58 protein-coding genes and 1 pseudogene (1 of these 59 cut by a window edge) are annotated in these 55,661 nt (G+C 70.5%); 28 read left to right on the top strand and 31 right to left on the bottom strand.

Going from position 1 to position 55,661, the window contains the following annotated elements:
• Positions 1-152, top strand: partial view of a cytochrome P450 gene (locus NE236_RS08080; protein ID WP_252841222.1) — the final stretch only. It extends 1,078 nt beyond the left edge of the window; only the last 152 of its 1,230 coding nucleotides appear in the window; its start codon lies off the left edge, out of view; the stop codon is at positions 150-152.
• A gap of 2 nt (positions 153-154) precedes the next feature.
• On the top strand, positions 155-970 hold the full coding sequence (locus tag NE236_RS08085; RefSeq protein WP_252841223.1) for an SDR family NAD(P)-dependent oxidoreductase: 816 nt from the start codon (positions 155-157) through the stop codon (positions 968-970).
• Positions 971-995: 25 nt separating this feature from the next.
• On the opposite strand, the gene NE236_RS08090 is transcribed toward NE236_RS08085, so the two are convergent.
• Positions 996-4,247, bottom strand: coding sequence for an ATP-binding protein (locus NE236_RS08090; protein ID WP_252841224.1), 3,252 nt, complete (start codon positions 4,245-4,247; stop codon positions 996-998).
• A gap of 194 nt (positions 4,248-4,441) precedes the next feature.
• Between NE236_RS08090 and NE236_RS08095 the strand changes: the two genes are divergently transcribed.
• On the top strand, positions 4,442-5,944 hold the full coding sequence (locus tag NE236_RS08095) for an FAD-dependent monooxygenase (protein ID WP_252841557.1): 1,503 nt from the start codon (positions 4,442-4,444) through the stop codon (positions 5,942-5,944).
• 60 nt (positions 5,945-6,004) lie between these two features.
• Positions 6,005-6,667: an SGNH/GDSL hydrolase family protein gene (locus NE236_RS08100; protein WP_252841225.1), complete on the top strand. Its 663-nt coding sequence runs from the start codon at positions 6,005-6,007 to the stop codon at positions 6,665-6,667.
• Between the two features lie 98 nt (positions 6,668-6,765).
• On the opposite strand, the gene NE236_RS08105 is transcribed toward NE236_RS08100, so the two are convergent.
• The 4 genes from NE236_RS08105 to NE236_RS08120 all read right to left on the bottom strand — a co-directional run bounded on the left by NE236_RS08105 (position 6,766) and on the right by NE236_RS08120 (position 11,038).
• On the bottom strand, positions 6,766-7,731 hold the full coding sequence (locus NE236_RS08105; protein WP_252841226.1) for a Gfo/Idh/MocA family protein: 966 nt from the start codon (positions 7,729-7,731) through the stop codon (positions 6,766-6,768).
• A gap of 114 nt (positions 7,732-7,845) precedes the next feature.
• Entirely contained in the window at positions 7,846-9,279 is a 1,434-nt protein-coding gene (locus tag NE236_RS08110) for an aldehyde dehydrogenase (RefSeq protein ID WP_252841227.1), read from the bottom strand.
• 89 nt (positions 9,280-9,368) lie between these two features.
• Complete coding sequence (locus tag NE236_RS08115) at positions 9,369-10,139, bottom strand: ABC transporter permease (protein WP_252841228.1); 771 nt, start codon at positions 10,137-10,139, stop codon at positions 9,369-9,371.
• A complete protein-coding gene (locus NE236_RS08120; protein ID WP_252841229.1) occupies positions 10,136-11,038 on the bottom strand; it encodes an ATP-binding cassette domain-containing protein in 903 nt (300 codons plus the stop codon). The genes NE236_RS08115 and NE236_RS08120 overlap by 4 nt, the downstream gene beginning before the upstream one ends.
• Before the next feature lie 168 nt (positions 11,039-11,206).
• On the opposite strand from NE236_RS08120, the gene NE236_RS08125 reads away from it, so the two are divergent.
• From NE236_RS08125 to NE236_RS08145, 5 genes are all read left to right on the top strand, one after another.
• Positions 11,207-12,385, top strand: a complete 1,179-nt coding sequence (locus tag NE236_RS08125) for a sensor histidine kinase (RefSeq protein ID WP_252841230.1) — start codon at positions 11,207-11,209, stop codon at positions 12,383-12,385.
• Positions 12,382-13,056 carry a response regulator gene (locus NE236_RS08130; protein ID WP_252841231.1) on the top strand — a complete coding sequence of 225 codons (675 nt, stop codon included), beginning with the start codon at positions 12,382-12,384 and terminating at the stop codon, positions 13,054-13,056. The genes NE236_RS08125 and NE236_RS08130 overlap by 4 nt, the downstream gene beginning before the upstream one ends.
• 114 nt (positions 13,057-13,170) lie before the next feature.
• Positions 13,171-13,326, top strand: a complete 156-nt coding sequence (locus NE236_RS08135) for a hypothetical protein (RefSeq protein WP_252841232.1) — start codon at positions 13,171-13,173, stop codon at positions 13,324-13,326.
• Positions 13,327-13,469: 143 nt separating this feature from the next.
• Positions 13,470-14,603 carry an exonuclease SbcCD subunit D gene (locus NE236_RS08140; protein WP_252841233.1) on the top strand — a complete coding sequence of 378 codons (1,134 nt, stop codon included), beginning with the start codon at positions 13,470-13,472 and terminating at the stop codon, positions 14,601-14,603.
• A gap of 46 nt (positions 14,604-14,649) precedes the next feature.
• Positions 14,650-17,628, top strand: a complete 2,979-nt coding sequence (locus NE236_RS08145; protein ID WP_252841234.1) for an AAA family ATPase — start codon at positions 14,650-14,652, stop codon at positions 17,626-17,628.
• Positions 17,629-17,726: 98 nt separating this feature from the next.
• Here the strand turns inward: NE236_RS08145 and NE236_RS08150 are convergent, their stop codons facing one another.
• The 5 genes from NE236_RS08150 to NE236_RS08170 form a co-directional block, all read right to left on the bottom strand.
• Positions 17,727-18,275: a GNAT family N-acetyltransferase gene (locus tag NE236_RS08150; protein WP_252841235.1), complete on the bottom strand. Its 549-nt coding sequence runs from the start codon at positions 18,273-18,275 to the stop codon at positions 17,727-17,729.
• Between the two features lie 82 nt (positions 18,276-18,357).
• On the bottom strand, positions 18,358-18,636 hold the full coding sequence (locus NE236_RS08155) for a hypothetical protein (RefSeq protein WP_252841236.1): 279 nt from the start codon (positions 18,634-18,636) through the stop codon (positions 18,358-18,360).
• Between the two features lie 12 nt (positions 18,637-18,648).
• Positions 18,649-18,897: a hypothetical protein gene (locus NE236_RS08160; protein WP_252841237.1), complete on the bottom strand. Its 249-nt coding sequence runs from the start codon at positions 18,895-18,897 to the stop codon at positions 18,649-18,651.
• Positions 18,898-18,924: 27 nt separating this feature from the next.
• Complete coding sequence (locus NE236_RS08165) at positions 18,925-19,125, bottom strand: hypothetical protein (protein ID WP_252841238.1); 201 nt, start codon at positions 19,123-19,125, stop codon at positions 18,925-18,927.
• On the bottom strand, positions 19,125-19,397 hold the full coding sequence (locus tag NE236_RS08170; protein WP_252841239.1) for a hypothetical protein: 273 nt from the start codon (positions 19,395-19,397) through the stop codon (positions 19,125-19,127). Before NE236_RS08170 ends, NE236_RS08165 begins: the two co-directional genes overlap by 1 nt.
• Positions 19,398-19,557: 160 nt before the next feature.
• On the opposite strand from NE236_RS08170, the gene NE236_RS08175 reads away from it, so the two are divergent.
• From NE236_RS08175 to NE236_RS08190, 4 genes are read left to right on the top strand one after another with little or no spacing between them, the layout of a single operon-like run.
• Positions 19,558-20,346, top strand: coding sequence for a DUF5753 domain-containing protein (locus NE236_RS08175; RefSeq protein WP_252841240.1), 789 nt, complete (start codon positions 19,558-19,560; stop codon positions 20,344-20,346).
• Positions 20,343-20,435, top strand: a complete 93-nt coding sequence (locus NE236_RS08180; RefSeq protein ID WP_252841241.1) for a DUF397 domain-containing protein — start codon at positions 20,343-20,345, stop codon at positions 20,433-20,435. Before NE236_RS08175 ends, NE236_RS08180 begins: the two co-directional genes overlap by 4 nt.
• A gap of 39 nt (positions 20,436-20,474) precedes the next feature.
• Complete coding sequence (locus NE236_RS08185; protein ID WP_252841242.1) at positions 20,475-20,567, top strand: DUF397 domain-containing protein; 93 nt, start codon at positions 20,475-20,477, stop codon at positions 20,565-20,567.
• Positions 20,568-20,599: 32 nt separating this feature from the next.
• Positions 20,600-20,692, top strand: a complete 93-nt coding sequence (locus NE236_RS08190; RefSeq protein ID WP_252841243.1) for a DUF397 domain-containing protein — start codon at positions 20,600-20,602, stop codon at positions 20,690-20,692.
• A gap of 97 nt (positions 20,693-20,789) precedes the next feature.
• Here NE236_RS08190 and NE236_RS08195 read toward each other — a convergent pair whose 3' ends face one another.
• The 3 genes from NE236_RS08195 to NE236_RS08205 all read right to left on the bottom strand — a co-directional run bounded on the left by NE236_RS08195 (position 20,790) and on the right by NE236_RS08205 (position 23,962).
• Entirely contained in the window at positions 20,790-21,332 is a 543-nt protein-coding gene (locus tag NE236_RS08195; RefSeq protein WP_252841244.1) for a hypothetical protein, read from the bottom strand.
• Positions 21,333-21,449: 117 nt separating this feature from the next.
• Positions 21,450-21,968 carry a GNAT family N-acetyltransferase gene (locus NE236_RS08200; RefSeq protein ID WP_252841245.1) on the bottom strand — a complete coding sequence of 173 codons (519 nt, stop codon included), beginning with the start codon at positions 21,966-21,968 and terminating at the stop codon, positions 21,450-21,452.
• A 236-nt stretch (positions 21,969-22,204) separates the two neighbouring features.
• Positions 22,205-23,962 (bottom strand): S8 family serine peptidase, encoded by a 1,758-nt coding sequence (locus NE236_RS08205; RefSeq protein ID WP_252841246.1) that lies wholly within the window; start codon positions 23,960-23,962, stop codon positions 22,205-22,207.
• Between the two features lie 227 nt (positions 23,963-24,189).
• Between NE236_RS08205 and NE236_RS08210 the strand changes: the two genes are divergently transcribed.
• Positions 24,190-24,807, top strand: a complete 618-nt coding sequence (locus NE236_RS08210; protein WP_252841247.1) for a hypothetical protein — start codon at positions 24,190-24,192, stop codon at positions 24,805-24,807.
• Between the two features lie 68 nt (positions 24,808-24,875).
• On the opposite strand, the gene NE236_RS08215 is transcribed toward NE236_RS08210, so the two are convergent.
• Together NE236_RS08215 and NE236_RS08220 are read right to left on the bottom strand one after the other, a co-directional pair.
• Entirely contained in the window at positions 24,876-26,297 is a 1,422-nt protein-coding gene (locus tag NE236_RS08215) for a glycoside hydrolase family 47 protein (RefSeq protein ID WP_252841248.1), read from the bottom strand.
• Positions 26,298-26,501: 204 nt separating this feature from the next.
• Entirely contained in the window at positions 26,502-27,482 is a 981-nt protein-coding gene (locus NE236_RS08220) for an aldo/keto reductase (RefSeq protein WP_252841249.1), read from the bottom strand.
• A 218-nt stretch (positions 27,483-27,700) separates the two neighbouring features.
• Here NE236_RS08220 and NE236_RS08225 point away from each other — a divergent pair, with 218 nt between their 5' ends.
• On the top strand, positions 27,701-28,588 hold the full coding sequence (locus NE236_RS08225; RefSeq protein WP_252841250.1) for a helix-turn-helix transcriptional regulator: 888 nt from the start codon (positions 27,701-27,703) through the stop codon (positions 28,586-28,588).
• A 30-nt stretch (positions 28,589-28,618) separates the two neighbouring features.
• Here NE236_RS08225 and NE236_RS08230 read toward each other — a convergent pair whose 3' ends face one another.
• Complete coding sequence (locus NE236_RS08230) at positions 28,619-29,833, bottom strand: MFS transporter (RefSeq protein WP_252841251.1); 1,215 nt, start codon at positions 29,831-29,833, stop codon at positions 28,619-28,621.
• 77 nt (positions 29,834-29,910) lie between these two features.
• On the opposite strand from NE236_RS08230, the gene NE236_RS08235 reads away from it, so the two are divergent.
• Positions 29,911-30,876, top strand: a complete 966-nt coding sequence (locus NE236_RS08235) for a LacI family DNA-binding transcriptional regulator (protein WP_252841252.1) — start codon at positions 29,911-29,913, stop codon at positions 30,874-30,876.
• Positions 30,877-30,978: 102 nt separating this feature from the next.
• On the top strand, positions 30,979-31,338 hold the full coding sequence (locus tag NE236_RS08240; protein ID WP_252841253.1) for a hypothetical protein: 360 nt from the start codon (positions 30,979-30,981) through the stop codon (positions 31,336-31,338).
• 66 nt (positions 31,339-31,404) lie between these two features.
• On the opposite strand, the gene NE236_RS44360 is transcribed toward NE236_RS08240, so the two are convergent.
• Complete coding sequence (locus NE236_RS44360) at positions 31,405-31,554, bottom strand: hypothetical protein (RefSeq protein WP_252841567.1); 150 nt, start codon at positions 31,552-31,554, stop codon at positions 31,405-31,407.
• Positions 31,555-31,627: 73 nt separating this feature from the next.
• Positions 31,628-32,116, bottom strand: a pseudogene (locus tag NE236_RS44365) (hypothetical protein); the annotation flags it as partial.
• Here NE236_RS44365 and mgrA point away from each other — a divergent pair.
• Positions 32,115-33,140 carry an L-glyceraldehyde 3-phosphate reductase gene (mgrA, locus tag NE236_RS08255; protein ID WP_252841254.1) on the top strand — a complete coding sequence of 342 codons (1,026 nt, stop codon included), beginning with the start codon at positions 32,115-32,117 and terminating at the stop codon, positions 33,138-33,140. The pseudogene NE236_RS44365 and the gene mgrA sit on opposite strands and share 2 nt — an antisense overlap.
• Positions 33,141-33,143: 3 nt before the next feature.
• Here mgrA and NE236_RS08260 read toward each other — a convergent pair whose 3' ends face one another.
• Both NE236_RS08260 and NE236_RS08265 read right to left on the bottom strand, forming a co-directional pair.
• Positions 33,144-33,788: a hypothetical protein gene (locus tag NE236_RS08260; RefSeq protein ID WP_252841255.1), complete on the bottom strand. Its 645-nt coding sequence runs from the start codon at positions 33,786-33,788 to the stop codon at positions 33,144-33,146.
• A complete protein-coding gene (locus NE236_RS08265) occupies positions 33,785-35,182 on the bottom strand; it encodes a selenium-binding family protein (RefSeq protein WP_252841256.1) in 1,398 nt (465 codons plus the stop codon). The genes NE236_RS08260 and NE236_RS08265 overlap by 4 nt, the downstream gene beginning before the upstream one ends.
• Positions 35,183-35,350: 168 nt before the next feature.
• Here NE236_RS08265 and NE236_RS08270 point away from each other — a divergent pair, with 168 nt between their 5' ends.
• From NE236_RS08270 to NE236_RS08280, 3 genes are all read left to right on the top strand, one after another.
• The gene (locus tag NE236_RS08270) at positions 35,351-36,373 is read left to right on the top strand and encodes a CHAP domain-containing protein (protein WP_252841257.1); all 1,023 of its coding nucleotides are present in this window, start codon (positions 35,351-35,353) and stop codon (positions 36,371-36,373) included.
• A 55-nt stretch (positions 36,374-36,428) separates the two neighbouring features.
• Positions 36,429-37,508: a pyruvate dehydrogenase (acetyl-transferring) E1 component subunit alpha gene (pdhA, locus tag NE236_RS08275; protein WP_372494272.1), complete on the top strand. Its 1,080-nt coding sequence runs from the start codon at positions 36,429-36,431 to the stop codon at positions 37,506-37,508.
• A gap of 176 nt (positions 37,509-37,684) precedes the next feature.
• On the top strand, positions 37,685-37,918 hold the full coding sequence (locus tag NE236_RS08280) for a hypothetical protein (protein ID WP_252841259.1): 234 nt from the start codon (positions 37,685-37,687) through the stop codon (positions 37,916-37,918).
• 131 nt (positions 37,919-38,049) lie between these two features.
• Here NE236_RS08280 and NE236_RS08285 read toward each other — a convergent pair whose 3' ends face one another.
• Entirely contained in the window at positions 38,050-38,868 is an 819-nt protein-coding gene (locus tag NE236_RS08285) for an NAD(P)H-binding protein (RefSeq protein ID WP_252841260.1), read from the bottom strand.
• Between the two features lie 104 nt (positions 38,869-38,972).
• On the opposite strand from NE236_RS08285, the gene NE236_RS08290 reads away from it, so the two are divergent.
• The gene (locus NE236_RS08290) at positions 38,973-39,569 is read left to right on the top strand and encodes a TetR/AcrR family transcriptional regulator (protein WP_252841261.1); all 597 of its coding nucleotides are present in this window, start codon (positions 38,973-38,975) and stop codon (positions 39,567-39,569) included.
• A 99-nt stretch (positions 39,570-39,668) separates the two neighbouring features.
• Positions 39,669-39,989, top strand: a complete 321-nt coding sequence (locus NE236_RS08295) for a GroES family chaperonin (RefSeq protein ID WP_252841262.1) — start codon at positions 39,669-39,671, stop codon at positions 39,987-39,989.
• Between the two features lie 31 nt (positions 39,990-40,020).
• Here the strand turns inward: NE236_RS08295 and NE236_RS08300 are convergent, their stop codons facing one another.
• The 4 genes from NE236_RS08300 to NE236_RS08315 form a co-directional block, all read right to left on the bottom strand.
• Complete coding sequence (locus NE236_RS08300) at positions 40,021-40,794, bottom strand: S1 family peptidase (RefSeq protein WP_252841263.1); 774 nt, start codon at positions 40,792-40,794, stop codon at positions 40,021-40,023.
• A gap of 171 nt (positions 40,795-40,965) precedes the next feature.
• Positions 40,966-41,700, bottom strand: a complete 735-nt coding sequence (locus NE236_RS08305) for an SDR family NAD(P)-dependent oxidoreductase (protein WP_252841264.1) — start codon at positions 41,698-41,700, stop codon at positions 40,966-40,968.
• A gap of 177 nt (positions 41,701-41,877) precedes the next feature.
• Entirely contained in the window at positions 41,878-43,380 is a 1,503-nt protein-coding gene (locus tag NE236_RS08310; RefSeq protein WP_252841265.1) for a sensor histidine kinase, read from the bottom strand.
• Positions 43,377-44,072, bottom strand: coding sequence for a response regulator transcription factor (locus tag NE236_RS08315; RefSeq protein WP_252841266.1), 696 nt, complete (start codon positions 44,070-44,072; stop codon positions 43,377-43,379). The genes NE236_RS08310 and NE236_RS08315 overlap by 4 nt, the downstream gene beginning before the upstream one ends.
• 105 nt (positions 44,073-44,177) lie before the next feature.
• Between NE236_RS08315 and NE236_RS08320 the strand changes: the two genes are divergently transcribed.
• Positions 44,178-44,366, top strand: coding sequence for a hypothetical protein (locus NE236_RS08320; protein ID WP_252841267.1), 189 nt, complete (start codon positions 44,178-44,180; stop codon positions 44,364-44,366).
• A 223-nt stretch (positions 44,367-44,589) separates the two neighbouring features.
• The gene (locus NE236_RS08325; RefSeq protein ID WP_252841268.1) at positions 44,590-47,232 is read left to right on the top strand and encodes a fibronectin type III domain-containing protein; all 2,643 of its coding nucleotides are present in this window, start codon (positions 44,590-44,592) and stop codon (positions 47,230-47,232) included.
• A gap of 242 nt (positions 47,233-47,474) precedes the next feature.
• Here NE236_RS08325 and NE236_RS08330 read toward each other — a convergent pair whose 3' ends face one another.
• The 6 genes from NE236_RS08330 to NE236_RS08350 all read right to left on the bottom strand — a co-directional run bounded on the left by NE236_RS08330 (position 47,475) and on the right by NE236_RS08350 (position 52,804).
• On the bottom strand, positions 47,475-47,870 hold the full coding sequence (locus NE236_RS08330; RefSeq protein WP_252841269.1) for a hypothetical protein: 396 nt from the start codon (positions 47,868-47,870) through the stop codon (positions 47,475-47,477).
• A 128-nt stretch (positions 47,871-47,998) separates the two neighbouring features.
• Positions 47,999-48,124, bottom strand: a complete 126-nt coding sequence (locus NE236_RS43365) for a hypothetical protein (protein WP_289850103.1) — start codon at positions 48,122-48,124, stop codon at positions 47,999-48,001.
• 56 nt (positions 48,125-48,180) lie between these two features.
• Positions 48,181-48,579 (bottom strand): hypothetical protein, encoded by a 399-nt coding sequence (locus NE236_RS08335; protein WP_252841270.1) that lies wholly within the window; start codon positions 48,577-48,579, stop codon positions 48,181-48,183.
• 127 nt (positions 48,580-48,706) lie between these two features.
• Positions 48,707-49,402 (bottom strand): maleylpyruvate isomerase family mycothiol-dependent enzyme, encoded by a 696-nt coding sequence (locus tag NE236_RS08340; RefSeq protein ID WP_252841271.1) that lies wholly within the window; start codon positions 49,400-49,402, stop codon positions 48,707-48,709.
• Positions 49,403-49,487: 85 nt separating this feature from the next.
• A complete protein-coding gene (locus NE236_RS08345) occupies positions 49,488-52,202 on the bottom strand; it encodes an FG-GAP repeat domain-containing protein (RefSeq protein WP_252841272.1) in 2,715 nt (904 codons plus the stop codon).
• A gap of 188 nt (positions 52,203-52,390) precedes the next feature.
• Positions 52,391-52,804 carry a hypothetical protein gene (locus NE236_RS08350; protein WP_252841273.1) on the bottom strand — a complete coding sequence of 138 codons (414 nt, stop codon included), beginning with the start codon at positions 52,802-52,804 and terminating at the stop codon, positions 52,391-52,393.
• Between the two features lie 260 nt (positions 52,805-53,064).
• Between NE236_RS08350 and NE236_RS08355 the strand changes: the two genes are divergently transcribed.
• The 3 genes from NE236_RS08355 to NE236_RS08365 all read left to right on the top strand — a co-directional run bounded on the left by NE236_RS08355 (position 53,065) and on the right by NE236_RS08365 (position 55,631).
• Positions 53,065-54,246: a homogentisate 1,2-dioxygenase gene (locus NE236_RS08355; protein WP_252841558.1), complete on the top strand. Its 1,182-nt coding sequence runs from the start codon at positions 53,065-53,067 to the stop codon at positions 54,244-54,246.
• Between the two features lie 282 nt (positions 54,247-54,528).
• Entirely contained in the window at positions 54,529-54,894 is a 366-nt protein-coding gene (locus NE236_RS08360) for a hypothetical protein (RefSeq protein WP_252841274.1), read from the top strand.
• A gap of 368 nt (positions 54,895-55,262) precedes the next feature.
• Positions 55,263-55,631, top strand: coding sequence for a hypothetical protein (locus NE236_RS08365; RefSeq protein WP_252841275.1), 369 nt, complete (start codon positions 55,263-55,265; stop codon positions 55,629-55,631).
• The last annotated feature ends 30 nt before the right edge of the window (positions 55,632-55,661 follow it).

The following is a 55,661-nucleotide window of genomic DNA, read 5'->3' on the forward strand; positions in this document are numbered from 1 at the left end:
TCGGCGCGGCGCTCTCCCGCCTCGAACTCCGCATCGCCCTGGAGCGGATCGCCGCCCGGATGCCCGGCCTGCGCCTCACGCCGGACCAGGAGATCGGCTACCGCAAGAGCCTGGTCGGCCGCGGGCTGCCCCGGCTCCTCGTCGAGTGGTGACCGTGCCGGGGGAGAGGTTCACCGGCCGGGTGGCGCTGATCACGGGCGGCGGCTCGGGCATCGGCCGCGCCGTCGCGGTGCGCCTGGCGGCCGAGGGCGCGCGGGTGGCGGTCGCCGACATCCGGTACGACACCGCCCGAGAGACGGCGGAGATCCTGGAAAAGGCGGGCGCGACGGCCCTCGCCCTGGCCGCCGACGTGAGCGACGAGGAGGCCGTACGCCGGATGGTGGCCGACACCGTACGGGAGTTCGGGCGCCTCGACGTGCTGCACAACAACGCCGCCGCCCTCGGCCGCGAGGTCTACGGCCGTGACCTCGACCTCACCACCATGGACGTCGAGGTCTGGGACCGCACCCTCGCGGTGAGCCTGCGCGGCGCGATGCTGGGCTGCAAGTACGCCGTGCCCGTGATGCGCGACGGCGGCGCGATCGTCAACACGTCGTCGGTGTCGGGCCTGCTCGGCGACACCGACCACGCGGCGTACGGCTCCGCCAAGGCCGCCCTGACCTCGCTCACCCGCTACGTCGCGACCATGTACGGCGCGCGCGGCGTCCGCTGCAACGCCGTCGCCCCCGGCCTCGTCCTGACCGACGTCGCCCGCGCCGTGATGACGCCCGAACGCCTCGCGGAGAAGGCCGCCGAGCGTGTCCTGCCCCACGCCGCCGAACCCGCGGACGTCGCGGCCCTGGTCGCCTTCCTCGCCTCCGACGAGGCCCGCTGCATCACCGGCCAGACCGTCGTCATCGACAGCGGCACCACCGTTCACCGCCCCGAACACGCCATCCGCCAGGCGTTCGGAACCGGTACCGACATGTAGTCGAGTGTGGGGCGAGCCCGTGGAATCAGCCGGGATCTGGGTGAGCCGTCCTGAGTTCCCGGCGCAGCCGGGCCGGGTCGACTTCGGTCACGGCCGTCTTCCGGTCCAGCTCCCAGCCTTCGGCGTACGCCGCGGCGAAGGCTTCCTCGCCCAGCGCGGCCCGCCCTCGGCGGGTGAGCTCGCGAACCTGCCGATCGGTGCGGTCGTGAGCGCCGCGCAGCCGTGAGGCGGCGCCGAGCAGGACGGCCACGTCACGGTACCGCCCGTACAGCGCGGCGAGGCCGGCCACGGTCACCGCCACCGTCGCCAGGATCGGCATGTCCCTGCTGTCGACCGCCGCCGCGTACGCCCCGCTCAGCGCCTCCTCGGCGCCCGGCCCGTCGCCGAGCTCGAGACAGAGCGCTCCCCGCGCCCTGCCGATCAGCACCTGCCCGTGGTCGCCGCCGAACGGGAGCTGCTCGGACAGCCCGGCCTCGGCCGACTCGACCAGCTCGCGCGCCCGGTCCAGGTCACCGGCCCGCACCCACAGGCCGGCCTCCAGCGCGTCGAGCAGAATCGCCATCTCGGGCGACGCCGAGCGCAGCACGCGCTCCCGGGTCGCGGCGATCATCTCGGTCGCCCGCGCGGTCTCGTCGAGCCGCACGTCCAGGTCGATCCAGCGCAGGTCGATGAAGATCTCGTCGCTGAGGCTGAGCGACCCGAACTCGCGGGCCAGCCGTTTGGCCTCGTTCAGGTCGGCCAGCGCGCCGTCGAGATCGCCGTCGTACTGCCGCAGCAGCGCGCGCAGCGGCAGCGTCGTGGCCAGGCCCCAGCGGTCGCCCGCCCGGGCGAAGCATTCCAGGGCGGCGGTCACGTCGCTGCGGACCTGGTCGAGGCGGCCCTCGTTCTCGGCGAACTGGGCCCGGAACATGCGGGCCAGCCCGGCCAGCCACACGTCCGGCCCGTCGACCAGCCGCTGGATGATCGTCGGCGACGCCTCGGTCAGGGAGGCCAGCCTGACCGCGGTCAGCGCGCCGCCGACGCCCGGCAACTCCGGATGGCTCAGCAGCCGGTCGGTGAGCGCCCGCAGCTCCTTGATCGAGTCGTCGTCCGGCGCGCTCTGGGCGGCGATGGTGTTGAGCAGCAGCACCCCCTCGGCGATGTCGCGCTCCACACTCGGCCGCTCGACCGGCAACGCGACCGCCTCGCCGAGCCAGTAGGCCGCGTCGGGGTGCCGGCCGAGCATCTGCCAGTACCAGGTCAGGTTTACCGCGAGCCCGATCGCGCCGACGGCGTCGCCGGTGTCACAGAGGTGGCGCAGGGCGGCGAGCACGTTGTCGTACTCGGCGCGCAGCACGTGGAGTGCGTCGAGCTGCTCGGGGCCGCGCAGCAGCAGGTCGTAGCGGGCGACCAGCTTGGTGAGGTAACGGGCGGCCAGGTCCCGCACGCCGGTCAGGGTGCCCTGCCCGGCCAGGCTCTCCAGGCCGTACTCGCGGATCGTCTCCAGCATCCGGTACCGGCCGGTGTCCGGCGCGAGCTGCAGCAACGACCGGTCGACCAGGCCCGCGAGCAGCTCCGGGATCTCGGCGGCCGGCACCGCGGTGCCGGCACAGACCGCGGTGGCCGAGGCCGGCGTGACGCCGCCGGGCAGGACCGAGATCCGCTCCGCGACCGTACGCGCGTCCGCGCCGAGCAGGTCCCAGCTCCACGCGATGACCGCCCGCAGCGTGCGGTGCCGCGGGAAGGCGGTCCGGCTGCCGGTGGTGAGCAGGCGGAACCGGTCGGACAGGCCGGCGGCCAGGTCGGCCAGCGAGAGCGTACGCAGGCGGGCCGCGGCCAGCTCGAGCGCGAGCGGCATGCCGTCCAGGCCGCGGACGATGCGCAGCACCTCGCCGAGGTTGTGCTCGTCGACGTCGAACCCGGGCCGCACGGCCGCCGCCCGCTCGGTGAACAGGCGCACCGACGCCGTACGGCGGGCCTGCTCGACGCCGTCGTCCGGCTCGGGCAGGGTGAGCGGGCCGAGCGGGACCAGGGCCTCGCCGTCGACCGCGAGGGGTTCGCGGCTGGTGGCCAGCACCCGCAGCCCGGAGCAGCGGGACAGCAGCGCCGAGATCAGGTGCGCCACGGCGTCGATAAGGTGCTCGCAGTTGTCCACCACGAGCAGGCTCTCCCGGCCGCCGAACTGGTCGGCCAGCACGTCCAGCTCGCAGACCAGCTCGCCGCGCAGCTTGGCCGAAGCCTCGAACAGCGCCGAGCCGCGCAGCCCGATCCCGGCGAGCACGGCCGCGCCGACCTTGGCCGGCTCGGTGACCGAGGCCAGGTCGATCATCCAGGCGCCGTCGCGGTACTCGTGGCGGTGGCGGCGGGCGGCCTCGACGGCGAGGCGCGTCTTGCCGGCGCCGCCGGGACCGAGCACGGCGACCAGGCGCCCGGCGGCGAGCAGCGTGTCGATCCGGGCGAGGTCGTCGTCGCGCCCGATGAAGCTGGTCAGCGGCGCGGGCAGGTTACTCGGCCTGGTCCGCGCGGCGTCGGCGGCCGGGGCGGGCCGCTCGGCGCGCAGCAGGCGCAGGTGGCGCTCTTGCAGGGCGGTGCCCGGGCCGGTGCCGAGGACGTCGGCCAGGGTTTCGCGGACCCGCTCGTACAGGGCCAGGGCTTCGGCCTGGCGCCCCTGGGCGGCGAGCGCGTCCATGAGCAGCGCGGCCGCCCGCTCGTGGACCGGCTGCTCGGCGAGCAGGGCGGCCAGGCGGGCGGCGGCCGCGTCGGCACGGCCCAGGGACAGCTCGGCGTCGGCGAGGTCGGCGACGGCCTCGACCGAGGCGTGGGCCAGCCGGGTCGCGGCGGCGGGCGCGACCGCGGCGACGACCGTGGGCTCGGCGCCGGGACGGTCGCCCCACAGCGCCACGGCCTCGCCGAGCAGCGCCGCCGCGGCGTTCGGGTCGCCGGCGCGCAGCCGGTCACGGCCGGCGGCGGCCAGTTGCTCGAACCGCAGCGCGTCCACGTCGGCCGCGTCCACGGCCAGCCGGTAGCCGCCCGCGACCTGGGAGACGTCGCCGGCCGAGCCGAGGGTCCGGCGCAGCCGCGAGACGAGGGCCTGCAGAGCGTGGGCAGGGCCGGCCGGCGGGTCCTCGGCCCAGATCGCGTCGACCAGGGCGCTCTGCTCGACCGCGCGCCCGCCGGCGAGCGCCAGCCGTACGACCAGACCCCGCAACCGCGCACCCGGAACGGCCAGGTCGGCGTCACCGCGAGACACCTGAAAGGCACCGAGCAGCGTGACGCGAAGCCGCCCATCCCCGTCCATCCCCCGATCTTCGCGCGCACCCCCTCGGGCCCCCAAATCAGGGCGTCGCAGGACGAGAGCGTCAGACCCGTGTCAGCGCCGTGTGCGCCCCGTGTCAGCGCCGTGTGCGCCCCGTGTGAGCGGCCCGCGTCAGTCTTTGCGTGCCTCAGAGAAGAGGCTTCGGAAAGGGAGTTCTCGTGCATGACGTAGTGATCGTGGGCGCCGGCCCGGTCGGTCTGTTCCTCGCCTGCGAGCTTGGCCTCGCGGGCTGCTCTGTCCTGGTGCTCGAGCGGGAGCCGGAGCCCCGCTCCCCGTGGAAGGCGAACCCGCTCGGCATGCGGGGCCTGTCCGCCGCGTCGGTCGAGGCGTTCTACCGCCGCGGGATGCTGCACCCGCTGCTGACGGCGTCGGGCGTGGGCGACGATCCCGGCGCGAACCCCGACGCGGACGAGCCGCCACCCCCTCGCAGCGCGGGCCACTTCGCCGGCATGGTGCTCGATCCGGCCAAGGTCGACGTCGCCGCCCTGCCGTTCCGGCTTGCCGGCCCGGCCCTGGAGGGCGTGTTGACAAGCCTCGAAGCGGTCGAGACGGTGCTGTCCGAGCGGGCATCCAAACTCGGCGTGGAGGTCAGGCGCGGCGTCACGGTCTCAGCAATCGCGCAGAACGATGCGAGCGTGGTCGCGCACGCCGGCGAGCACGAGTACGCGGCGCGCTGGCTCGTCGGCTGCGATGGCGGACGCAGCGCGGTGCGCGGGCTCGCGGGCTTCGAGTTCGTCGGCACCGAGCCGCAGTTCACCGGCTACACCATGCACGCCACCATCGCCGATCCCGAGAAGCTGCGCCCTGGGTTCAATCCGACGCCGACCGGCATGTACCTCCAGACGCCCCTGAAAGGGCACGTCGGCATGATGGACTTCGACGGCGGCGCGTACGATCGCTCGCAGCCGCCGACTCGCGAACATCTCCAGGCGGTTCTGCGCCGTGTATCCGGCACCGACGTGACACTGAGCGACGTCCATCTCGCCTCCAGCTTCACCGATCGGGCGATGCAGACGACGACCTACCGGCAGGGACGCGTCCTGCTCGCGGGCGACGCCGCTCACATCCACTCTCCCCTCGGAGGGCAGGGACTCAACCTCGGCATCGGCGACGCCATGAACCTGGGATGGAAGCTCGCGGCGACCGTGCACGGGTACGCGCCGGACGGGCTTCTCGACACCTACACCCGCGAGCGCCATCCGTTCGGCGCATGGGTGCTCGACTGGTCGCGCGCCCAGGTGGCGGCCATGAGGCCGGACCCGCATGCCCAGGCGATCCAAGGAGTGATTCGCGACCTGATCGGGACCCGCGACGGAACGACCTACGTGTTCGACAAGGTGTCGGGATCGTCGATCCGCTACGACCTTGGCAGCGAGCAGCCGCTGGTCGGCCGCAACGCCCCGGACCTTCGTCTTGAGGACGGCACTCGCCTCGGCGACCTGATGCAGGATGGACGAGGCGTCGCGCTCGATCTCAGCATCGACCGATGCCTGCACGGTTCGGCGATGGGCTGGGAGAGCCGGATCCGGTATGTCGCCGGGCCGGCCAGAAACGACCTCGGATTCGGTGCCGTGCTCGTCCGACCTGACGGCATAGTCGCCTGGGCAGGCGATCGCGACCCTGACCGTGAAGCGTTCGAGCGGGCCGCCGCCCACTGGTTCGGTAGTCCGGCGCTCTGAAGCAGACACCACGTAATCGATGTGGAATTTCCTTTCCTCAACCGAGTTCCAGGAGCGCACATGACGATCACCCTCCGACCGGGAAGCACCGTGATGTTCACCGGCGATTCGATCACCGACTGCCAACGGCTGGAGAGCGAACAGGGCCTCGGGTTCGGCTACCCGCTGCGCATCGCGGGCGAGTGGGGACTCCGGCACCCGGACCGGGCCGTGACCTGGCTGAACTCCGGGATCGCGGGCAACAAGGTGATGGACCTCGAAGCCCGATGGCAGGCGGACGTGCTCGACGCGCGCCCGGACGTGGTGTCGGTCCTCGTCGGCGTCAATGACGTCGGCTGGCACACGTACGACCCGGACGGCTACGTGATCCCCGCGGAGGACTACGCGGCAGGTTACGACCGCCTGCTCGCGCCCCTCGCCGAGACCGGCGCCGACCTGATCCTCATCGAGCCGTTCCTCCTGCCGATTCGCGGCGGTCTCGAGGTCGGCGACGCGCACCTCGACCTTGAGGACCAGAAGAAGTGGCGCGCCGACCTGGACCCGAAGATCCAGGTCGTGCGCGAGCTCGCCCGCGAGTACGGCGCGCACCTGCTCGCCGCTGACGGCATGTTCGCCGAGCTCGCCGCGACGACCGGGCCGGAGTACTGGGCTGCGGACGGCGTACACCCGACGCCGGCCGGCCACACCGCACTCGCGGCGGCCTGGCTGCGCCTGGTCGCGTGACCGGTCCTCACGATCGCCCGCGACACGGGCGATCGTGAGGAGCTTCACCGGCCTTCAGCGAGGAGTGCTGAACGGTCTCATTTCAGCACGTCAATGCGTCAGGTCGCGGGCGTGAGGCGGGCGGCGATCTGGTCGAGGGTGCGGGCGATGGCGACGGTCTCGTCGAGGGGCATGGCGGGTGACTCGGTCAGACCGGCTTCGAGGCAGCGGGCGACCGCCTCGGCCTGGTAGGTGAAGCCGTGGCCGGGCAGGTCGGCGGTGAACGCCTCCGGCTCCGCGCCGGTCCGGTGCAGGGTCATGGCGGACGGCCGCCACGCCGGCGCCGCGACCTCGATGCGCCCGGTCGTGCCGACGACCGTCGCGGTCTGGGGTGAGTCGGCCAGCAGGCCGCAGTGCAGCAGCGCCACCGCGCCGGATGCGTAGCCGAGCAGGATGCCGGTGTTGGCGTCGACGCCGGTCGGCGCGCTCGTCGTGACCGCCTGCACGCCGTCCGGCTCGCCGAGCAGCATCCAGGCGAAGGACACCGGGTAGACGCCCAGGTCGAGCAGGGCCCCGCCGGCCAGCTCGGGCGCCCAGAGCCGGTGCTCCGGGTCGTACTCCGCGGCGAAGGAGAAGTCGGCGTACACCGCCTTCACCTCGCCGATCGCACCCTCGGCCACCAGTTCGCGCAGTCGGGTGACGATCGGGTTGAACCGCGTCCACATCGCCTCCATGGCGAACAGGCCGCGGTCGCGCGCGAGGGCGACGAGCTTCTCCGCGTCCGCCGCGCTGGTGGTGAACGGCTTCTCCACCAGCACGCCGCGCCCGGCCTCCAGGCAGACGCGGGCCGCGTCGTAGTGGCCGCTGTGCGGCGTCGCGACGTACACGACGTCGACCCGGTCGTCGGCCGCGAGCTCGGCGTACGACCCGTACGCACCGTCGATGCCGTAGCGGTCGGCGAACGCCTGAGCGGTGTGCGGCGCGCGGGAGCCGACCGCCGCCACCTTGTGGCCGAGCAGGAGCAGATCCTCGGTGAACGTCCGCGCGATGCCGCCGGTCCCGAGAATTCCCCACCGAATCGTCATGAGCGGGATCGTACGGGTTCGCGGGCCTGCGGGTGAATCCGCGCCGGGGGCCGTCGCGATGAAACGCCGTGCGGCCCTCGTCCAGCGCCGGACGAGGGCAACGGCTTCCGCGCGTCAGACCATGCGGGCGATCGACTTGTACTCCAGGTAGGCGGCCAGGCCCTCCGGGCCGAGCTCGCGGCCGACGCCGCTGGACTTGTAGCCGCCGAACGGCGACGAGGACTCGATCATGTACATGTTGACCCCGTACGTGCCGGTGCGGACCTGGCGGGCGATCTCCAGGCCGCGGTCGTTGTCGGCCGTCCAGACCGTCCCCGCCAGGCCGTACTCGCTGTCGTTGGCGATCCGCACCGCGTCCGCCTCGTCCTCGTACGGGATCACCGCCAGGACGGGGCCGAAGATCTCCTCGCGCGCGATCCGCATGTCGTTCGTGACGTCGGCGAAGACGGTGGGCGTGACGTACCAGCCGCGGTCGTACGGCCGGCCGGAACCGCCGAGCGCGACCTTGGCGCCCTCCTCCTGGCCGATCCGAACGTAGCCCTCGACGCGTTCCTGCTGGCGCTTGGCGACGAGTGGGCCGATCTCGGTGGCCGGGTCGGCCGGGTCGCCGACCTTCATGCCGCGTACGGTCTCGGCGAGCGCGTCCACGACCTCGTCGTAGCGGTCGCGGGAGGCGAGGATCCGGGTCTGGGCGACGCACGCCTGGCCGTTGTTCATCAGTGACGCCATCTTGAGCCAGCCCATCGTCGCGGCGAGGTCGGCGTCGTCGAGGATGATGGCCGCAGACTTGCCGCCGAGTTCGAGCGTGCAGCGCTTCAGCTGCTCGCCGCAGATCGCGCCGATCCGCCGCCCGGCCGCGGTCGACCCGGTGAAGGCGACCTTGTCGATGTCCGGGTGGCGCACGAGGTGCTCTCCGGCCTCCCGCCCGGCGGCGACGATGCTGACCACGCCCCTGGGCACGCCGGCCTCGTTCAGCAGCTCGGCGAGGACGTACCCGTCGAGCGGCGTCTCGGGCGCCGGCTTGATCACGACGGTGCAGCCGGCGATCAGCGCCGGGGCGAGCTTGAGCGCGATGATGAACTGCGGGACGTTCCACGGCACGATCGCGGCGACGACGCCGACCGGCTCGCGGCGCACCGTGACCGGGCCGAACATGCCCGCGCGCTCCTCCTCCCACGCGAAGTCCTTGCCGAACTCGGCGAAATGGGCGTACACCGCGTGGGCCTGCCCCGTCTGGCCGAGCTGGGAGAACGTGATGGGGGAGCCCATCTCGGCGGTGATCAGCTCCGACAGGTCGCCGAGGCGTTCGGCGTACAGCTCGGTCAGCCGGGCGACGACGGCGGCGCGCTCGGCGGGCGCCATGCGCGGCCACGGCCCGTGGTCGAAGGCCTCCCGCGCCGCCGCGACGGCCCGGTCCATGTCCTCGGGCGTCGCCTCGGGGACCCGGCCGATCACCTCTTCGGTATGGGGGGAGACGACGTCGATGGTGCCGGTGCCGGCGGGCGCGACCCACTCGCCGCCGATGTAGAGCCGATCGTGTTCACGCATGCCGTACCTCCGGAGGCGGGAGGAGCTTTGACCGAGTGCTTGCTTGGTATCTTCTCCATCCAGTCGCCCCTTGTCCACCGTGGCCTCCGTCACGGCACGTCCCGCCGGGCCAGCGCGATCCCGGCCGCACCGAGGGGGACGGCGATGTACGCGGCCATCACCATGACCGCGGCCGCCGGAGGCAGGCCCGTCCCGTAGATCGTATGCTGTCCGCCGGTCCCGGCGATCTCGTCGACGAGGGCCCCCGGCATCAGCGAACCGATCCGGTCGTGCCACGGCTCCGGGAGGAGCTGAAGGAGCACCGGCACGATGTGCCACAGCCCGGCCACGACCACGATGGCCCCGGCGGTGGAGCGCAGCAGCGTGCCGACACCCAGCCCGATGAGTGCGAACACCATCACGAGCACCCCCATCGTCACGATCCTGCCGACGTGCGTCTCCTGCCCCTGGATGGGCCGGTCGCCGATGATCAGCCGGCCGGCCGCGAGCGTCGCGAACCCGGCGGCCTCCCCGGTGACGAGCGCGACGGCGCCGACGACGCCCGCCTTCGCGGCGAGGACCGTACGCCGCCGGGGCACCACCATGAGGGTCGCCCGGAGCATCCCCGTGGAGTACTCGGAGGTGATCGCCAGCACGCCGAGCACCCCCATGACGAGGTTGGCCACCCAGCACGCCAGGTCGGGCAGCGGGGTCAGCGCGAAGGCCGCCCGCCGCGCGGGCGGCAGGCCGTCCCAGGCCCCCGCCGAGTACCACGCCAGGAGGGCCATGAGACCGACGATCAGGGCCACCCCTCCGAGGCAGTACCAGGTCGACCGGGCGGTACGGAGTTTGAGCCACTCGGCCGCGAGCGTGTCGGTCATCGTGCTGCTCCGTACTCGACGCTGTCGGCGGTCAGCGCCATGTACGCCTCTTCGAGTGAGGCGCTGCGCGGGGTGACCTCGTGGACGGGGATGGCGTGCCGGGCGGCCAGCTCGCCGATCCGGACGGGGTCCAGCCCCTTCACGGCCAAGGCGCCGTCGGCCTCGACGACGACGGACGCCCCGGCGGCCTCGAGCGCGCGGGCCAGTTCGGGTGTGCGGCCGGTGCGCACGAGAACGCCGCGCTGGAAACGCTCGGCGAGCTCCCGCACCGTCGTGTCCGCGATCAGTCGCCCGCGCCCGATGACGACGAGGCGATCGGCGGTGAGCTGCATCTCGCTCATCAGATGGCTGGAGATCAGCACCGTGCGTCCCTCGGCGGCCAGCGAGCGCATCAGCTCGCGGATCCAGCGGACGCCCTCCGGGTCGAGCCCATTGACCGGCTCGTCGAACATCAGCACGCCGGGATCGCCGAGGAGCGCCGCCGCGATGCCCAGCCGTTGCCGCATGCCGAGGGAGAAGCCGCCGATCCGCTTACGGCCGACGCCCGCGAGACCGACCTGTTCCAGCACGGCCGCGACCCGCGCGGTCCCGATCCGGTTCGTGCGCGCCAGGCAGCGCAGATGGTCGAACGCGGTCCGCCCGCCGTGCGCGGCGCCCGCGTCGAGCAGCGCCCCGACCTCCCGCATCGGAAACCGCAGGTCGCCATAGCGGCGGCCGTTCACGAGGGCGGTGCCGGCCGTGGGGGCGGACAGTCCCAGCAGGACGCGCATCGTGGTGGACTTGCCCGCGCCGTTCGGGCCGAGGAAGCCGGTCACGCACCTCGGTTCGACCTGGAAGGACAGCCGGTCGACGGCGAGGGCGTCGCCGTACCGCTTGGTCAGTTCGTTCACTTCGATCACGGTCTCGACGCTGCCGTACGGCGGGCCGCCGGCGCTTCGGAGCGGCGGCCGAATCGTGGCCTCCGCCCGCGCGCGTACGACAGGTCCCGGAGGGCGGCCCGATCCGACCAGGGGATGAGGGACTCCGGTCGGAGGCGGGTACGGGCGCGGGCCGGTACGGTTCGGGCCGTGCGCGACCCCGATCCACCGCCGGTCTTCCCGCGGCGACTGAGCCGCGGCCGTCTGATCGCCCTCGACGCCGTGGCCGCCGCCGGAGCGACGCTGGTCCTGCTCGGCATCGCCATGGCCCGGCCGGTGGAGCTGCCGGTGTGGGCGACCTGCCTGCTCGTCGGGACCGTCGGGCTGCCGGTCGCCGTACGACGCCTGTGGCCGCTGCCCGTCTTCGGGCTCGTGCTCGCGGCGTCCGTGACGGCGATGTTCCTCGGGATCGGATGGAACGCCCTGTTCCTTCCGGCGTTCGCGTTGTACATGGTCGCGCTGACCGAGCGTCGCCACCCCAGGGAGCCCACCCTCGTCATCGCGGGGATCAGCGCGTTCGGCGTGCTCATGGGGACGATGGCCGGGCCCCGAGACGGCGCCGGGACCGTTGACCTGTTCCTCATCGGCCCGCCGGTGCTGGGCGGGGCGTGGACGATCGGCCGGGCCGTGCGCGAACGCCGCGCGTACGCCGCGCGGGCGGCCGAGCAGCTCGCCGACCGCGCCGTGACCGAGGAGCGCCTGCGGATCGCGCGGGAACTCCACGACGTCGTGTCGCACACCCTCAGCCTGATCGGGGTCAAGGCCGGTGTCGCCGGGTACGTCCTGCGGTCCCGTACCACCGGGGACGCGGGTCCCGACGGAGAGGTGTCCGACGCCCTGCGCGTCATCGAGACGACGAGCCGCGACGCGCTGGTCGAGATGCGCCACATGCTCGGCATGCTCCGCTCCGACGACACGTCCCCCGACCTGCGGCCGGCGCCCGACCTCGCCGGGCTTCCCGAACTCCGCGAACGCGCCGCGACGGCCGGTGTCCGCGTCGACCTGACCGTTCACGGCGTGGACGGGTTGCCCGAGGGGATGGGCCGCTCGGTGTACCGGATCGTGCAGGAGGCGGTGACCAACGTCGTCCGCCACGCGGCTCCCGCGCACTGCCGGGTCATGGTGGAGGGCGACGCGAAAGAGGTGCGGATCCGCGTGACCGACGACGGTCCGGGCGACCGCGTGCTCCCGGGGTCGCCCGGTCACGGCATCATCGGGATGCGGGAACGCGCCCACATGTACGGCGGCACGCTGACGGCCGGGCCGCGTCCCGAGGGCGGGTTCGAAGTGTCGGCCCGCCTGCCCCGCCACGCCTCGGAGGATCCGTGACCGACCCCGTCCGCGTCCTGGTCGCCGACGACCAGGCCCTGCTGCGCGGCAGCTTCCGCGTCCTCGTCGACACCGCCGCCGATCTGGTCACGGTCGGTGAGGCGGGCACCGGGGCGGAGGCCGTCGAGTTCGCGTGTCGTGAGCGGCCGGACGTGGTGCTGATGGACGTCCGCATGCCGGAGATGGACGGCATCGAGGCGACCCGGCGCATCTGCGGTCCGGACGGCCCGCCCGGCGTCCGGGTGCTCATCCTCACGACGTTCGACCTGGACGAGTACGTCCACTCGGCGCTGCGCGCGGGGGCCAGCGGGTTCCTGCTGAAGAACACCCCTCCCGCGGACCTGCTCGCGGGGATCCGCGTCATCGCCTCCGGCGAGGCGCTGCTCGCTCCGGCGGTGACGCGACGGCTCATCGCGGAGTTCGCCCGGCGGCCGGTGCCCGCCCGGCAGCCCGCCCGCGAGCTGGAAGGCCTGACCGAGCGGGAGCGCGAGGTGCTCGTCCTGATCGCCCGCGGCCTGTCCAACGGGGAGATCGCGGCCCATCTGCACCTCAGCCCGGCGACGGTGAAGACGCACGTGGGGAACCTGCTCGCCAAGCTCGGCGCCCGCGACCGCGCCCAGCTCGTGATGGTCGCCTACGAGACCGGGCTGGTCACCCCCAGCGCGCGCTGACCACCTCGTCGACGGCCGCGCGACACGCGCCCCCGGTGGCGATTAAAACGGGTGTGACGTGCGATGATAGAGGCATCCCTTCAACCAAGCAGAGATCTGTCAGTGGATACCGTCATGCCTGAAATCCGTCGAGTCGTCCACCGAATCGTCAACCGCCGCGTCGTCGGGTCCCACCGACTCGTGGCCGACCTGGAGCGGTGGGAGCGGCTCGCCACCCCGGAGGAGCGGGCGCGGCTGCTCGCCAAGTCCGACCTGAGCAAGGCGGCCTGAGCGGGCACTGTCCCGCGGCTGACCTGCCCCCGGCGAGCACACTCGCCGGGGGTCCTTCGTCTCTAGAGGATTAATCTCACTAATGGGACGTAGTGCGGTGTGTGAGCCGCATGTTGTCGGCGGGGCCTGTTAGCTTGCCGGGCATGCCCCGGCTCCTGCACACCTCCGACTGGCACCTCGGGCGGTTCTTCCACCGCGAGGACATGCTCGTCGCGCAGGCGGCGTTCGTCGACCACCTCGTCGAGACCGTCCGGTCCGAGCGGGTCGACTGCGTGCTGGTGTCCGGCGACCTGTACGACCGGGCGCTGCCGCCGGTGGACGCGGTCCATCTGTGCGGCGAGGCGCTGCGGCGGCTGACGGCGGAGAAGGTCCGGGTCGTCGTGATCAGCGGCAACCACGACTCCGCGCGGCGGCTCGGGTTCGGCGCGGACCTGATGGACGCCGCCGGCGCGCACCTGCGCACCGACCCGGAGACGGTGGGCCGGCCGGTGCTCCTCGACGACGGCACCGCGATCTACGGCATCCCCTATCTGGAGCCCGAGGTCGTACGCGGCCGGTGGGAGCTGACCGAGCGCGGGCACACGGCGGCGCTGACCGAGGCGATGCGCCGGATCCGCGCCGACCTCGCGGGGCGGGGCGGCCGGTCGGTGGTCCTGGCGCACGCGTTCGTCACCGGGGGAGAGGCGAGCGACAGCGAGCGCGACATCGCGATCGGCGGGGTGGCGAACGTCCCGATGGGCGTGTTCGAAGGGGTCGACTACGCCGCCCTCGGCCACCTGCACCGTTCGCAGCGCCTGTCCGACACCGTGCGCTACTCCGGCTCCCCGCTGGCCTACTCCTTCTCCGAGGACGAGCACGTCAAGGGCAGCTGGCTGGTCGACCTCGGCGCCACCGTCCACGCCGAGTTCGTCGAGGCGCCGGTGCCCCGCCGGATCAAGCGCATCCCCGGACGCATCGACGACCTGCTCACCGGCGAGCAGTGGGCCGCGTACGAGGACTACTGGCTGCAGATCACGCTCACCGACACCGAGCGTCCCGCAGGCGCGATGGACCGGCTGCGGCGGCGTTTCCCGCACGTGCTCGCCCTGGCCTTCGAGCCGGAGGACACGGTCGACACCGGCGGCCGGTCCTGGGCGGAGCGGATTCAGGGCCGCTCCGACACCGAGATCGCCTGCGACTTCGTCGCGGAGGTGCGCGGCACGCCTCCGGACGAGGCCGAGCGCGCGCTGCTGGACGAGGCGTTCGAGCACCAGCGGCGCGAGGAGGCGGCCCGGTGAGACGCCACGACGACGGTCCGGTGCGAGCCCGCGAGGAGGCGGTCCGGTGAGGCTCCACCACCTGACGATCACCGCGTTCGGTCCGTTCCCCGGCACCGAGCGCATCGACGTCGACACGCTGTCGGACGCCGGCCTGTTCCTCATCAACGGTCCCACCGGCGCCGGGAAGACCAGCGTGCTCGACGCGGTCTGCTTCGCGCTGTACGGCCGGGTGCCGAGCGTCCGCAACGACGCCAGGAACCTCCGCAGCCACCACGCGCCGCCCGACCGCTCTCCCGAGGTCGTCCTGGAGGTGACGATCCGCGGGCGGCGGTTCCGGATCACCCGTTCACCCCGGTGGGACCGCCCGAAGCTGCGCGGCACGGGCACGACGGAGGAGAAGGCCAAGGTCCTGCTCCAGGAGTGGCGCGCCGGGGAGTGGGAGACCTGGTCGACCCGGTTCGACGACGCCGGCCTGAAGATCGGCGATCTGCTCGGCATGTCCGCGGAGCAGTTCTGCCAGGTGGTGCTGCTGCCGCAGGGCGACTTCGCGGCGTTCCTGCGCGCCGACGCCGAGAAACGGCGTGGAGTGCTCGAACGGCTCTTCGCCACCGAGGCCTTCACGCAGGTCGAGAAGTGGCTCGGCGAGCGGCGCCGGGAGACCGGGCGCGAGGCCGACGCCCTCCGCGCGGCGGCCGGGTCCATCGCCGACCGCGCCGCAGAGGCGGCCGGCGCCGAGCGCCCCGACCTCGACCCCGACGCGCTCGCGGCGTGGGCGGTCGAGCTGTCGGTCCACATGGAGGACGTCCGCGCGGCCACCGAGGACCGGGTGGCCGCCGCCGCGAGCGTCCTGTCGGCGGCACGGGCCGCCGCCGAGCACGGCCGCGCCGTCGCCGACCGGCGCGCACGCCGCGCCGACGCCCAGGCCCGGGCCGCGGCGCTGGCCGAGCGGGCCGGCGAACGGGCCACGCTGGCCGACGCCCTGCGCACCGCCGAGCGGGCCCGCCGCGTCCTCCCGCTGCTGCACGCCGCCGAGGCCCGCGCCGCCCGCCGCGACCAGGCCGACGCCGTGGTCGCACGGCAGCGGGACGCCGTCATCCGCCTGGTCCCCGACACCGCCGACGCCGAGGTCATGCGCAAGGAGGAGCGGTCCCGCCGCGAAGAGGTCGCGGTCCTCGAACAGCGGCGCGGCGACGAGCACCGCCTCGCCGTGATCGGCCGCGAGCTGAAGGAGGCGGAGTCGAAGGGCCGCGACCTCGACGCGCGCGAGGCCGAGCTGACCCTCTTCCTCACCGACTCTCCGCGTTATCGCGAGACCCTGACGACCGCGTTGGAGGGCGCACGCGCCCGTCTCGCCACCCGGCCGGTGGCCGAGGCCGCCGTCGACGCCGCCGCGCGTCGTCTGGAGGCCGCCCTGCGGCGCGACGCACTGGAGGCCGCGCTCACGGAGGCCGAGGAGGAGCACCGAGCCGCCACCGACGCCGCCCAGGCGGCGCGTGACGCCTTCCAGGAGATCCGGCAGGCGCGGCTGGAGGGCATGGCCGCCCGGCTCGCGCGGGAGCTGCGGCCCGGCGAGCCCTGCGGGGTCTGCGGATCCACCGAGCACCCGGCCCCCGCGACCTCCGGCGGGCACATCCCGGACGACGACGCCGAGTCGGCCGCCGAGGGCGCGTACGAGCGGGCCCGCGAGCACCGTGAGCGGATCGCCACCCGCCTCGCCGAGCTGCGGGCCGAGCAGGCGGCGGCGGCCAGGGACGCAGGTGACGAGGCCGTCGACGAGCTGCGCACCGCCCTCGCCGCCGCACAGGAAGAGCTGGCCGGCCTAACGGCCGCCGAGGCCGACGTCGAGCGGCTCGAAGAGGACCTCCGGCAGGTCGACGCCGACTACGAGGAGGCCCGCGACCGGCAGGACGAGGTCGTGACCGCGCTCGCGGAGAACCGCGCGCGCCGCGTCGCCCTGACCGCCGAGTCCCTCCGCCTGCGAACCGGCCTCGACGAGGCCCGCGGCGACGACCCGACGCTGGAGGCCCGGATCCGGCGCCTCGACGACGAGGCCGACCTGCTCCGCGACACCGCCACGGCGATCGAGCAGCTCCGCGCGGCCACCGACGACGCCGACGCCGCACGGCGGGAGGCCGCCGACACGGCCGAGGCCGAGGGGTTCCCCTCGGTCGACGCCGTACGCTCCGCCACCCTCGACGACGCCACGCGCGAGGAGCTGACGCGGCGGGCGAAGGCGTACGACGACGAGGAGGCCGGAGTCGCGGCCCTGCTGAACGACGCCGACCTGACCGCGGCCGCCGCCGAGCCGCCGCCCGACCTCGACGCCCTCGAGGCCGAGCTCGCCGACGCCGACCAGACCCACCAGGCCGTCTCCTCGGCCCGCGACCGCGCCCGGCACCACCGCGACCGCCTCACCGCGCTCGCGGCCGAGCTGCGCGAGCACGCCGCCGCCTGGCGTCCCGTCGCCGAGCACCACGAGCTCGTGTCCCGGCTCGCCGCCCTCGCCTCCGGCGACCCGGCGGTGAACACCAAGCGGATGCGGCTGTCGGCGTACGTCCTGGCCGCCCGGCTGGAGCAGGTCGTCGCCGCCGCCAACGAGCGGCTGGCCCGCATGTCCGCGGCCCGCTACATCCTCGAGCACACCGTCGAGCGGGCGGCGGGGGAGAAGGGCCGCCACGGCACCGGCGGTCTCGGCCTGCGCGTCATCGACACCTGGACCGGCCAGCGGCGCGATCCGGCCACCCTGTCCGGCGGGGAGACCTTCATCGCCTCGCTCGCCCTCGCACTCGGCCTGGCCGACGTGGTCACCGCCGAGGCGGGCGGCGCGGAGATCGGCACACTCTTCGTCGACGAGGGGTTCGGCACGCTCGACGAGGAGACCCTCGACGAGGTGATGGACGTCCTGGACGGCCTGCGCGACGGCGGCCGCGCGGTCGGCATCGTCAGCCACGTCGCCGAGCTCCGCACCCGCATCCCCGCCCAGCTCCGCGTCCACAAGACCCGCACCGGCTCGACTTTGGCGGTCACCGGCGTCGGACCCTGAGCGGAGGCACCTGTGCGGGTGGACGAGTCGCCGACTCCACTCCACCGACTGATCGGTGCCATCAGGGCACACCACCGGCGGCCACCCACCGCCTCCCTCTACGAGTCAGGGTTCCGCAGGCCGACGGCGTCGTGCCGCCAGAACGGCTCCGAGTAGACCAGCGTCCCCGTCATCCAGGGCTCATACGCCGGCAGTCGGACGGCCTGGAAGGCCGCGTCGGGAATCCGCAGGGACGGCTTGCGGAACCCCTGCGCGCCACCGCCGGTGAACCCGAAGCGGGCGTAGTAACCGGGCGGACCCTCCAGGAACACGACGGGGACGGACCGTTCGGCCATGATCTTTAGGCCGTGCCGGACCAGCGCGGAGCCGATGCCCCGCCCCTGACGGTCGGGCCGCACGGCCAGTGGGCTCAGCACCTGAACATCGACCAGCCGCCGCGGAGCGTCGAGCAGGCTGCGAGTGAACATCACGTGCCCGACTACCTGGCCTGAGTGCTCCGCGACGAGCGAGAGCCGCTCGTCCGGTCCACCGGCCGCCCGCAGCGCGTCCACCAGCGCGGTAACCGCCTTCCCGTGATCGCCGAACGCGCGCCGATGAAGGTCCCGAAGGGCTTCTTGGTCACCTGGTCGCTCTATTCGGAGGGTCACGCCCGGCAGGGTAGAGGCGCGCTCCGCTGCACGCACGACATTTTCCCCTGAGCCGGCTCGACCGGCCTCCGCCGCTCATCGATCAGGCGTGCACCGTTCTCCCGGCCTGCTGCCGGGCCTGCCAGTGCAGGTAGCCGATTCCCTCGTCGATCCACCCCGGTAGCCGTGGCGCAGCAGCGAGCCAGCCGCCACCTCGAGGATCCTTCGTGGCTCCGGCCCAACTTGCATTGTCCTGGTCACCGGCGCCACCGGGTAGCAGGGTGGTGCCACCGCCCGACACCTGCTCGCCGACGGCCGGCACGTCCGTGCCCGACCGGTGCACCGCCTGATCATCGAGGTTCTTAGGCGTTGGGAGTGCCAACACTCTGGATGATCAGGCCTCGCCCTGGCTCTCGGCCATCAGGCTCGCCCGCTCCGAGTCCTCGGCTCGGCGGAGCGGGCGGCAAGGGGTCCGTCGGGCACCTTCGTCCTCGATGCGTATGGCCTGCTGTTCGGAGGAGAAGCCGCCGCTGTCGGGTACCACCTCACCGGCGGCGGCGTCCTTCTCGGTGTCGGCGCGGGCAGAGCACGGCGTCGGGCCTATTCGCTTGCCCGCGCAGTCAGCGGTTCTGAGAGCGCGCACGCCTCTGGTCGGATTGAATCGCCGGACTCATTCATCCGCTTTTTCGCGGCCCCTGGCATCGACCATTCGGCGCGCCTCGTCGGGATACTTTTCGATCATTACCTTGAGCCGTGCCAACTCGGCGATGTGTGACACGCCGCCGTACGGTGACGCATGCAGGGCGGCGTAGAACTCGTCGACAGAGCGCCTGAGCCGTGCGATGGCGTCCGGGGTCGAGTGGTCGGCCATCAGGCCGGCCGGACGACGTGGACGATCATCGCGACCGCCTTGTCGATCTCCTCGGCGGGGCAGATGGGATCGCCCCAGGACCACCACCAGTTCAAACGCTCCGACGCGTCCGGCATGCACCGGATGATCTCGGCGAGCATGCCCGCCCCCGGGAAGCCGACCCGGATCCGCGTAGGGGCGATCTCTTCCGCCGTGAGACCCGCCTCGCCGCAGGCCAATGAGAGACGCCGACACAACTCGTGGACCTCTTCCTCGCCCTTTGCCGCCTCCATGATCGCCCTTTCGAGTTGACGAGATTGACCCATCCATGGTGACGCTTTCCGTTTATGCTGAGGAAGCGTTCCAGTCGCCATTCACAGGGTTGGAGTCGGCGCGACGATCTCTGATCTCGAGCTGAAGTGGCCCTGAATTCGGGCAAAGGAGATAACTCGAATGAACCAGTACTACCTCCCACAAGCCATATGGGGCCGCGAACTACGCCACTACCGGAAGGAGGCCGCCTTGACCCAGGCTCAGCTCGCAGCGAAGATCTTCTGCTCAGAGTCTCTGATCAGCTCCATCGAGACCGGCCAGGCCCCCGCGACCGTCGAGTTCGCCAAGGACGCCGACGAAGCACTCAACACCGGCGGCACCCTGTCCCGCACCCTCGACTGGCGCAAGGGCGCCCCCGCGTATCCGGCCTGGTTCGTCGACTTCCTGCCGTCCGAGGAGACGGCCATCCAACTCCGCGCTTTCGAGGTCGAACTGATCTACGGCCTACTCCAGACGCCCGACTACGCTCGCGCGCTTCTGGGTGGAGATGAGGCGGCGGTGGAGGCGCGCATCAGGCGGCAGGACATTCTCACGCGAGAAAGCCCGCCTCCACCTGCCCTCTACTGTGTCCTCGACGAAAGCGCGCTTCGCCGCAACGTCGGAGGCACGAAAGTGATGTACGAGCAGCTACAGAACCTCATACAGCTGAGCGAGCGTGAGAACATCAGCGTTCAAATCGTGCCCAGTCAAGCCCACCGCGGTGTGCGTGGCCCGTTCGTCATCGCCACGCTCGAGGATGGGAGCGAGGCCGCGCACGCGGGAAACGCATTCGGCGGAGCGGTCTCCACGCGACTGGAGGATCTCGCTACGGTGGTGTCATCGTGGGAATCGATCCGGACCGAAGCCCTGCCCGCGGACATGTCGAGAGACCTGATCCGCCGAACAGTCGAGGAGCTCTGGAGAACGTGAGCAACCTGGAGTGGCGCAAGTCTCGCCGCAGCGACGACACGGGAGGCAACTGCGTCGAGGTCGCCGTGACGGAGAAGCGCCAAGCCTGACACTTGTCGATCCCGAACAGTCGAGGAGCTCTGGAGAACGTGAGCAACCTGGAGTGGCGCAAGTCCCGTCTCAGCAACGACACGGGAAGTAACTGCGTCGAGGTGGCCGTAGCCGAGAAGCGGCAAGCCTGAACGTCCACTCAACCCGAGGAGCCATGGGGACCATGAGTTACCTGGAGTGGCGCAAGGCCTACCGAAGCAACGACACCGGAGGAATGTGCGTCGAGGTCGCCGTGGCGGAGAAGCGGCAAGTCTGACTTCGGCTCGACGCGTGAGGCCCCGCCCTACGGCGCGGGGCCTCGTCGCGTTTGCGTCCAGGAACATTTCGAAAGGTGGCCGGGTCGGCGAAGTCGGCTAACGCGGGTCTTCCGGGTCGGGGAAGGCTCGACTCCACGCGTTCTCGAAGGCAGCGGTCTCGATCTCCATGGCGGCGTACTGGGGGTCGTAGAGGTCGAGGGGCGAGTTGATCGGCCAGTCTTCGGAGTCGGTCCTGACGCCGGGGCCGTCGCCGGTGAGGGTGACCTGACGGAGCCATCGTCCGTCGGACCCGATCTCCAAGAGGTATCTGGTGTCCTCGTCATCTTCGTCCGGCATGTCGATGTAGACGCGATCCCGGCCGGCCAAGGCGCCGTAGCCGGGCCGATCCCGGTAGCCGTCTCGTTTGGTTCGCAGCGAGGCGAGGGCCGGGTCGAGAGACACGTCGTCGATGTCGATCTCGTCGAGGGACCACGTCTCGGCCCGCGCCACGGCCTCCGGGTCGCTGACCACCTCGACCTCGGCGAAGGTGTCCACGATCTGCTCTGGTGACGACGCCCGGATCCACCACCAGAGTCCGCCCATTCCGTAGTCGTGGACGACCAGGTACCGGGATTTCGCGGGCTCAGGGGAGTCGGTCACACCGACGACGATACCGATTTTGAGGTTCCCGACTCCGGACCAGCCCGCGGGCACGGCCCCGCCCGACGGCCTGCCCCCTGCAGCATGGATCAGAGGCGGTCCTGTAGCCGCGATGGGTCAGTCGGGGTCTGGACGGCCGTTGAGAGCGATCCAGAAGCGATCTTCCCGGCGGACCGGTCGATCGGGTACTCCGCCGTTGGCGAGGATCACCCGGCGTGATGCCTCGTTGTCATGGGCGCAGGTGAGGAGGACTCGGTTGAGACCGAGTCTCCTGCACTCCACCAGTCCGGCCGCGAGCATCCTCGTCGCGTGACCCTGCCGACGCCACGGCACGACGATGTGATAGCCGACATGGCCGCCCGCCTCGACGAGTTCCGGCGTCAGATCATGTCGAATGATGAGCGTGCCGAGATAGTGCCTGCCCGAGATGTACCAGAACGTGGTGCACGGGACACTCCATCGGACATGTACACCGCGTCGCTGGCTGACGAAGGCATCGAAGTCGTCGTCGGCCGTGTCGAGCCACTCGGTGGATGTTCCTTCCGCCAAGCAGTCGGCTCGTTCACCGGCCAGGAACGACTCGCGTACGGTCGTCGTCGGCCAGACCAGGCGTGGCGGCTCGAACGGTTCGGTCATGGTCTCCGAATGATATGTGCCGGATGATCTAAGACGTGTGCGGGAAGATCATCGTCGTCGCTGCCCCACCCGAGGCGTACGACCGCCGCGCGCACACCTCGCCGACGGCGGCGCCGAAGAATCATAGGGAACCACGACACTCCGCCTCGCTGGGGACGACTCACCGTCCCCAGCGGTCATGGCGCCGCCGGCCGCCGGAGAGGAGGCCGGCGGCGCCGGTGTGGTGAGACGACGCCTTATTCGGGCAGTGCGATCAGGCCGGCGCCCCAGGAGTCGACGTTGTAGGTCTTGTTCTTGGTGTATTTGAGCTTCTTGCGCGCCTTTTCGGCGTCGAGCGTCGGATCCTGCGAGAGCAGCAGCGCGATCACGCCCGCGACGAAGGGGCTCGCCATGCTGGTGCCGTACTGCACCACGTGCCGGTCGTCGACCAGGTAGCCGGATTTGGCGGACGAGCCGGCCGAGCGGCTCGAGACGATCACCACGCCTGGCGCCACCAGGTCGGGCTTACGGACGTCGTCCCTGCGCGGTCCCTTGCTGCTGGTGGCGACGACTTCGTCGAGGTCGAGGCCCTTGATGGTCTGGTTCTTGTTCTTGATGTCCCGCCATCGGTTCTTGGTGGTGTACGCCCCGACGGTGATGGCCGACGTCGCACAGCCGGGAGCGGCGACGGTCATCGTCTCCTGCGCGTGGTCCGCGTCGAACTCCAGGTCCTCGGAGCACCATACGTCCACCTGAACGCTGGTGTCGCCGGCCTTCTTGGCACGCAGTCGCATGGTCCAGGGCTTGCCGGCCTCGAGCCCGAGAAACTGGACGCGGAACTGGTGGTCCTTGTTCGCCGGGTCGGGGCCCGGTGTCGCGATCCGGACCTTCCATCTGTCGCTCAGCAGATAGTTCTTGTGCGGCTTGCCGGTGGGGCCGTTGGGCAGGATCGGCTGGTAGCCGGTGCTGCCGCCGTCCGGGCAGATGATCTCGATCTCGATCTCGTCAGCGCCTGAATACCAGCCGTTGAGCCATGACCACGTGCCCAGCCCGGAAGGGCTCTGCGTGAACTTGATGCTCTCGGGGGTGTTCTTGCCCACTCTGGCCTGAGCGTGAATGTCGTCCAGTGCCTGGTTGCCGGCCGCGCAGCAGATGATCTTGCCCGGCCCGGCCGCTTCGTCGATCGCCTGGCATAGCGCACCGGTCCCGTCGTGCGGGTCGGCGTGCGTGCCGAGGCTGATGTTCACCACGGCCGGCCGCTTCAGGGTCTTAGCGAGGGCGAAGACGTAGTCGATCCCGTTCTTGAGGTGGGTGTCCAGTTGCGCGGGATTCACCTTCACAACGACGAGGTCGGCGCCCGGAGCCACGCCGGGGTACTTCTGGTCGGCGGCCGCGGCGATGCCGGCGACGTGCGTGCCGTGCCCGGTGCTGTCGCCGACGTCACCGAAGTGCGGCTTCACGTACTCGACGCCGTAGTCATAGCCGGTCGGCTTCCGGCGTACGGAGTCGTAGGCGAATCCCTCTTCGTGCTTTGCCGTCTGGTCCCAGATCTTCAGAATTCGTCCGGCAAAGGCCGGATGCTTTGGATCGATCCCGGAGTCGATGACGCCGACGATCACTCCCTTGCCGGTGAGCCCGGTCCGCTTCTTGAACGCCGGCAGGCCCACTTTGCCTGGAGCCACATCCATGAAGGCGTTGTGAGGCTGGGCGGAGCTGATACGGATGACGCCAGGGTGGGCGGCCAGTCGGGGAAGCTCGGTGATCTCGGCGATGCCGGTTCGCACCCGTCCCTCTGTCTCGTTGATTTCAATGCCGTGTTGCGCCAGGCCGCTGAGGTCGGCGTCCGGAACGCATTCCAGCGTGAATATCACCCGGGTCGGCCTGTCCGGTCGTGACACCCCCACCAACTGTGATGGTTCGTCTTCTGCGGCGTAGGCGGTGAGCGCCTCATCGCCGCCCTCACTGTGCTCATCGACGATTATCGCCAATTCGGGAGACAATTTACTGTAGTCCATGCCGCGAAAATAACAGCCCCCTCTCGCGCGTGCAATGTCGAGATGGCGGGACATGTATTTCGTTTCGCGGTATGCGAGGCTCGGGCAGGTGGAATCTTTGCGCCAAGCGTGCTGATTTTGGGATTACAAAGCCGAGTACTGGCGGTGACGTTGGGGTGCGCCTGGGAAGTGTGCCTTTCGGGGCACGGGTTCTAGCCACCCCCAGGACGACGGAAAGGGAGAGCATCATGACAACCACACAGACCCCCCAGATCACGGACCAGGTATTCGACGCGATGGTCGACAGCATCGTGGCACACAGCACGTTGCAGCTGGCGGCCATCGGCTCCGGCGACACGACTCACGAAATTCCGGACTTCGAGTTCCCGAGCTGGATGGGGATCGATGGCCAGTCTTACGGTTCCAACGGCCAGCCGGACTATAGTCACCTCCCCAGTGACGTCAAGTCGGATTTCTCGGCGGCCGACCAGGGAGAACGGGTCCGAGTCGAGCAGAACCAGACGAATGTATCGACCCTGGCAGACAAGCTGTCGAAAAGGGAGATAAGTGACGATGAGTTCGATAAGCACGTCGACGATCAGACCAAAGAAAACATCGACAAGTACACGCAGTCCCAGAAGGACCTCGGTCAGAAGCTGAAGGACCGGAAGAAGGGGAAGACCACCGAACAGAGGCAAGGGATGCTGGCGGCGTTCTGTCACGCCGCGGTCTTCCTCAAGGGAATTTGGGACAAGGTCAAGGGCTTCCTGGACAAGGTCGTCGAGAAGCTCAACGAGATCGTGAAGTTCTTCACCAATGCGTGGAACAACGTGAAGGACTGGTTCAGCCGGGCCTTCGGCTGGTGACCTACTCGGTCGCCGGCACCCGGCCCGATCGACGGGCCGGGTGCGCGGCCTTGTAGAACTCCTCCGCCTCAGCGCCGGATGAACCCTTTGAAGACGTCGCCTTCGGTCGACAGGTAGTTGTCGTGGTAGTCGAAGCGGGGGCAGTCGGCGAACATCAAGAACCAGTACTTCATCTGCTCTGACCACCAGTACCCGGACGTCAGGTCGCCGAGCTTCGGGGGCGTGGTGGTGACGTCGGCGACGATTGTCCAGCCGTTGGCGACGCGGGAATAGCGCTTCTGGGTGAGGTAGTAGTCATAGGCGCGTTCGCGGTAGACCTCCTTGCCGGTGAGCAGCCACAGGTTGAACGCCGAGTCGACGTACTCCGGGCGCAGCTGGTTGCCCTTGTCCGTCGCCGTACCCGTGCCGTAGTCGTAGCCCTCGGGCAGCAGCGGATAGGTCTTCAGCACCGACGTCCACGCGTCGAAGTACGCCTCGCCGTCCCGCAGGTGACCGCTCTGGCCCAGCAGGCCGGCGTAGAAGGCGGTGAGCTCGGAGGTCTCCCGGCCGAGCGCGGCACCGGTCGCCATGTCGGCCTTGTGGAACCACAGGTGACCGCCGTACCGCTCCTTCTCGTGGCGCAGGATCGCGGCGGTCAGCGTGTCGTACCAGTGCTTGAGGTCACGGTCGCGGAACAGGTCCCAGCCGTCCCACAGGTACTCGAAGAACGAGTCGACGGGCGGGTCGAGCCGGGATGAGGTGTCGGTCCAGACGCCCGTCTCGATGTTGATGCCGCTGCCCACCAGGTCCAGCGGGGAACGCCGATCGTACACCGCCTTCATCGCCTTCTTCGCCGCCATGTGGTACTTGTCGTCGTGGACGAGGTGGGAGAGGGTGCCGAACTCGGCGATGATCGTCCCGATCTCGGCCAGCACGTTGTCGCTGCCGCTGATCTGTCCGGTGCGCGGGTTGACCAGCCGGTACGGCATGCCGGTGGGTGAGCTCGTGAAGCAGGGGAGCAGGATGTCGGCGATCTTCTTGGCGTTCTCGAGCAGGGTCTTCTCGCCTGTGGCCAGGTAGCCCGACAGCAGCCCGCCGACCATGCGGATGTTGGTCTCGAACACCTGGACGTTCGCGTTGACTCCGGCGAAGTCGAGGTTGTCCGTGATCCATCCGATGCCGTCGGCGAGTTCCTCGTCGAGGCCCATGAGGTAGAGCGTGCCGAGGGCCTCGACGATGGTGAGGCCGACGGGGTGGTTCTTGTCGAAGAACTCGCTGTGGCCGCCGCTGACGGGGAGCAACTGGTCGTGGCCCCAGGCGTAGCGCTTGTAGGACTGCCAGGTGTGCCGCAGCTCGGCGCGGACGTCGTCGGCGACGCGGTGCCACTTCTGGGAGGACCGCGCGGGCGTGGCGGCGCTCGCGATACCGCCGGGGAGGGCGGTCGTGGCCAGGCCGCTGAGGGCGAGGGTGCCGAGGAACGTTCTGCGGGAGAGGGGGCTGGGGGCTCTCATCGTTCACCGCCTTGGAGGGGGATGACAACGTTGTCGTCCCGTTCCTCCTATCACCCCGTGAGGTCAGGGGCCACGATTGTGACCGGTGTCGGCCTTGAGGTGGCGCCTGGGCGGTGAAGCCTCCATCGACGGGGAGCGCGACACGGACTCGGTGACATCGCAGGCGATGCCGATCGCCTCGTGAAAAGTGGGCGGCGGCAGTGTTCAGCGGTCGATGGCGGCCATGTTCGCCTCGTCGTGGCGCTCGCCCGAGGCCGGGGTGAGGTTGTTCAAGCGGTCGAGCTGCGTGGCGCTGAGTTCGATGCCGTCGGCGGCGGTGTTCTCTTCGACGCGCGAGACCCGCCGGGTTCCGGGGATGGGGGCGATGTCGGCGCCGCGGGTCAGCAGCCACGCCAGTGCGGTCTGTGCCGGCGTGGCTCCGATCTCGGCGCCGATGGCCTGTACTTCGTCGACGATGCGCAGGTTGCGCTGGAAGTTCTCGCCGGTGAAACGCGGGTTGGTCTTGCGCCAGTCGTCATCGGCGAAATCGTCGACAGTGCGGATCTGCCCGGTCAGAAGGCCGTGCCCGAGCGGCGAGTAGGGAACGAATCCGATACCGAGTTCGCGCAGCAGCGGGAGGATCTCGGCCTCGACGTCGCGGGTCCACAGGGAGTATTCCGTCTGCAGCGCGGCCACCGGATGCACGGCGTGCGCCCGGCGGATCGTCTCGGGGCCCGCCTCGGACAGCCCGATGTGGCGCACCTTGCCCTCGGCGACCAGCTCGGCCAGCGCGCCGACGGTCTCCTCGATGGGAGTGTTCGGGTCGACGCGGTGCTGGTAGTAGAGGTCGATGTGGTCGGTGCCGAGCCGCTTGAGCGAGCCTTCGACCGCGGCCTTCACGTTGCCGGCGCTGCTGTCGGTAACGCCGGGGCCGCCAGCGGAGTGGGAGACCAGACCGAACTTCGTCGCCACGACAACGTCGTCGCGCCGGCCCTTGATGGCCTTACCGACGACTTCTTCGCTGTGGAAGGGGCCGTAGATCTCGGCGGTGTCGATGTGGGTGACCCCGAGGTCCAGCGCCCGGTGGATCGTGCGGATCGACTCTGCGTCATCGAGTCCCCCGCCCGTCGTGTAGGTGCCGGCCATGGTCATGGCTCCCAGGCCAATGCGAGAGACATCAAGCCCACCCAGGGATACGTGCTTCATCGGATACTCCTTTGTCGTGGCGGCCGTCAGGCCTGGTCGGTGGGCATGACTGGGCGACCCTGCGAGTGCCATGATCAGTGCGGCTCAGTGGGCCCCGCTATCCAGGCAACCACCCGACAGCCCCGCCCGGACCCGCGTATGGGGTACCGCTCTTCCAGGGGTCTGCCAGTACCTCCTCCAGGGCCCCGACCAGGCGGGACCCGCCGTACGGTGGACGCATGGACCGCAGTACCGAGATCCGTGAGTTCCTGCGCATCCGCCGGGCCCGGATCACCCCTGAGCAGGCCGGCATCGCCCCGCACCCGGGCGCCCGCCGGGTGCCGGGGCTGCGCCGCGAGGAAGCCGCCCAACTCGCCGGGGTCAGCGTCGACTACTACATCCGCCTGGAGCGGGGCCGCACCCAGGGCGTCTCCGAAACCGTTCTGGAGGCCGTCGCCCGCGCCCTGCAACTGGACGACACCGAACGCGCCCACCTCTTCGATCTCGCCCAGCCCACTGCGGCCCGGACTCGCCGCAAGCGACCGCTCGCCCCGCAAAGGGTCCGCCCGGCCGTGTACCGAGCCCTGGAATCACTCGGCGTCCCCGCCATGGTCCTGGGGCGACGCATGGACGTCCTGGCGGCCAACCGACTCGGCTACGCCCTCATCACCGACTTCGAAGCCCGACCCCACCGCGAACGTAACTCCGCCCGCTTCGTCTTCCTCGACGAAGCCGCCCGCACGCTGTACACCGACTGGGAGCGGGTCGCCGGCGACTGCGTGGCCACGCTGCGCCTGTACGCCGGACGCCACCCAGACGACCCACAGCTCACCGAGCTGATCGGTGAGCTGTCTCTGCACAGCGACACCTTCCGCCGCATGTGGGCCGACCACGACGTCCTCGCCCACACCACCGGAACCAAACGCCTGCGCCATCCGCTCGTCGGCGACCTCACCCTCGACTACGTGGTCCTGGCCGTCGAAGGCGACCCCGACCAGACGATCGTCATCTACACCCCCGAACCCGCCTCCCGCTCCGCCGAGGCCCTCACCATCCTCTCCAGCTGGATCAGCACCTCCACGACCGGGCCGCACGCCCCCGGCGAGACACGCGACCCAGCCGGCTGACGTGCGCGACACTCACAACGCGACCACCGCTCAGTGGGTGGCCGGGTCGGAGACGCTCCGGGACCGGCGTGACGCCTCGGCGGTGCCGCCGATCGGCCCGGCGACGAGGACGACCAGCAACGCGAGGACCCCGCCCGCACCGGCCACCGCGAACGCCGCGTGGACGCCGGCCGCGTCGCCTGCCAGGCCGGCGAGGGCGGCGCCCGCCGAACTGCCGACCCCGAACGCCGTCACCAGCCACGCGAACGCCTCCGTCACCGTGCCGCGCGGCGCGAGGTCGTCCACCAGCGTGAACGTGCACGCCAGCACGGGCGCGAGGAACACGCCGCTGACCAGCGCCAGCACCGGCATCACCGGCATTCCGGGCGCCCACGTCAGGGGCAGATAACCGGTCGCCAGGCCCGCGATCAGCAGGACCAGCCGGCGGTACGCCGGGCCGCGCCGGGGCCGCAGTCCGTACACGATCCCGCCGATCAGTGCGCCGGCGGACATCAGCGCCAGGAGCAGGCCGGAGGCGTACGAGGTGTGGCGCGCGTCGGCGTAGGCGACCACCGCCACGCTGAACACGCCCAGCGACAATCCCACACAGGTCAGGGCGGTGATCAGGACGCGTATGCCGGACGAGCGCAGCGGGCCGGCCCAGTGTCCGCCGCCCCGCTCGCCCCGCCACGCCCGCGAGGGCCGGGACGTGGTGACCACGAGGGTGCCCGCCACTCCGAGGGCGCCGGTCAGCAGCAGCGCCGCCTCCGTCGAGACGGCCGTGGCGGCGATCACGAGCAGGGGACCGACGGTGAACAGCAGCTCTTGCGCGGCGGCGTCGAGCGCGTACGCGGCCTGGACCTCGGCCGGGCCGTTCAGGACGGACGGCCAGAGCGCCCGCAGCCCGGCTTCCAGCGGCGGGGTGGCGAACCCGGCCAGGACGACCGCGGCCGTCGCGACCGCCGGGGAGTGCACGCCGAACGCCGCGAGCAGCGCGAAACCCGCCGCGGCCGCCATCGCCGCCGAGGCCAGGATGCGAGGCTGGCCGTAGCGATCCATTGCGCGCCCCAGCACCGGCTGGCTCGCCGCCATCGCCAGGCCGTACACCGCCGACAGCACTCCGGCCAATGTGTACCCGCCGCCGTGCGCCCGGACGAACAGCACGATCGCCAGCGGTCCCATGCCGTTCGGCAGTCGGCCGAGAAGGGTGCCGCCCAGGAGGCGGGCCGCGTACGGCTTTCGCAGGAAGTGGAGGTAGGAGCGCATGGAATCCTCGTCATACGTATTACTGAATCCTTCGGTCATACGTATCACTGATCGGCGCGGAGGTCTAATCTTTTGACGTGTCCAAGAGACCGACCAGCCGAGACGTGGCCCGAGCCGCCGGGGTGTCCCAGTCCACGGTCTCGATCGTGCTGGCCGGAAAGGCGGAGGGCAGGGTCAAGCCCGAGACGCGGCAGGCGGTGCACGAGGCCGCGCGGCGCCTTGGCTACCGCCCCAACCTGGCCGCCCGCAACCTGCGGCTCGGCCGCACCCGTACGGTCCTGCTCGTCGTGCCCACGCTGACCGGACCGGTCTTCGGCGCGATCTACACGGGGGCCGCCGAGGTCGCCGCCGCGCGCGGTTTCGGTGTGGTGCTCCACCCCTGGCCCGACGACGCCGGGCCGGCCCGCAGTCAGGTCGACACCCAGGCCATCGAGGGGGTCCTCGCCTCCTCCATCGTCGGCGGCGTCACCGACTTCGGTGACCTCCCGGTCGTCCTGATGGACAGCGACCCGGCCGCTCCGGCGCCGACCATCAACTTCGACGTCGCCGGAGGCATGCGCGCGATCGCCGCGCATCTGGCCGAGCTCGGGCACCGCCGGATCGGCCACCTCGCCGCCTCCGTCGACGCCTGGACCTTCCGCGTGCGCGGTGATGCGCTCGCGGACGCGTTCCCCGGCTCGGTCGTCCGCCAGGCCACGGCCATCGACGTCGCGGCCGCGCGGCAGGCCGCCCTCGAACTGCTCGACCGGTCCGACCGCCCGTCGGCCCTCGTCTGCGACGACGACCTCATCGCCGCCGGCGCGTACAAGGCCGCCCGTGCGCTGAACCTGGGCATCCCGGGCGACCTGTCCGTCACCGGCTTCGACGACGTACTGCTCGCGACCGCCCTCGAGCCGGAGCTGACCACGGTCCGGCTGCCCGCCGAACAACTCGGCGCGACCGCCATGACCGCCCTCCTCGAACTCCTCGACGGCCGCCGCCCCGCCGACACCTCGCTCGCCGGACAACTGGTCGTCCGTGCCTCCACCGCTCCGCCGCCCTGATCTGGTCTTTTCCTGGGGTCCGACAGGGACGGCGTTTTCGTGGCGTTCACCCGCGAATTAGAAACGCGGATGGGTCTTGCTCGGTGTGCTACGTTGCTCGCCATGACAGCTGGCAATATGCGTACTATTCACAAAATCGGTGCCCTGGTCGCTCTCGTCGTCCCGCTTGCGTTGGCCGGCCCTGTCGCCACCGCTTCGGCCGCGGCGCCCGCAGCGGTGCTGAAGGGCTGTAGCAAGATAAAGGTCGACAAGGACCGTAAGGGCGTCACCGGTTACTGTGGCAAGAGCGCTCACGCGAAGACGTATTGGGTCTGGATGTGGTGTGCGACGAATAATGGCACCGGAAAGACGAAGATAAAGAACGGGCCGATGACCAAGGTCGGTAAGAAGTCGCACATTCGCTGCCAAAAGGGCCGGTCTCTGTGGAAGCACTCGGGTAATTCGAATTACGGCACGCACTAGTGAGTCGTCCTCCGGCGAGGCCGCCCGGGCCGGACCCCGGGTGATCTCACCGGTCGAACCGCACGGTCACCGTGGAAGATCGTCGAGGTCGATGGCGATCGGGAACGGGACGGGCGCGCTGAGCTTGCCGTGGTGGATGCCGGTGAGGGCGTACGTCTCGGTCGCCGGGTCCAGTTCGTACGCATAGACGACCGGGCGACTGTCGTTCTCCTCCACCCTCCAGAAATGACTCGGGGGACACCACCTCGACGACCAGATGTACCTCGTCGGGCGTGTAGAAGGTCCGGTCAAGGTCATGCGCAGCGGTGGCGTCGATGACGAGCACGTCCGGACAGGGCCGCATCCGGTGCCCGAGTTTGACGTCCATCCGCCTCACGGCGCACATATCGCCCGGTGCCTGAGTGTTGAGATCAGTCGCCAGTCCGGAAAGGATCCCCTCGTGGAAGCGGCTCTGGGGTGCCGCGAAGACGAGCGTTCCATCGATCAGCTCGACCCGTTCAAAGAAGCCGGGTTCGCCGTTCGGACCGTCGGAGGGCAGCCGATCCATGTCGTCGGCGGTCCATCCCCATGGAGGAGGGGACGGCCAGTACTCGAGCGCGCTGGTCACGTCATGCATGCTAGATCGATCCAAATTGCCGCGCGTGCTCATTCGAATGTCTTCCGTTATGACTTTCTGTCTCACTGCGGACTGACGCTGCAGGAGCCACCGTCCCGACGTGCGGCTTCGGGGTGGCTCGGTGTCCGGTGGATTCGGTCGGCGGTGCAGACTGGCGACCATGAGTTACGAGGCCGCCGAGAACAGGTACGAGAGCATCCCCTACCGCCGGACGGGGCGCAGCGGGCTGAAGCTGCCCGCCGTGTCGCTGGGGCTGTGGCACAACTTCGGGGGCGACAAGCCCCTCGACACGCAGCGGGCCATCCTGCGCCGGGCGTTCGACCTCGGCGTCACCCACTTCGACCTCGCGAACAACTACGGACCCCCGTACGGGTCGGCAGAGGCCAACTTCGGGCAGATCTTCCGGGAGGACTTCCGGGCGTACCGCGACGAGATCGTGCTGTCGACCAAGGCGGGCTATGACATGTGGCCCGGGCCGTACGGCGAGTGGGGTTCGCGGAAGTATCTGCTGGCCAGCCTCGACCAGTCGCTCGCCCGGATGGGCGTGGACTACGTCGACATCTTCTACAGCCACCGGTTCGACCCGGAGACGCCCCTCGAAGAGACGATGGGCGCGCTCGACCACGCGGTGCGGTCGGGCAAGGCGCTCTACGCCGGGATCTCGTCGTACTCGCCGGAGCGTACCGCCGAGGCGGCCGCCATCCTGCGGGACATGGGCACTCCGCTGCTCATCCACCAGCCGTCGTACTCGATGCTGAACCGCTGGATCGAGGGCGGTCTGCTGGACACGCTGGAGCAGGAGGGCATCGGCTGCATCGCGTTCTCGCCGCTGGCACAGGGCATGCTGACCGACAAGTACCTGAACGGCGTCCCGGAGGGGTCGCGGGCCAGTCAGGGCAAGTCGCTGTCGACGGACCTGCTCACCGAGGACACCCTCAGGCACATCCGTACGCTCAACGAGATGGCCGGGGAGCGCGGTCAGACGCTGGCGCAGATGGCCATCGCCTGGACGCTGCGGGACCCGCGGGTCACCTCCGCGCTGATCGGGGCGAGCAGCGTGGCGCAGCTGGAGGACAGCCTCGGCGCCCTGGACCGCCTCGGCTTCGGCGACGACGAGCTGGCCGCCATCGACCGCGACGCGGTCGAGGCCGGCATCAACATCTGGGCCGCTTCCAGCGCCCACTGATCCTCAGGCCGTGATGAGCAGGGTGGCCGCGCCCGCGCCGATGAGCGCGGCCGCCCACACTCGGTCGAGGTTGAACCAGGCGCGGCGCAGGATGGCCAGGCCCACGACCTCGTACACGAGGACGGCGATGGTGCCCGCGACGACGAACATGGCCAGGGTGTGCACGCCCGTCACGAACACCGCCGCCATGACGGCGCTGCCCGCGCCGGAGGCCATGCCGTGGGAGTGTCCGGGCACGGTCACGGCGCCGTGGGTCAGCACGGGCAGCAGCATGAGCCCGGCCCCGTGCGCGGAGGACATGAGGAACGACCAGCCGGCCAGCTGCCAGAGCGTCAGCCGCATGCCCACCCAGCGGAAGTGACGGCTGGACAGCAGCCGCCACAGGCCGAACCCGACCAGGAGCACGCCCCCGCCGATCGCCACGATCCGGGAGGTCAGCACCGACCCGGTGAGCGTGACGACGGCCGCGACGACGAACACGGACGCGGCGTGCCCGGCCGCGATCGCGGGCAGCGACTGCAGCACCGGCGCGCGCGACCGCTCCTGCAGGCCCCGGGCCACGGCGAACAGCCAGCCCATCCCCGGGTTCAGGCCGTGGAAGGCGCCGAGGGCGACCAGCGCCACCAGCGAACCGTCGTTGACTGTCATGGGTAGCAGTAGGAGTCGGAAGACGCGTCGCCGCCCTGGAGACGGGTCTGGTGGGGGCGCAGGCCCCGGAAGTCGTCGCCGTGCGGGAAGAACCGCTCGTCGAAGGTGAAGTCCGCGCCCGAGTCGAGCTTGGCCGCCCAGGCGCCGACGCCGTCGGGGTAGAACTGGTCGTCCCACGCGCCGTACAGCGAGTTCGTGACGTACACGCGCCTGCCGTCGCGGCTGACCTCGACCATCTGCGGGCCGCCGGCGAGCGGCAGGTCGGGCGCTGCCGGGTGCGGGGTGCGGCGCGTGATCCCGCCGATCCGCACCGAACCGGCCTCCACCGGGTTGAACGGGTCGGACACGTCGTAGCGCTTCAGCTCGCCGGTGCCCCAGCACGAGACGTACAGGTAGCGGTCGTCGACCGACAGGTCGATGTCGGTGACCAGCGGCGGCACCGCCCCGAACGGCGCGATCACCGGCGGCAGGTCTCCCGGGCCGGCGGGCTCGGCGGGGATCGTGATGACCTTGCGGGCCTTGAACTCGTCGTCCTCGCGGTACCAGACCCAGACCGAGGCGGACAGGTCCTCGACGCTGACGACGACGCCGGCGAAGCCGTACGTCTTGGTCGGGTCGTGGGCGGGCCGCAGTTCGAGGACCATCTGGTGCTCGTCGCCGAGGTCGACCGTCTGGACGTGGCGGCGTTTGCGCAGGTCCCAGAAGTGCAGGGCGTGGCCGTACTTGCGGCCGAGCAGCAGCTCGGCGTTCACACCGTCCTCGATCATCGACGGCGTGCCCCACTCGGAGGTGACCATGACGTCCTGCGTGATGTGCCACCAGAAGTCGTACGCGAGGTGCTGCGGGCCGCGGTCGGCCTCCCAGCGGCCCAGCACCTCGAACGACGTGTGGTCGAGCAGCGCGATGCCGCCGGGCCCGTCGGCGCCGTTCGCGCCGCCCAGCGCGGAGACGTAGAGGGCGTCGGGGCCGCAGTGCACGGTGTGCGGCCGGGAGTAGCCGGCGCGTTTCGCCAGCTCGTCCGGCTCGATGACCTTGACGATGGACGGCTTGACCGGGTCGTCCTTGACGTCGATGACGTAGACCCGGGAGGAGCGGAGGCCGGGCACGATGAGGTAGCGGCGCTCGACGTGGGGGTGCGGGGCGTTCGGGCAGAGGGCGCTGCTGCAGGCGTTCCACCCGAAGTGGTGCAGCTCGTCACCGGTGTGGGGCAGGTCCGTCCAGCCGACGACGGAGCCGTACGAGGTGGAGGCCGGGTCGACGTCGACCACGGCGATCGCGTCGGGCCGCTCGGCGGACCGGTCGAACGCGGCGATGTAGGCGAGGGTCTCGGGCGCGGCGTTCACCGCTTCGCGGGGGGACGGGTAGAAGGTCGGATCCGGTCTCCACAGAGCCATTCCACGCTCCTTCGGCAGGCGGCGTCGTCACGCACCGTACAGGCGTCCGTACGGATCCATCCTCGCCGAAGATCCCTATCGGCTCAATAGGGAATTCGGGTGCCATCTGAAACCACCATTTGTCCTGACTCACGGACAACTGTTCCGTCACTGTGCCACGGTGAACTCATGGCACCGGAACCCCTTCCGCCCCAGGTTCCCGGCGGCACCGGTCCACGGCCCGAAGACGGTCCGCAGGACGTGTCGCAGGACCCCGGCTCAATCTCCATCGAGGCGACCGTCCCCCCGGCCGCGAAGAAGATGATCGAGGTCGCCCGCTCGCAGCTCGGCTACCACGAGGCGGCAGACGGCCACACGAAGTACGGCCAGTGGTACGCCGACCGCCACCACGACCCCGGCTTCGAGAACGCCAACTGGTGCGACATGGGCCTGTCCTGGTGCGCGTGGAAGGCCGCTGCGGGCTCCGTCGTCGGCGAGTACGCCTACACCCCCTGGCATGCCCAGTGGTTCGACGACCAGGGCCGCTGGGGCACCCGGCCGCACGTCGGCGACCTGGTCTTCTACGACTGGGAGGGCGGCCACTCGATCTCCGGCATCGACCACATCGGCCTCGTCGAGGAGCTGAGGTCCGACGGGCGGATCGTGACGATCGAGTTCAACACGAGCGACGCCGTCATGCGGCGCGTCCGCACCCCCGCCGGCATCGTCGTCGGTTACGGCTCACCCGACTACAAATCCCTGGAGGACGACATGGCCGAGGTGGTCAGCCTAGGCGCCGGCGAGAAGCAGAACGTCCCGGCGTCCAACGACATCTCGATCAAGTTCCGCAAGGAGTACTCCGACAGCCACGGCCACCACTCCCCGGACGGCTACTCGATCATCGTCGGATCCTCGGTCTGGGCCGTCTGCGACGCGATCGTCCAGTTGACCGGCCTGAAGGCGAACGACCCGGTCGACGTCGCCTGGTCCCGGATGAAGGCACCCGCCAAGGACGGCGACCCCTGGACGTTGCTGGACGACGCCTGGCGCACGCCGTTCCGCGCCGCCCCCGACGGGACCATTCGCGCGCAGCTCGGCGGCCAGCTCGGGCTCGACAAGGACACGCGGATGCGGCTGCGCGTCTACAACCCCAACGCCTACCCGGTCACCGTGGCCTCGGCGCTGGCCAAAGTGGCCTTCCTGAAGTACTAGGCCAGATGAGGCCGGAAGGGCCTGAGGTGACCCGGGTGACGAAGGATCACACCCGATGCTGGCACAATCAGCTCGCGTGACCGACCTCGTGCAGCTGCTCACCCCGGAGGGGGAGCGGATCGACCATCCCCGGTATCCCTTCGAGATCAGCGGGGAGGAGGCCCGGGGGCTCTTCCGCGACATGACGCTCGTACGGCGGTTCGACACCGAGGCGATGGCATTGCAGCGGCAGGGCGAGCTGGGCCTGTGGGCGCCGCTCCTCGGGCAGGAGGCCGCGCAGATCGGCACCGCCCGCGCCCTGCGGCCGGAGGATTTCGTCTTCCCCAGCTACCGGGAGCACGGCATCGCGTACTGCCGCGGAGTGTCGCCGGCGAACCTGCTGGAGCTGTGGCGGTGCACCTCGTACGGCGGGTGGGACGCCGAGAAGTTCCGGATGGCCGGTTACGCGCTCGTGATCGGCGCGCAGACGCTGCAGGCCGTCGGCTACGCCATGGGCGTGCAGCGCGACGGGGCGCCGGAGGCCGTGCTGGCCTGCTTCGGCGACGGCGCGACCAGCCAGGGCGACGTCAACGAGGCGTTCGTGTGGGCGGGCGCGCAGAACGCCCCCGTCGTCTTCCTCTGCCAGAACAACCACTGGGCGATCTCCGCGCCGCTGGAGACACAGACCCGTGTGCCGCTCTACCGCCGCGCGGCGGGCTTCGGCTTCCCCGGCGTGCGCGTGGACGGCAACGACGTGTTCGCCTGCCTGGCCGTCGCCCGTACGGCGCTGGAGCGGGCGCGCGCGGGTGAGGGGCCGACGCTCATCGAGGCCTACACCTACCGGATGAGCGCCCACACGACCTCCGACGACCCGAGGCGCTACCGGGCCGACGCCGAGCTGGAGGAGTGGCGGCTGAAGGACCCGATCGAGCGGCTCCGCGCCTACCTCACCAAGAACGAGCTGGCCGGCGACGACTTCTTCGAGGCCCTGGACGCCGAGGCGGACGAGCTCGGCCGCCGCGTCCGCGCCGAATGCCGGGCGCTGCCCGACCCGGACCCGCGCGAGATGTTCGACCACGTCTACGCGGGGACGCACGCGCAACTGGCCGAGGAGCGGGTCGCTTTCCTGGACTATCTCGACACGTTCGCCGACTGACGGGAAGAATGGAGGCGAACGCCGCACGCCGGGGTGATCACGCCCGGCGGATTCCGCCTTGGGGGAGGGGGACGCCGGCCCACGGCGGGCGTTCGTCTACGATTTTTGCGTCTCGGCATCCGCGGTGGTGAACGTGCCGACGACGGCCCGCACCACCGCCACTCCAAGGAGAATCGTTGAGCAGCCCGAGTACCAAAGACAACCTGGATCTCGCCGAGAGCGCGCGGGACCTGGCCGACCGCGCACCGTCCGGATCGCTGGAGAAGGCCGCCGCCGGATCCGTCGCCGTCACGTGCGCGACCACTCGCGACTTCGAGCAGGCACGGAGCGTCCTGGGCGGCGTCGTGCCCGACGACGTACGGAGGGCGGCGATCGAGCTCCTCGAGCGGCTCGCCGCCGGCCACCGGTGACCCCGGCTCCGGCCCGGCACCACGAGGGTGCCGGGTCCGGACGGGTCTCCGGGGCGAACGGTCGGTCCGGATCCGGTCTCACGGGGATGCGGGCCCGGCCTGACCTGAGGAGCGCTTGAGCCGGAGCGGCCTCAGCGGAAGTCGGCGGCGTGATCGGCCGCCCACTCCGCGAACGTGCGCGCCGGCCTGCCCGTGATCCGCGTAAAGTCCGGTGATATCTCCGCCGGGCGTTCGGTGAGCTGGGCGAACATCCGCAGCAGGGTGTCCGCGATCGCCGGCGGGATGTAGCTGCCGATCATGCCCGTGCGGGCCTCCTCGGGCGTGATCTCCTCGAAGCGCACCGGCCGGCCGATCGCCTCGCCGATGACGCGGGCCTGGTCGACCTGGGTCAGTGACTCCGGGCCCGTCAGCGCCGGCTTGGCCCCCACCAGATCGTCGTCGAGCAGAGCGCGGGCCGCGACCTCCGCGATGTCCCTCTCGTGGATCAGGCTGAACCGCGCGGCGCCGTACGCCGCGCGGGCGACCCCCTGTGAGCGGATTGATCCGGCCCACGAGAGCGTGTTGGAGGCGAAGGCGCCCGGCCGCAGGAACGTCCACTCCAGCCCCGACTCCTCCACCGCCCGCTCGAGGTCCCGGTGGCTGACCGCGATGGTGTTGTCCGGATCGTCGTCGAGGGCGGACAGGGAGGACAGCACGACGACTCGGCGTACGCCGTGCTCCGCGGCCTTCTTCAACAGCGGGCCGGCCGCGTGCTGGACCGTCATGGCGTTCAGGAACACAGCTCTGACGCCGTCCATGGGCAGGTCGTCGGTCGCGGCGACCTCGACCCCATCCGGGAGCCCTGCGTCGGCGGGGCGGCGGGTGAGGGCGCGGACGGGCGCCCCCAGCGCGAGCAGGGCGTCGATGAGGGGGCGGCCGACGTTTCCGGTGGCCCCGGTGATCAGGAACATGACTCTCTCCTTGCGATGGTCGTCAGACGTCCCCATACTTCAACCAATCAGATGAAGACGTCAACCATCTAGATGGGTGAGGGATCGCTGGATATCGTTGCCGCATGGAGGAGACGGGGCGTCCGCCGCGGCGGACGCCGGCAGCCGAGGAGCGCAAACTCGACGCGGAGCGCTCCCGGAGGCTGCTCCTCGACGCGGCGCTGGAGGAGTTCGCCGCCAAGGGGTACGCCGGCGCCCGCGTTCAGGACATCGCCGACCGGGCCGGCGTCAACAAACAGCTGATCAGCTACTACTTCGGCGGTAAGCAGGGCCTCTATGAGTGCCTGAAACGCCAGTGGCTGGAGCGGGAGGCGGAGTTCAACCGTCCCGACATCCCGTTCGACGAGCTGATCGTGCGCTACCTCGAGGCGACGTTGGCCGATCCGCGCGGGACGCGGCTCCTGACCTGGCAGGGGCTGGCCGACACGGACGCCCCCGCGTGGGAGGACGACCTCGCGGACATCCGGCAGCGCCAGGCCCGTGGCGACATCGGAGATGACCTCGATCCGGGCGTCGTCCTGCTGCTGTGCCTGGCCGCCGTGTCGGCGCCGGTCGTGATGCCGCAGAAGGTCCGCGGCATCCTCGGGCTCGAACCGGACTCGGAGGAGTTCCGGGAGCTCTACACGGAGCAGTTGCGGCGGATCATGCGCCGCCTCGCCTGAGGCGGCAGGGGAAAGGCGGCCGTGCTCCCGGCCGGGGTCCGTGGGCGTTGTCGCCCCATCGTCCGGAACACAGGGTGTGATCTCGGTAGAATCTCGACTGTGGCCGAGCCGAAGTTCGAGATTCAGATGCTGCACGACCGCATCATGGTGCGCCCCGAGAAGGAATCGGGGGAGCGCCGCAGCAGCGGGGGCATCGTGATCCCGGCGACCGCCGAGCAGGCCAACCGGCTGGTGTGGGGCGAGGTCTGCGGCGTCGGGCACAACGTGCGCACTGTCAAGGTCGGCGACATGGTGCTGTACCACGAGGAGGACCGCTTCGAGGTCGAGGTCCAGGGCGAGCAGTACCTCGTGATGCGCGAGCGCGACCTGCACGCCGTCGCCAACGAGCGCCCCGAGTACGGCACGGGTCTCTACCTGTAGGACGAGTGTCCCCAGCGCGGCCCGCGTCCCCTCACAGCGGCAGGGTGAACGCCGACAGGCGGGAGTAGACGCCCGGATAGCCCGCGCGGGCACAGCCGTACGCCCAGGAGGTCAGGCCGGCCAGCCGGCCCCGGATGATGAGCGGGCCGCCGCTGTCGAACAGGCAGGTGTCGGCCTGCGGCGAACCCGCGCACACCATGTCCTTGGCCTCGAAGGCGTCGCGACCGTACGCCGCCGCACAGCGCGCGTCCGAGGCGATCGGCACGGTGGCCTCGCGCAGCCGCGCGTTGAACAGGTCCCGCTCCGAGGTCGTGCCCCAGCCGAGCACCCGCGCGTCGGCCCCCGGCGGATAGGTGCCGTACCGGCCGATCACGGGCAGCGGCACGCGGCTCATCGGTCGCGTCAGCGTGAGCAGGGCCACGTCGTGGTGCTCGACCGTCTCACCCTTGAACGACGACTCGCGGAAGTCCGGATGCACCCAGACCTTCTTGACCTGGACGCTCTCGCCGTCCTTCTTCGACAGGTCGGCGCGGCCGAACACGGCGCTCAGCAGGCCTGGCACCTGGCGCAGGAAGTTCACGCAGTGCGCCGCCGTCACGACCTTGTCCGGCGCCACGAGCACGCCGCCGCAGAACTGCCCGGAGGGCCGGATCAGGAACGCCGGGGTGCCGATCGCCGCCAGCCAGGACGGCGGGCCGGTGAGCGAGCCGCCGACGATCGCGTTCGCCGGGGGCGTCACCGGGCCGGCGCACAGCACCAGCGCCGACAGGACGACCGCAGCGATACGGCGCGGGAACAGGGGCATGGGGGAACACCTCCGTCCGGTGCCGTAAAACCTAACGGCACCGGCCCCCGTCGCGCGAGGGGGATCGGTGATCGGGTGCGCGGGCGGGGCACGCCCGTGACCGGCGGGGCCGGATCCGTACGGACGGCGCCGCGTGCGATGCGTGCTCGCCGGGCCGTGACGGTGCCCGGTTCATTCGTACGTGCGGCCGGTGCGCGAGGAGATCCGCCCCACGAGATTGCGCGGGATGAGCCTGCCGAGGCCGACGAGGGCCTTGTACTGGACGCTGGGGACGCTGACGGTGACGCCCCGCCGGAAGTCGCGCAGCGCGTCGGCGACGACGCGGTCGGCGTCCAGCCAGAGCGGTTCGGGGATGCCGGAGACGTTCATGTTCGCCCGGTCGTGGAACTCGGTGTGCACGAAGCCGGGGCACAGTGCCATGGCGTGGACGCCCGGAACGTCCTGCGCGATGCCCTGGCTGAACGAGACCACCCACGCCTTTGACGCCCCGTAGGTGCCGCGGGAGAAGAACGCCGCGACCGAGGCGACGTTGATGACGCCGCCGCGGCCCCGCTCCCGCATCCCCGGCAGGGCGGCGTAGGTCAGCCGCAGCACCGCCTCGCAGTGCACGCGCAGCATCCTCAGCTCGTCCTCCAGAGGGACCTCGAGAAAGCGTCCCTTGTTCCCGAACCCGGCGTTATTGATCACCAGGTCGGCGCGGCGGGCGGCCTCCTCGCCCTTGGCGATGCCCTCATCGGTGGCCAGGTCGGCGACCACGACCTCGGCGTCGCCGTACTCCTCGGCGGCGCGGGCCAGCCGCTCGGCGTCGCGGGCCAGCAGGATCAGATGAAAGCCGTCGGCGGCGAGGCGGCGGGCGAACGCCGCGCCGATCCCCGCGGTGGCGCCGGTGATGAGAGCGGTGGGCATGACCCCAGGTTACCGAGTGCCCCCCGTCCGAACCGATCTTGGTCTCGGCGCGCCTACCCCGCTGCACGCGTCCTCACCGCTGGTTTGGCTGGGCTGCTTGGTCCGCCTCCGTCGACCGCGCCCCCTCACCGCCGGTCCGGCCGGGCTGTCTGGTTCGCCCGGGCTGACCGCGCGTCCTCACCGCTGGACCGGCTGGTCCGGTCGGTCTGCCCGGGCCGACCGCGACCCGGAGCCGGATGCCGGCCGGGACCTCCGTTCGGCCCCGGGCGCGAACGGCGGCCCGGCCTCCGGGGGGAGGCCGTCGCCGATGACGGGGGAGCCGGGGAGCCGCAGGCGCATCAGCGCGCCGCCGCCGGGCCGGTTCTCCGCGTACGCCTCGCCGGCGTGGTGCTCGGCGGCGTGCCGGACGATCGCCAGGCCGAGGCCCGATCCGCTGACCGCGCGCGCCGCCGCCGACCGGTAGAAGCGCTCGAAGACGTGCGGCAGGTCGTCCGGTTCGATGCCGGGCCCCTCGTCCGCGACCACCAGCTCGCCGTCGCGGAGCACGACCCAGACGGTGCCGTCCGCCGGGCCGAACTTCACCGCGTTGTCGAGCAGGTTCGTGACCGCCCGGGCGAGCTCCCCCTCCGCCCCCTCCACGACCCACGGCTCCAGGTTCAGCGAGAACTCGGTCGCCGGGGCCCGCAGGCGCACCCGCTCGACCGCGTGGCGGACGACCTCGTCGAGCCGGACCGGCGCGCGCAGACCCGGCGCCTCGTCCTCGCGCGCCAGTTCCACCAGGTCTCCCACCAGGGTGGTCAGCTCCGTGAGCTGTGCCTTCACGTCGGCGAGCAGCCGCTCGTGCGTGCTTTGGGGCAGCGGCCGCTCCGGGTGCCGCTGGATCTGGATCAGCAGGTCGATGTTGGTGCGCAGGCTCGTCAGCGGGGTGCGCAGCTCGTGGCCGGCGTCGGACACGAGCTGCCGCTGCCGCTCGCGGGAGCGGTTGAGGGCGGCCAGCATGGCGTTGAAGCTGTGTGCGAGCTCGGCGATCTCCCCGCCGCCCGAGACCTCGATCGGCGTGGGGTCCAGGTCCTGTGTCCGTGCCATCCGCGTGGCCGCCCGTGTGAGGTTGCGGATCGGCCTCAGCCCCGCCCCCGCGACGGCGAAGCCGGCCGTGGCGGCCAACGTCACGGCGCCGAGGCCGAAGATGACGGTCCCCACCTGAAGCCGCAGGACGGTGCCGTCCACGTCGGCCAGCGACCGGGCCAGCACGATGACGTTGCCGTCCGGGGCCCGCGTCGTGACGACACGTACGTGGACGTCGCCGGAGTAGGCGCTGCGCAGCCTGAACCCCGGGCCCCGGCTCGCCGACACCGCGCGTACGTCGGCGGAGTCGACCGGGACCGGGAGCGTCGTGCCCGGTGTCGAGGTCACCGAGCCGTCCGGGTGGACGATCGCGACGCTGACCCCCAGCGGGGCGAGCAGGTGGGCGTCGTGCCTGTCGCCCGGCCGGTCCTCCGGAGAGTGGGCGAACGACTTCGTCTGGGCGATGAGCGTCTGGTCGATCTGCCGGCGGAGCTCCTTCTGCAGCAGCGTGTCGGCGGCGAACGACACGATGACAATCGCCAGGATGACGGCACCGGCCGCCAGCAGCGCCACCCGGGACCGCAGCGAGAGCCGGCGCGGGGACGGGATTATCATCGGAGGGTGTACCCGACCCCGCGGACCGTGTGGATCACCCGGGGTTCGCCGCGCTCTTCGGTCTTGCGCCGCAGGTAGCCGATGTAGACGTCCAGGGAGTTGGACGAGCGCCCGAAGTCGTACCCCCAGACCTCCTCCAGGATCCGGGATCTCTCCAGCACGTGCCGCGGACTGCGCATCATGAGCTCGAGCAGGTCGAACTCCGTGCGCGTGAGCTCGAGGGGCCGCTCGCCGCGCCGGGTCTCCCGCGTGGTCAGGTTCATGGTGAGATCGCCGAAGCGGAGGATCTCCTCACGGGTGCCGTCCCCGTCGTCGAACCCGCGGGACCGCCGCAGCAGCGCGCGCAGGCGGGCGAGGAGCTCCTCCAGCTCGAAGGGCTTGGTGAGGTAGTCGTCCGCCCCCGCGTCCAGTCCGGTGACACGGGCGTCGAGGTCGACCCGTGCCGTGAGCATGAGGATCGGGATGTCATCCCCGCGCCGCCGCAGCATCCGGCACGCGCCCAGACCGTCCAGATTCGGCATCCTCACGTCGAGGATCAGGACGTCGGGCCGGGACGCGTCGACCGCCTCGAGGGCGCCGATCCCGTCCTCGGCGAGTTCGACCTCGCAGCCGTTGAACCGCAGCACCCGCTCGAGGGCGGAGCGCACCGCGGGATCGTCGTCGGCCACCAGGACCCGTGCGGAAGCCACCATGCGTTCAGCCTGGGCAGTCGCCGTGATCCGACCATGAAGCCAACATGAGACCCACCTGAGATCCCCGCGGTCCCACCCGGCAGCGGTCGTGCCGTCCGGGGCGTCATGGCCGGAACCGGCCCCTTCCAGCGTCTTGATCCGGTGTTCGGCGGGCGTGACAGCGCGCGCCCGTTCCTGCCGCCGGCCTCGGTCACCGACATCGAGTACAAGGCGGGGACGGTGTTCGCGGCGACGTTCGGCCGCGGCGTCTACAGCATGAGGATCACCCCGGCGTTGCTCCGTCGGATTCACTGACCGGCTCCGCCGACGTTGACTTCGGGAGTATCGCCCATCGAGCCGCTGCTCGAACGGCGATACTCCCGAAGTCAACGAGAAGCGCGATGAAACGAACGTTGGCGAGAAGGCGGACGAAGTGATCCGATCAATACTTCCCGATCCGGTCGTTTCCGGGGCCGATCTATTGATCGACACGATGATTGATCCTACCTTTAGGGCGTCTCCCGACCCTGGAGGGCCGATGTCTCGCTTCTTCCACCTCCGCAGGCCCGGGCCCCGGGCCGCCTTCGCCGCCGAGCCATCGCGATCCCGGGCCACGGGCGTACGGCTCCTCACGGCCGGACTGACCGTCGCCGCGACCGCCGGAGCGCTCCTGGCCGGGGTACCGAACGCGCAGGCGGCGGCGTCCCAGGACGTCTACGTCTCCCCGACGGGCTCCGACCGTGCGCCGGGGACCGCCGCACGCCCCGCCCGGAGCCTCGAACGCGCCCGTGACCTGGTCCGGTCCCGGCACCCCGCCGGGGACCTGACCGTGCACCTCGCGTCCGGCGTCCACCGGCTGACCCGGCCCCTCCGACTCGACGCGCGCGACTCCGGGCAGAACGGTCACCGGGTGATCTGGCAGGGCTCGCCCGGCACGGTGATCAGCGGCGGACGCCGGGTCACCGGCTGGCGGCCCGGCCCGAACGGCGTCTGGACCGCCCCGGCCCCGGCCGGGCTGACCGACACCCGGCAGCTGTACGTGAACGGCGTCCGCGCGCAGCGCGCTCGCGGGACCGTCCCCCTCACCCTGACGGCGACCGACACCGGGTACACCGCCTCGGCCGACACACTGTCCCGGTGGCGCGACGCCGGCGACCTCGAGTTCGTCTACACCGCCGGCGAGAAGCTGTGGAACGCCGAGCGTTACGGCCTCGGCCAGTGGACCGAGCCGCGCTGCCCGGTCGCCTCGGTCTCCGGCGCCACGATCACGATGGCGCAGCCGTGCTGGGACAACTCACGGAAACGGGTCATCTTCCCCGACATCCCGGGCCGTACGGTCAACATGGTCGGTCCCGGCACGCTGACCACCGGCAGCCTGCCCGCGTACGCCGAGAACGCCCTCGAACTGCTCGACCAGCCGGGGGAGTGGTACCTCGACCGGACGCGGCACGTCGTCCACTACAAGCCGCGTGCCGGGGAGGACCTGCGCCGCGCGGACGTCGAAGCCCCGAAGATCGAGAAGCTGATCGACGCGAACGGCATCCACGACGTCGCCTTCCGCGGCCTGCAGTTCTCGTACGCGACGTGGCTGACGCCGTCCGGGCCCGAGGGCTTCTCCGAGATCCAGGCGGGCTACACCATCACCGGCACGACCGGGTACGCCACGCAGGGCTTGTGCCAGTTCGTCGCCGGCGGCACCTGCCCGTACGCGTCCTGGACCCGGGAGCCGGGCAACATCTCGGTCACCGGGGAGCGCGTCGAGTTCGGCGACAGCGTCTTCACTCATCTCGGCGCGGCCGGGCTGGAGTTCGGTACGGGCACCAAGGACTCGGTCGTCCGCGGCGACGTCTTCACCGACATCTCCGGCAACGGAGTGGAGATCGGCGGCGTCGACAAGCCACAGGCCGACGACGCCGGCACCACGAGCGGCAACACGGTGGAGGACAACCACCTGTACGGGCTGCCGCGCGAGTTCCACGGCGGCGTGGCCATCATCAACGGCTACAGCCAGAACGACACGATCGCGCACAACCAGATCGACGACGTCGCGTACTCGGCGATCTCCATGGGCTGGGGCGGCTGGCCCGACAAGATCGGCAAGCCGGCCACGCCGAACCTCTCACGCGGCAATGTCGTGCGCGACAACCTCATCTTCAACTACATGCAGCTGCTCGACGACGGCGGCGGCATCTACACCCAGGGCATCACCGGCACGTCCCTGGCCGACGGCGAGAAGGTCACCGGCAACGTCATCCACGACCAGTGGGGCCTGGGCAAGAACGTCTACACCGACAACGGCTGCACGTACGAGACGATCGAGGGCAACGTGCTGTACAACGCGGCGTACGCCAACGTCGCCAGCCGGCACACCGACTACCGCGACTCCCTCGGCAACAACGACCCGACGCTGATCAAGGGCAACTACTGGCAGCAGGGCGACCCGGACAGCGACAACAAGGGCCTGGTCACCCAGGGCAACCACATCCTGTCCGACCCGTCGAAGGCACCCGCCGACATCGTGAACAACGCGGGCCTGGAGCCGAACTACCGTTCCCTGCTCGGCGTCCGGACGCCGACCGCGCCGGAGGCTCCCGGACGCGTCGCCACCTTCGCCGCGGACGGCAAGGTGTACGTCGCCTGGAACCCCGCCTCCGACGGCGCGGCGCCCACCTCGTACACCGCGACGGCGTCCGGCGGGAAGAGCGTCACGATCGGCGCCGCCGACTTCCGGCGCACCGGCTACACCGCCATCGACGGCCTCACCAACGGAACGCCGTACACGGTGACCGTCACCGCCCGGGGCGCCTCGGGCGTCAGCGTGCCGTCGCTGCCGTCGCTGCCGTCCGCCGCCGTCACGCCCGGCCCGGGTACGGGTACCCTCGCCGCCGCTCCGACGAGCCTCAAGGCGCGGGCGAGCGCCGACGCGGTCGCCCTGCAGTGGACCCCGCCGACCGTGACCGGTGACACCCCGGTGATCGGCTACACGGTGACCGTCTCCGACGGCCGCACGGTCGCGGTGCACGGCCGCGACACGCTGATCAGCCAGCCGACGGCCAAGGCACTGCTCCGCGTGGTGAACGGCCTGCAGCCGGGCACGAAGTACACCTTCACCATCGCCGCCGTCACGGCCACCGGCACCGGCACCCCCGCGTCGGTCACCGCGACGACGCAGGGCGGCTGAGGCGGCGAGACGACACAAGACACGAGGGCCGCCCCGGGGGCAGGGGGCGGCCCTCGGAAGGCGCGAGGCTGCCCACTTCGACGATCACCGCGCCGACGCATAACCAGGCACAAGTAGCCGTCAGGCGATGCGGGCGATTACCCGTCCGTGGTCGAGGACGGCCCCTCAGGACCTGGCGTTCGTCGGCCAAGGCCCAGGTGATGGGCAGTCCGGCTGGTGTACGGATCAGGCGCAGCCGCAGTCTAGCTGTGCACGACGGCGCAGGCGTCGCCCGCGTAGTCCTGGTTCACCTTGTGCGGTGCGACGCCGGAGCAGAGCATGGTCTTGTTGGGGAACTTTTTGTAAACGTACGCGCGGGCCTCGACCGCGTTCTTGACCTTCGGCCCCCAGATGAAAGAGGTCTTGTGGTGCGGCGCGGCCACCTCGACGTAGGGATAGCCGCTGAACATCTTGTGGTTGGGACGGTAGATGGTCACGGTGTTGACCTTCAGTCCCTTCCCCACCACGGCGGCGCACCACTTGGAGCCGCACTTGGTGGCGTTGTCCGTGTGCACCGTGGTCGCGCTCGCCGTACCACCGGTGAGTGCCAGACCGGCCGCCGCGGCGGCGCCGACGAGGACCATGGAGAGTTTGCGCATGTTTCCCCCAGATGATGATCTTGCGTGGATGAGATCACCTTAGGGATGCGATAGGCCGTGAAACAGAGTCTGCGGACTCAACGAGAGATTAGGTCCTGAGACCTATTCGTGATGTCGCTGAGACCCTGTCAGGCCAGGCAGCGCAGGGCGTCGCGGAGGTCCGCGTCGAGCGGGTGGTCGGCGGGGAGGCGTCCCACCGTCGCCTCGACGAACTTGGCCGGGGTCAGTCGGCCCAGGACCCGGGGCGTGCGCACGAGGGCCGGCCCCCCGGGGACAGGGGGCGGCCCTCGGAAGGGCGTGAGGCCGCGGTCTACGCGTGCAAGATCATGCAGGCGTCACCCACGTGGTCGATTCGCGACTTCGTCGGTGCGACGCCGATGCAGAGCATGGTTTTGCTGGCGAACTTCCTGTTGATCGTTATGGTCTTCGAACCCACCGTTTTAGTGATCCTGGCCTTCCAGATCCAAGTGATCTTGTGGTGCGGCGCTATCGCCTCGACGTAGGGATATCCCTTGAACTGCTTGCGGGAGCGGAGGGTGATTTTCGCGGCGACGACATGCACTCCCCTCGCATTCACGGCGGCGCACCACGTGGTGCCGCATGGGTTGGCGCTCTCCGTGTGCACCGTGCTCGCGCCCGCCGTACCAGCGGTGAGTGCCAGACCGGCCACCGCGGACGCGCCGGCGAGGACTATGGAGAGTTTGCGCATATTTCCCCCTAGAGATGATCTTGCGTGACGGGATCACCCTAGGGATGCGAAAGGTCGCGTCACAGAGTCTGCGGGCCCAACGGAAGATTAGGGCCTGAGACCTATTCGTGATGCCGCTGAGACCATGTCAGGCCAAGCAGCGCAGGGCGTCGCGGAGGTCCGCGTCGAGGGGGTGGTCGTCGGGGAGACGTCCCACGGTGGCCTCGACGAACTCGGCCGGGGTCAGCCGGCCCAGGCCGCGGGGCGTGCGCACGACGAGGCCGCCGCCGTCGTCCTCCTCGACCTCGACGTCGGCTCCCTGCTCTTCCAGCACGAACCGGCCGACCGCGACGCGCCAGGCCGTGCGCTCCCGGGCGTCCTCGACAGGGACGCCGACGTCGTCGCCGTGCGTGGCGTACTCGGAGGAGTAGTGGAACGCCTGCAAGCCGACGGGGTACGGCCCGGCCATCGTGGACAGCGTCGCGTCGCGGCCGAGCGCGCGCATCCGCCGGCGGGTGTCGCCGTTCTGGGTGCGCCACTCGTCCAGCACCTCCTCAATGGGAAGGTCGCGGCGGGTGCGGACGGTCCAATCGTTGAAGTCCGTGATGCCGGAGACGCCGTTCTTATCCAGGCGGGCCCAGAGCCCTTCGAGGTCGTCGTCGAGGCAGGCGTGGTTGTAGGCATCCTCGCCCGCCAGATGGGCCAGGACGTCGCGGACCGTCCATCCCTCGCAGCGGGACGGTCGCATCCAGTCCTCGGCGCCCAGCCCGCTGAAGTAACGGTCGAGACGCTCCGCCTCGGCGTCGAAGATGGCGAACGGGTCGAGATCATCGAGTGCGGTCACTCTCGTCCTCCTGCCCCAGCGACGGCGGAACATTCCGCCGGGCGCAGAGCGACGCTTTACATCGGGCTGCTTCGCGTCCTGACCGTCACGCCACTGCCTGGGCTGCGGCGATCCGCTGCTCCAGCACCTGTTGGATCCAGGTGAGTCGTTCCTGGTAGGCGGCGTTGTCAGGATGGGCGAGGGCCAGGCGTTGGGCGTAGGGGACGACCTGCCGTACGGGCTCGACGGCTTCGGTCGCCGGCAGGTATCCGGAGTTGATGCCGACCTGTGCGATCAGGTCGAACAGGTAGGCGTCGTTGGCGCCCGGTGCGAACGCCATGAACAATCCGAGGGCCTGCCGGGTGGGGTCGGCGGCTTCGGGGCGGCGACCGGCGGCGTCCAGTCGTTGCGCCAGCACGACCAGGATCCATGGGTATCGGTAGCGATAATCCATGTTCGCCGGGTTCGTCTCAGTCAGGCGTTGGGCGAAAGGCACCGCCTGCCGGACCGACTCGACCGCTTCGGTCGCCGGCAGGTACCCCGAGTTGATGCCGACCTGCGCGATCAGGTCGAACAGGTAGGCGTCGTTGGCGCCCGGTGCGAACGCCATGAACAATCCGAGCGCCTGCCGGGTGGGATCCGCCGCTTCGAGGCGGCGACCGGCGGCGTCCAGTCGTTGCGCCAGCACCACGAGGATCCATGGGTATCGGTAGCGATAATCCATGTTCGCCGGATTGGCCTCGGCCAGCCGCCGAGCGAAAGGCGCCACCTGTCGTACGGGCTCGACGGCTTCGGTCGCGGGCAGGTATCCGGAGTTGATGCCGACTTGTGCGATCAGGTCGAACAGGTAGGCGTCGTTGGCGTCCGGAGCGAGTTCCAGGAAGAGTCCGAGGGCCTGCCGGGTGGGGTCGGCGGCTTCGGGGCGGCGACCGGCGGCGTCCAGTCGTTGCGCCAACACGACGAGGATCCATGGGTATCGGTAGCGATAATCGGGATTGTCGGGATTCGCCCTGGCCAGGCGTTGGGCGTAGGGGACGACCTGCCGTACGGGCTCGACGGCTTCGGTCGCCGGCAGGTATCCGGAGTTGATGCCCACCTGCGCGATCAGGTCGAACACCTTCGGGTCATCGAGGGTCGGGGCCAGGCGCAGGAGGATCTCGATTCCACCTCGGGCGGGTTCAGCCGCTTCACCGGTCCGGCCGGCCGCGGCGAGTCGCTGACTCTGGGTCAGCAGACTGTGGGAGAGAACGAACAGATCCTGGCGGTCCTGGTCGGTGAGAGGGGTGCCGTCCCGTCCGGTCGTCCGCTCCTGCACCGGACCACCGGAGGACGGCTGGAGGTACCACCGGCCGGTGCTGGGACGCCACACGGCCAGGTCGGCCCTGCCGTCGCGGTCGTAGTCCGCGGGAGCCGGCTGATCTTGCGGTTCGCCGAGGCGCTGGATCCGCACGGGTCCACCCGCGGCGGGTGCGATGAACCAGACTCCCCCGTCGGGGCGCCAGACCGCCGGGTCGATGCGCTGATCGCCGTCGTAGTCGGCCTCCACGCCGAAGTCCGCCGGGAACGACACCCCGAACGACTGCCAGGGCCCGGTGACAGGGCCGGCGGCCGACACGTAGCGGATCGAGTACTTCCCGCTCGCGGCCGCGGTGACGTACGGCGGGTTCCGGTCGGTGCGGACGAAGATCTCACCGTCGATGACGGGCTCGTCGGTGGTGCGCTGCCACACGCCGCTGGCCCGTTCGTCAGGTTCCAGAATGCCGTCTTGCTCGAAGATCTCCAGACGTACGCCGAACTGCCGGTCGTCCACCGGCGCGGGGCCGATGGCGGTGCGCCAGGGAGGCCCGGTCGGATGGACGGTGCCGCCGACCCCGAACACGTCGCCCGTCTCGAATTCGGCGAAGCTGTCGTCGGCGGGAAAGCGCCACGCCCGTACCTCGGTGGCCGTGCCATCTCCCCAGTTGCCGGTGAAGACCCGCACCACGAAGTCTCCATCGGAATCACCCCCGGGGTCGCCGTCATCGACGATGGTCACGGCCTCCACGGCGAGATCGACCTGGCGTACCAGCAGCGTGACCTGCTGGACGTGCTCCTGCCAGGTCCCGTTGGTGTCCATGACGCGCACGATCGCGGTGTAGGTGCCACCGGGACGCAGCGCGCTGCCGGTCGCGTCGTCGGTCTTGACCAGGTCCACCCGCCGGGTGCCGCGCGGTTCGCCCAGCAGGATCCGGCCGATCGGGCGGGTGAAGGCGTGGTAGCCGAACGGCGGAAACTCCTTCGGCGTTCCCTCCCCGATTTCGGCGACGACGGCCACCGGTACGCGCCCGGCGGTGGCGACGTCCACCGTCACCTTGTCCGGCCCGAGGGTGGCCACCAGCCCGTCGGGGGCCAGGAGCGTGCCGCGTTGCCCGGCCGCCAGCACCGTCTTCATCCCGGTCAGGTCGGTGTCCGGTCTGTTCGGGTCCGCGTCCGGGTCGGTGGTGCCCCAGACCCGGTAGACATCGCCCTTGCTCAGGACCGGTGCGTCGACGTATCCCCGCAGCTGGTAGTCGGCGAGGCCGGATTCCGGTCCCAGCAGGCCGCCCTGCCGGACGTTCGACGCCCGCATCCGGTTCTTCAGCGCATCGCCGGTGAGCTTGCGCCACGCCGGGAGAGGGGGATTGTCGGTGATGCGCTGTTCCCACAGGATCGGCTCCGATTGGACATCGAAGCTCTCGTATTTGACCAGCACCACCGGGCCAGGCCCCACCGGCGGAACACCATAGAAGAAGACCTCCTCGGCGGCATCATCCAGATGCGTGGTCACACCGATGGTCACCATGAGACCGGCCCCCTCAGCGAACGGTGAGTTTCCGGCGGACTGCTGCCGCCCTGCTCGAACCGTTGCATCCGCCGCGCCACCGAACATGAGTAGCCCCTACTCACTCTCCGCCGCCGCGGCCGCGAGTGGACCTTCAGGCGAGCGGAGCCAACGCCCCCGCGCTCCAGATCCGGCGGGCGCGCCGCCGGTCAGTGCCGGTAGCGGAAGCCGACGCCGTACCGTCCGGTCTTGGTGGACCTGCTCACCTTGACGGCGGTGAGCGTGAAGCCTCCGACCGCGACGGACTGCGGGGTCGCCGACGCCGTGAACCTGCGCTCGGCGTGGCCGGTGACGTCGGTGACGATCACCTTCACCCGCCCGGCCTTGAGCGCGCCGGTCTTCAGGCGGAGGCCGCCCGCCGTCCTGGTCGTGCCGACCGCCTGCCACCACGGCGCCGCCTTGGCGTGCCGCTTGGCGGGCTTGTGGGACGCGGTGGCGTGGGGGGACGGAGACTTCTTCCGGGTGGCGGCCTGTTCGCGCCGGGCCGCGCCGGCCGGGTCGCTGCAGCCCGCCAGCAGCCCGAGCGCGACGATCAAAGCCGGAAGGCGTATGCCTCCGCGCATTCTTCCTCCTCGTTGAGCGACGGGAAAACCTTAGTCGCAACCGGCGCTGCCCATGGACGTCCGTGTCCCCAGGGCGAGGTGCCCCGGGGCGAAACGGGTACGGGCGCCTCGGCGGTGCTCCCGTCCCCGGGGTCCGCGCCTCCGTCCGCTCAGGCGTGCGACCAGCGCGGAGGCCCCCTGGCGGCTGTGGCGGCCGTACGGGCCACGGCCTACAGTCGGCAGTGAAGGTGATCGACGCTTTGCCGAGATCCGGAGTGGAGATGCCCTATTACCGCGCCGTCGGGGAGATCCCCCGCAAACGGCACATCCAGTTCCGCAGACCCGATGGGGGGCTGTACGCCGAGGAGCTCATGGGGGAGGAGGGGTTCTCATCCGACTCCTCGCTGCTCTACCACGTGCACCCGCCCACCGCGATCGTCAAGAGTGAGGGCGTGGACCTTCCGGCCCACGCCACCGGTGCGACGCCGAACCATCCGCTGATGCCGCGCCACTTCAAGGCGCACGAGCTGAAGAGCGGGGGTGATCCGGTCCTCGGACGGCGGCTGCTGCTGGCCAACGACGACGTCCGCATCTGCTACGTGGTCGCCGACACGGACGGCGAGCTGTACCGCAACTCGGTCGGCGACGAATGCGTGTACGTCGAGGCGGGCCGCGCCCGGCTCGAGTCGACGTACGGGTCGCTCGACGTCGGCCCGGGCGACTACGTCGTCGTCCCGACCGGGACCATCCACCGTTTCGTCCGTACGGACCCCGCCGAGCCGCTGCGCCTGATCGTCTTCGAGGCGTCCGGGCACATCCGGCCGCCGAGGCGCTACCTGTCGCAGTACGGCCAGTTCCTGGAGCACGCGCCGTACAGCGAGCGTGACCTTCGGGGCCCGGTCGAGCCGCTCGTTCACGAGGGGGAGGACGTGCCGGTACTCGTCCGCACCCGCGCGGGCCTGTCCCGGCTGACCTACCGGCACCATCCGCTGGACGTCGTGGGCTGGGACGGCTGCCTGTACCCCTTCGTGTTCAACATCGCCGACTTCGAGCCGATCGTGAAGCGCACCCACGCCCCTCCGCCGGTGCATCAGACGTTCGAGGGGCCGAACTTCGTGATCTGTTCGTTCTGCCCCCGGCCGCTGGACTTCGACGACGCGGCGGTGCCGATTCCCTATAACCACCACAATGTCGACTCCGACGAGGTGATGTTCTACGTCGCCGGGGATTACACGGCGCGCCGGGGCTCGGGTATCGACATCGGGTCGATAAGCCTGCACCCGTCCGGATTCACTCACGGTCCCGCGCCCGGTGCCGTGGAAGGCGTCATCGACGCGGTCAGAAAAGGCCATACGACCACCACGGAAACGGCCGTGATGATCGATACGTTCCGGCCGCTGAACATCGGCGGGGAGGCATCGTCCGTCGAGGCCTCGGACTACGCCTGGACCTGGGCTCGCTGAACGCCCGCATCCGGCGGAATGCCGGAGATGCCGAGTCGGCCGTGGCTGGAAGTCGGCCATTGGCGGCCTTCTCGGCATCTCCCGTCCTTATTGCCATCTCATTTATCGAAAATCTCACCATGAATGCCGCACCCACGATTGATCGCGTACGGTAATTGAGAAATACCGAGTGTTATCAAGGGTCCTCCGGGTAGTAGACGCGGTGGATCCGACGGGCGCCCATAAAGGTCGCTTGAAGGGTCCGGGCAACACGCTTCCTGCTACCTCAAGACGGAGATCTGCATGCGAAAAATGTACGCGCTCGGAACGGGAACGATGGCCCTCGCGGCAGTGGTGGCCACCGGCCTCGCGGCCCACGCGGACAAGGGTGATCCCGTGCCGGAACCGGCCGCCCACAGCAAGACGGCGCTGCCCGCCGGATACCAGATCGTCACCCTTCCCAACGCGAACGTCCCGAACTTCCAGCGGCGCGTGGTCTTCTGCCCGGGCGGCAAGCACGTCCTCGGCGGCGGCGGCGAGGCCCAGGGCAACGGCGCGATCCTGGTCGGCAGCTTCCCGACCCTCGACGGCCGCGGCTGGATCGCCCTCGGCCGGCAGATCGGCTACAGCACGGTCGGAATCAGCGTCTACGCGATCTGCGCGTACTGATCCCGTCGCGGTTCCGCGGTCCTTCATGACGCCGTGAACGGCCGAGACCCGTGAGGTTCCGACGCCGGCCGCCCGTTCCCCGGGCGGCCGGCGTTCTCGTATGCGGGCCGTCGACCGGCCGCTTCACCGTCCCTAATCGACCATTGGCGACCTTCTTGGCATTGCCGGAAAGCCATACCATTCTTGGTTATCGGAAATCCTGCCATAAATCGCCCGTAATTCGTCTGGTCGCGTGCAGCGGGAAAAATACCGGGTGTTATCAAAGGCCGTCCGGGTAGGAGGTGCGAGGGATCCGATCGGTGCCGTCAAAGGCCGCCGTGCGGATCCGAGCAGCGCAGTTCCCAGCTACCCCCCGAACGGAGATCTGCATGCGAAAGATGTACGCGATCAGCACTGGAATGGCGGCCCTCGCGGTTGTGGCGGCCACCGCTTTCACCGCTCATGCCGAGAGCGGGGCGCCCGCCGCACGGACGGCCGCTCACAGCAGGACGGCGGCTCTTCCCTCCGGATACCAGATCGTCAAACTCCCCAACGCGAACGTCCCGAACTTCCAGCGGCGCGTGGTCTACTGCCCGTCCGGTAAGTACGTCCTCGGCGGCGGCGGCGAGGCCCAGGGCAACGGCGCCATCCTCGTCGGCAGCTTCCCGACCGACGACGGCCGCGGCTGGATCGCCCTCGGCCGGCAGATCGGCTACAACGACGTCGGGATCAGCGTCTACGCGATCTGCGCGTCCTGATCCGGTCGCGGGTCCCCTGGCGGGGAACCT

The organism is Actinoallomurus purpureus, assembly GCF_024055795.1.
GTDB classification, from domain to species: Bacteria; Actinomycetota; Actinomycetes; order Streptosporangiales; family Streptosporangiaceae; genus Actinoallomurus; species Actinoallomurus purpureus.

Bases quoted from the DNA above. Each gene is read 5' to 3' on its own strand.
- NE236_RS08090 (WP_252841224.1), bottom strand. From the start codon at position 4,247: ATGGACGGGGATGGGCGGCTTCGCGTCACGCTGCTCGGTGCCTTTCAG.
- NE236_RS08100 (WP_252841225.1), top strand. From the start codon at position 6,005: ATGACGATCACCCTCCGACCGGGAAGCACCGTGATGTTCACCGGCGAT.
- NE236_RS08105 (WP_252841226.1), bottom strand. From the start codon at position 7,731: ATGACGATTCGGTGGGGAATTCTCGGGACCGGCGGCATCGCGCGGACG.
- NE236_RS08110 (WP_252841227.1), bottom strand. From the start codon at position 9,279: ATGCGTGAACACGATCGGCTCTACATCGGCGGCGAGTGGGTCGCGCCC.
- NE236_RS08115 (WP_252841228.1), bottom strand. From the start codon at position 10,139: ATGACCGACACGCTCGCGGCCGAGTGGCTCAAACTCCGTACCGCCCGG.
- NE236_RS08135 (WP_252841232.1), top strand. From the start codon at position 13,171: ATGCCTGAAATCCGTCGAGTCGTCCACCGAATCGTCAACCGCCGCGTC.
- NE236_RS08140 (WP_252841233.1), top strand. From the start codon at position 13,470: ATGCCCCGGCTCCTGCACACCTCCGACTGGCACCTCGGGCGGTTCTTC.
- NE236_RS08165 (WP_252841238.1), bottom strand. From the start codon at position 19,125: ATGGCCGACCACTCGACCCCGGACGCCATCGCACGGCTCAGGCGCTCT.
- NE236_RS08170 (WP_252841239.1), bottom strand. From the start codon at position 19,397: ATGGAGGCGGCAAAGGGCGAGGAAGAGGTCCACGAGTTGTGTCGGCGT.
- NE236_RS08175 (WP_252841240.1), top strand. From the start codon at position 19,558: ATGAACCAGTACTACCTCCCACAAGCCATATGGGGCCGCGAACTACGC.
- NE236_RS08190 (WP_252841243.1), top strand. From the start codon at position 20,600: ATGAGTTACCTGGAGTGGCGCAAGGCCTACCGAAGCAACGACACCGGA.
- NE236_RS08200 (WP_252841245.1), bottom strand. From the start codon at position 21,968: ATGACCGAACCGTTCGAGCCGCCACGCCTGGTCTGGCCGACGACGACC.
- NE236_RS08205 (WP_252841246.1), bottom strand. From the start codon at position 23,962: ATGGACTACAGTAAATTGTCTCCCGAATTGGCGATAATCGTCGATGAG.
- NE236_RS08210 (WP_252841247.1), top strand. From the start codon at position 24,190: ATGACAACCACACAGACCCCCCAGATCACGGACCAGGTATTCGACGCG.
- NE236_RS08215 (WP_252841248.1), bottom strand. From the start codon at position 26,297: ATGAGAGCCCCCAGCCCCCTCTCCCGCAGAACGTTCCTCGGCACCCTC.
- NE236_RS08220 (WP_252841249.1), bottom strand. From the start codon at position 27,482: ATGAAGCACGTATCCCTGGGTGGGCTTGATGTCTCTCGCATTGGCCTG.
- NE236_RS08225 (WP_252841250.1), top strand. From the start codon at position 27,701: ATGGACCGCAGTACCGAGATCCGTGAGTTCCTGCGCATCCGCCGGGCC.
- NE236_RS08230 (WP_252841251.1), bottom strand. From the start codon at position 29,833: ATGCGCTCCTACCTCCACTTCCTGCGAAAGCCGTACGCGGCCCGCCTC.
- NE236_RS08240 (WP_252841253.1), top strand. From the start codon at position 30,979: ATGACAGCTGGCAATATGCGTACTATTCACAAAATCGGTGCCCTGGTC.
- mgrA (WP_252841254.1), top strand. From the start codon at position 32,115: ATGAGTTACGAGGCCGCCGAGAACAGGTACGAGAGCATCCCCTACCGC.
- NE236_RS08260 (WP_252841255.1), bottom strand. From the start codon at position 33,788: ATGACAGTCAACGACGGTTCGCTGGTGGCGCTGGTCGCCCTCGGCGCC.
- NE236_RS08265 (WP_252841256.1), bottom strand. From the start codon at position 35,182: ATGGCTCTGTGGAGACCGGATCCGACCTTCTACCCGTCCCCCCGCGAA.
- NE236_RS08270 (WP_252841257.1), top strand. From the start codon at position 35,351: ATGGCACCGGAACCCCTTCCGCCCCAGGTTCCCGGCGGCACCGGTCCA.
- pdhA (WP_372494272.1), top strand. From the start codon at position 36,429: ATGCTGGCACAATCAGCTCGCGTGACCGACCTCGTGCAGCTGCTCACC.
- NE236_RS08285 (WP_252841260.1), bottom strand. From the start codon at position 38,868: ATGTTCCTGATCACCGGGGCCACCGGAAACGTCGGCCGCCCCCTCATC.
- NE236_RS08290 (WP_252841261.1), top strand. From the start codon at position 38,973: ATGGAGGAGACGGGGCGTCCGCCGCGGCGGACGCCGGCAGCCGAGGAG.
- NE236_RS08300 (WP_252841263.1), bottom strand. From the start codon at position 40,794: ATGCCCCTGTTCCCGCGCCGTATCGCTGCGGTCGTCCTGTCGGCGCTG.
- NE236_RS08305 (WP_252841264.1), bottom strand. From the start codon at position 41,700: ATGCCCACCGCTCTCATCACCGGCGCCACCGCGGGGATCGGCGCGGCG.
- NE236_RS08310 (WP_252841265.1), bottom strand. From the start codon at position 43,380: ATGATAATCCCGTCCCCGCGCCGGCTCTCGCTGCGGTCCCGGGTGGCG.
- NE236_RS08315 (WP_252841266.1), bottom strand. From the start codon at position 44,072: ATGGTGGCTTCCGCACGGGTCCTGGTGGCCGACGACGATCCCGCGGTG.
- NE236_RS08320 (WP_252841267.1), top strand. From the start codon at position 44,178: ATGGCCGGAACCGGCCCCTTCCAGCGTCTTGATCCGGTGTTCGGCGGG.
- NE236_RS08325 (WP_252841268.1), top strand. From the start codon at position 44,590: ATGTCTCGCTTCTTCCACCTCCGCAGGCCCGGGCCCCGGGCCGCCTTC.
- NE236_RS08330 (WP_252841269.1), bottom strand. From the start codon at position 47,870: ATGCGCAAACTCTCCATGGTCCTCGTCGGCGCCGCCGCGGCGGCCGGT.
- NE236_RS08335 (WP_252841270.1), bottom strand. From the start codon at position 48,579: ATGCGCAAACTCTCCATAGTCCTCGCCGGCGCGTCCGCGGTGGCCGGT.
- NE236_RS08345 (WP_252841272.1), bottom strand. From the start codon at position 52,202: ATGGTGACCATCGGTGTGACCACGCATCTGGATGATGCCGCCGAGGAG.
- NE236_RS08350 (WP_252841273.1), bottom strand. From the start codon at position 52,804: ATGCGCGGAGGCATACGCCTTCCGGCTTTGATCGTCGCGCTCGGGCTG.
- NE236_RS08355 (WP_252841558.1), top strand. From the start codon at position 53,065: ATGCCCTATTACCGCGCCGTCGGGGAGATCCCCCGCAAACGGCACATC.
- NE236_RS08360 (WP_252841274.1), top strand. From the start codon at position 54,529: ATGCGAAAAATGTACGCGCTCGGAACGGGAACGATGGCCCTCGCGGCA.
- NE236_RS08365 (WP_252841275.1), top strand. From the start codon at position 55,263: ATGCGAAAGATGTACGCGATCAGCACTGGAATGGCGGCCCTCGCGGTT.